Genomic DNA, 57,671 nt, shown 5'->3' with positions numbered 1-57,671 from the left:
ATAAGTGTTATCAAAAAGTGCGCGCCGGCCGAATGTCCCGTTTTGATGAACCGAGTGATTGAGCTGAAACATATCAAGATCGCCATCCAGGTCAAAATCAAAAAACAAGGCCTGTGTACCAAAAACAACCAGATCGAGCCCATATTCCTTCGATTTCTCCGCATAAACCGGAATACCTTCTTTTGTAATTTCCTGGCAGACATATAGGAGGTTATGCCCTTTCATCGACTCGAAGTTTCCGACCTGACTGATGTAAATGTCAAGCATCCCATCCTGGTTGATGTCAACGATCGACACCCCGTTTGACCAGCCTTTATCGCCTTTGAAATTGGCTTTTTCAGTCACATCTTCGAATTTCAGTCCCGATTTATTCAGATAAATCCGGTTGGCTTCCTGATTGGCCGTGAAGCAAAGGTCGATCAGCCCATCGTTGTTCAAATCACCCGCTCCGACACCGCCACCATTGTAAAAATACATGTAGTAGAAAATGTTGAAATCCTTGGTGGGTTTCAATGTGTTGGAGAAATCCAGGCCGGTTTTTTCGGAAGTCAGCAGGTCGAATTGGTAATCCTTTGCCTCTTCTTTTTCCTTTGAGCAGGATAAGGCTATCCAGCAAAAGAGCAGAAAATAGACCGGTTTGAGCAGTCGGTTAAGATATGTTGAAATGAACTTGATCAAAATTTCTTGATTATAACTCGTTGATCCTGAACAAAACAGGCGAAGCATTGTTGACCAGGTTGATCAGATAAGGTGCGCCTTGGATCGTAATAGGGCTGATTTGCTTCACTTCACCATCCAGCGCAAATCCGCTCTGGTTACTAAGCAACACATCAAATTTCATGTTGCCTTTGTTAATCAGCACATTGCCACGACACGCATCCAGACTTCCCAGCTGCGGAATAAAATGCGTGAAGTTGCCACCCACGATCAAATCGAGCTTGCCGTCTTGATTAACATCCTGGCTTTCAATGGCATTCAGACAGGATATCTGCACCATTTCAGGCAGCGGCATCAGCTTGAAATTCCCTTTCCCATCATTCACCGCGACGGCCGATTTGAGATAATTAATCGACTTCTGAACCGCAGATTTCAGCAACTCGTCGGGAAACAAATCCTGCACCGACTTGTCCGCATATTCGGAATGTTTAATGCTCTTCTTTTTCAGGAAGGGAAACTGGGTGGTCAGCTCACGTTTCAGCAAAATCGGCATGTCCTTGGCATTCACCGTTTTGGACATGACCTTTTCGATTGTACCATTTTTATTAAAATCCGTCACCCAGATTTTGAGGGGAGAATTTGCGTCGGCTTTCAAGGAAAAATTCTCTCCCAGATTTCCTAACACCAAATCCTGATCACCGTCACCATCCAGATCGGCCGTTTTCAGCGCTCCCCAAAAACCTGCAAATGCTTCGAGGCCGGAAGCTTTTTTGACGAATTTCCCACCCTGGTATTTGTAAATGACAGGCGCCATCCAATCTCCGACAATGATCAGTTCCTTGGTTTTATCACCATCAATGTCGGTCCAGCTGGCATCACGCACCATTCCGAGGCTCGCTAAATCCGGTGCCAATGTTTTGCCCACCTCTTTAAAAACGCCTTTTCCATCATTCTGGTAAAGGTAACTCTTCGGATTTAACCCATATTCCCGCGGCACGCTGCGGCTGCCGACAAAGAGATCCATATCTCCATCCTGATCAAAATCATTTACCGCAATCACCGCCGTATTCATTCCGTTTGGCGGGAAGGCGCGGGTATTGATGGTGAAATTGCCTTTTCCATCATTGATATACAGCCTCGTCGGAAGTTCCGGCGTCGATTTCATGGTTTCATTTCCACCACTTCCCACCACCAGATCCAGGTCACCGTCGCCATCTGCATCGAAAAATTCAGCTGCGGTATCTTCAAAGCTGGCAAGATCCGAGAAGATCTTCTGAACCGATTTTGCAAAACCATTTCCTTTTTGCAGATAAAGCTGGCTGCCCTGGCCTTTCGCGCCGCAGATAAAAACATCCTCTTTGCCATCGCCATCCACGTCGCCGATGGCCGCTTTCGGGCCTTCCTGCGAGAGCATGATGGGAATGTTCCTTTCATTGTAAAAATCCTCGTACCTGTTTTCTTTGTGAGGCTCAAACCCGGTAATGTTAGCGGTGGTCAGCAGCGCTTTGTGATTTTGTTCCAATGTTACGGCTGGCCTGTCTGCTTTCTGAATGTTGAAATTCAGTGTAGTATCTGCCTTCACACTGCCCATCACCGACATTTTGCGGTTGGGCCAGGAAATCTTAATCGAATCAATGTTGCTGATCTGTCCAAGCCCGATCGTGATCGGATACTCCGTGCTTGACTGAAATCCACGGGCAGGATTAATCTGTTTGCTAAAAATCTCATTGCCAGCGAAAACCTGAATTTTTGAGCCGATCGCATATTTATTCATCCCCTCGCCGGCCAGCTTGAATTTAACGTAGTGGTTCTTCGGATTTTTAGCTTCCGATTTGTTGCGATAAACAAAACAAGGCTGGTTCACATTGTTGACCACCAGGTCCAGGTCGCCATCATTGTCCAAATCCGCATAAGCCGCGCCATTTGAAAACGATTTGGTGCTAAAACCAAACTCTTCCCCCCGCTCCTTGAATTGCAGATTTCCCTCGTTATGGAAAAAGTTGTTAAGTATCGGCGTCGAAGGCATCCGGTCGATAATATTCTGCATGTTCTGTTTCTCGCCCGACATCACCATTTTCTGGGTTACTTCATTGGCAAAAAAATCGATAAAGTCCTGATCCAGAATGTCGTGATAAATTCCGTTGCTGACATATACATCCGTTTTGGAATCATTATCCGCATCAAACATCAGCGCACCCCAGCTCCAATCACTGGCCGCAACACCCGAATAATTGGCGATTTCACTGAAAGTCCCGTCCTGATTATTCAGTTGCAGGCTATTCTGCATGTATTGATTGTAAAAACCCTTTTCCTTTTTGAGATTAAACAGGTAGTGATTCTCAAAGGAAGTCGTGGTTTTGTAGCGATATTCGTCGCGGGGCAGCATGTCGGTCACGAACAATTCTGGATAGCCATCATTATTAATGTCAGCCATATCGGCGCCCATCGAGGCCAGACTCGTATGTTTCAGGCGTTTTTCCAGCTCTTCGGAAAACGTGCCGTCTTTTTGATTGATGTATAAATAATCCTTTTCGTAAAAGTCATTGCAGATGTAAATATCCGGATACTGGTCACCATTGATGTCCCCGACCGTAATGCCGAGGCCAAAGCCGATCAGACTTCCGTAAATGCCCGCCTCTTCACTCACATCGATAAACTTCCCGCTATCATTTCGCAGCAGCTTGGCGCCGCCACCTTTCAGGAAATCTTTTACCGGCCAGTCTTTGGCACGTAACTTCCTGTCATTGGCATAGTTGAGCGTATTTACCGGAATAAAACTATTGTTGAGAATGTAGCAATCCAGGTCACCGTCGAGGTCGTAATCCAGGAATGCCGCGTGTGTCGTGTAACCTGTTTCGTCCAGCCCATATTTCTTGGCCGACTCGGTAAATGTCAGGTCACCATTATTGATATAGAGCGAGTTACCTTGCTTGTTGACGAATTTTTGATAACCTGCATTGCAGACATAAAGATCGAGCAGATTGTCTCCGTTGATATCCACCATCACTACGCCGGTACTCCATTTGTCCGGCTCGCCTACACCGGCTTTGGCGGTGACGTCTTCAAATTTCCAGTTGCCTTTGTTGATGTAGAGCTTGTTTTCGCCCATGTTGGCGGTGAAGTAAATGTCGGGCAGCCCGTCATTATTCACATCGCCGATGGCCACGCCGCCGCCATTATAGAAATTCCGGTAATTGAAAATGTTGATATCTTCCCGGTCTTTGATTTTATTGACAAAATCAATCCCGGTTTCGGAAGCGGTTAGTTCTTCAAACAGCCCCTCGGGCTTATCGGTTTTACCGCAGGAAATAAGGAGCAAAAAAAAGGTATAAAGTACGCCTGTAAAAAAAGGGCGGGTCTTTCTGTTTGTCATTTAGTTTGTTGTCGAAGCACTGAACACTTCATTTTCAGTAATATTCACCAGGCTTACAGCTGGTTTTTTATAAATGATCGTTCCCTCGAAAGGCACATATTTATCCGGCTGCTGAAAGTCACTGTACTTCCCTACTTTCCCGGTCAGCTTAAAAATCATACTGTTTTTGGCAAACCGCACAGCCTCAATCTTCCCCTCCGTCATCATGTAACCTTCCCCGATCATTTTCTCCCGGTCGATAATCTTGCCCATTTTCAGGTTCGAAGCTGTCCGCCCATCGGTACTGATATCGTCACCCACATGACCAGTCGCGTACCATTTTTCTTTCGCAATGTTCAAAATGGTTTTGCCTTCAAACTGGTCGGTCAATGTCACATTCAGCACGTCCGGCGTAAACAATGTTTGTCCGCTAAAAACGCTTTGTGCGAGATAAAATTCTTTGCCGTCAATCTTTACCAGGATACGCGCCTGATTGTCTTTGAGCGACTTTAAAATTGTTTCGGTTTGCTCGTCTGTCGATTCCTTACTGGTGCATGCCTGACAAAGACAGTCAAACATCGCAAGTAAAATCAAGATAACTGTAAAACGCTTCATCAGATCAATAAAAAACGAAAATGCTCGAAAGCATCGAGCATTTTCGTCACCAAAATTAAAAAATTCAATATCAATATCCGGGGTTCTGCACGAGGTTTGGATTGGAAACCAAAGCCGCAGATGGAATCGGATAAAGTACGGTATATGCTTCTTTTACAGCAGTACCGGCGCCAGTAGTGAACTTGCCGAAACGGATTTCAGAAGTTCTTTTTCCACCTTCCCAGTACAGCTCGCGGCCCAGTTCAGCAAAAAGGCTTTCTTCGTTCAAAGAGGCCAGTGCGCTTGCACCACGTACCGTGCGCAAAGCATTTACGTGTGTCACGGCGGCGGCCGCGTTTCCGCTTCTCAGCAATGCTTCGGTTTTCATCAGATAAGCCTCTGCATAGCGCATCAAAAGATATTTACCAGAGTTCGCAGGGTGATACTTGATAACACGGATACCTTTATCCGTAGCAGCACCAGCCAAAGGTACATCGCGGGTGAACTGCAATGGTCTTTGAGTACGGGTATCTACAATCTGCGCGCCTTTATCTGTATACTGCTGACCAATCAGGAAGCCCAGACCTACACCAGAATACGCGCTGCCATCTTTTTTAGCAGGTTTACCGATACGCATATCTTTCGCTTCGAAAGTGTCGTAAAAATCAGCCAATGTTGCGAAACCGTTCCAGCCGGAAGGATTTTGATCATAGTGCAATGTCATGAACCAGCGGTTTTGTGCTGTTCCTTCCATTACTACGAAGATCGGCTCAGTTTTGGCAGCAGAAGAGAATGCTGAGAAATAATCCTTTTCAAGTGAGTATCCGTCGGCAGTGATTGCATCTACGTAAGCTACCACTTTGTCCATATCCGCTTTGTCGAAAGTATAAGGACCTTCTGGTGCAGTGCTTTTGTAAACCGCTTTGTTCAGATACAATTTCGCAAGCAGGAAGTTAGCAGCAGCTTTGCTCGCAGCTCCGTTCGTTACGGAAGGGCCTGTTTTTGGCAAGGCAGGAAGTGCTTCTTCCAGATCTTTCACGATATAATCAAATGCTTCCGAGCGGGTTAACACTTTTGGAAGATCGTCCGGACCTTGTGTTACTTCCCTGAAAGGCACCACGCCCCAGTAATCCATAACCCAGAACATGTTGTATGCTCTCAGGAACTGTGCTTCCGCTTTTTGCTGGGCACTTGGGTTGGAAGCGATGATTTCCGTTGAGCGGTATGCTCTCTGGTTCAAAGCATTCCATGCGCTCAGGATGTAGGAGTGGGAAGCATCCCAGGTGTGTGCGTCCAATGTACGCCAAACACCATTATCACCCCAGTCCACACCGCGGGTTGGCGGGATCATCTCAGCAGTCACGTGCTCGCCCAGGGCGTAAATACCAGCCTGGTCGGAGTAAGTCGATAAATCCTTATAGGCAGATGCCAGCGCTTCCGGCACGTTTACCGGGGCAAATTTTCCATCCGCCGTTTTGTTGACGACGGAGTCTTTTTCATCCGTAACCAGATCGGTACAGGCAGACATCACTGCCATGCTCATCCCGGCTACCAATACTTTATAAATGTTACCAGTTTTCATTTTCAACGAATTTGAAATAATTAGAATGAGACATTAACACCAACAGTCCACGTTCTTGCTCTTGGGTAAGCCGTATAATCGATACCGAATGAAGGAATATCATTCAAAGATTTGTTTGTGCTTACCTCGGGATCCTGTCCACTATATTTCGTAAAAGTCAACAAATTTTGGCCGGTAAGAAACACCCTCGCATTGCTAAGTACTTTTGAGCTTTTCAAAGGAACGCGATATCCAAGGGTGAAGTTTTGCAGCCTCACAAAATTTCCTTTTTCAAGGAAGCGGGTCGATACGTCGGGAGCGTTCAGTTTGCCCTCTCCGTTTCCAATTACATTTTTCGTTACGTTACGTCCGTTTGAAAACGATCCTTGTGTAAAGAATGCATTTGCCGTATTGGAATACAGATAATTTCCAAATACACCATTAAAGAAGAAGCTCAGGTCAAAGTTTCCGTATTTAAAGTTGTTGGTCAAACCTGCATTTACTTTTGGCAGCGGGCTTTTTCCACCCAGGAATTGCTGGAAGTCACCGTTTGGATAAAGGGAGTTTCCGTTTTCGTCAAAACCACCGAACTCGCGGAGGAAGTAAGCAAATAAAGGCTGACCTTCTGCAAGACGCTGTGCAAACGCACCAGACAAACCTTGTCCGTTGATCTCACCTGTATCGTAAGTACCAATCAGGTTTTTAACCAGGTTTTTGTTGTAAGAAGCGTTGAACAAAACTTCCCATGAGAATTTTTTGCCATCTACCACAGCAGCATTCAAAGCCAGCTCGATACCACGGTTTTGAATGTCGGTATCCAGGTTACGATAAATAAATGGGTTTGGTGCAGGCTGAGCCGCTACAACTTTGAACAGAAGATCTTTTGTGCTCTTGTTGTAGACATCAATGCTGCCACCCAAACGGCCTTTCAGAATAGAGAAGTCCAAACCTAAGTTCAGGGCTGCTGTCGATTCCCATTTCAGGTTAGGGTTGTTAAATGCAACCGCACTTGAACCACCGCCTGAAATGTTGGTACCTGTATCATTGATCGAATAGTCACCATAACGGTCTCTTCTGTCATACACGTTGTGAGGAATTGCCTGGTTACCGGTTACACCATAACCTACACGAAGCGAAAGATCTGTAAACACGGTTTTAGGAATAAAATCTTCTTCAACCAGTTTCCATTTAAATGCTCCTGATGGGAAATAACCGTATTTATTGTTACCCCCGAATTTGGAAGAACCATCCACACGCAATGTACCGGTGAACAAATATTTGCTGCCAAAACCCAGGTTTACACGACCGAAGTAAGATTGCAATTCATCCTTGGTATAGCTTGAATTCTGGATCACAGAACCTACTGTCGCTACCGCAGTTTCATCTTTTGGCGTAACTGTTCCGGCGATACCCAGGTTGTTTACCATCAAATCCAGATCGCTGGTGCGGAAACGGGTTGCTGTAACATTTTTAGTTCCGTATTCAAAGCTTTGATAAGAATATCCCAACAATGCATTCAGAGAAACATTACCGATCTCTTTGTCATAGGTAAAATAGTTTTCCCAAAGCTGGTTGTTGGTTTCTACGTCACGGATATAAACGCGGCCAAGGTCACGGATACCAGTAACATACAAATCTCTTGAATAAGCTTGTTTTCTGGAAGCCATGGATTTATCAAAACCAAGTACCGTTTTGAATTTCAAGCCTTTGATGATTTCCATTTCAGCATTAATGTTACCCAGGGCACGCAGCGTGTTGTTTTTATCTCTTGACAAATTCACGAATGCAGCAGGGTTTGGCTCGGAGTTCGTCACCTGGTTGTAAACGCCCGGAGCAGAGAATACTGCTCTTGTCGGGTTTGCTTTCAGGATACTACCCATCAAATCACCTTCAAAACCAATGTTTTCAGAAATCGGAACACCTGTATCCTGTGTATTGGCAAAGTTCAGGTTACTTCCGATGGTCAGCCTGTCGCCGATGAATTTTTTCTGGCCAGAGAAACCAACACTGTAACGTTTTACATTGGAAGTTTGTACAATACCGTCCTGGTTCAGATAACCCAATGAGAAACGGTAGTTACCCGAAGCGTCGCCGCCGCCGTAAGAAAGGTTGTGCTGCTGTGTTTTGGCAGTTCTGAAAAGAACATCCTGCCAGTCTGTGTCAGCGCCCTGGTCCTGACCACCCGCTGCTTTGTATTCTGCTGCATTCAGCAAATCATATTTTTTGGTAATGTTGCTAATACCATAAGAGTAGCCATAATCCAATGTTCCTTTTCCTCTGCCTCTTTTGGTTGTAATCAAAACCACACCATTCGCACCCCTTGAACCGTAGATCGCAGTAGCAGAAGCATCTTTCAAAATGTCCATGCTTTGAATATCATCCGGGTTCAGGAAGTTCAGCGGGTTTTTCGCTGGCTGACGACCAACTCCTTGGTTATCACCACCTGATGAAGTATTATCACCACTCAGAGGTACACCGTCGATTACGAAAAGCGGGTTATTACCACCCAAAACGGATGAGGTACCACGGATACGGACGTTGATACCACCGCCCGGCTCACCACTTTGCTGGGTGATCTGAACGCCGGCTACGCGGCCTTGCATCAATTGCTCCGGAGAAGTCACGATACCTTTCTGGAAGTCTTTGGAACCCAGTGCAGAAACTGCTCCGGTTGCATCCTTTTTCTTCACGGTACCATAACCCACCACGACCACTTCTTCCAATGCTTTCACATCTTCCGAAAGCGTCACGTCGACAACGGATTTGTTACCTACCGGCATATCCTTGGTAATGTAACCGATCGCACTGAAAGTAAGGGTTGCATTTGCAGGAACGCTGATCTGATAATTTCCGTCCACGTCCGTGTTGGTACCCTTCGTGCTGCCTTTCACAGTTACAGTTACGCCGGGGATTCCTCCCGCTTTGGAATCTGTCACTTTCCCAGCCACATTAGCCTCCTGGGCCACTACCAGCGCAACATTGAAGAGCGTCAATAAGATCGCGAAAACGCCGGTGCGCCAAACGCCCGACCGCCGGGCGCCGCTGCGCCGGTTCACAGCACCTTTCCCGGAAGGACGCGACGCCACATCGGGAAAAGCATGTTGACGAAGTACTAGATTGGATAAATTCATCATAGGTTAGATATATGTTACGTCATTTTTCGCCTTTCTTATATCATCTTAACATTACCCTCGCCGATCTTACAAAACTGCCCTGAATGATTCAAAATGGGGTTTCTGAGAACTTAACGCTGATAAAGTGTAAATTTTACAATATGGCTGGTGCAAAATAATATAAAACATAACTATAATGCAATAATCGGTGACTAAAATTGATACATTAAAATCATTTTAATTTCATATAAAAATTTGCATCATTGAAGAGTTCAAATTTCGTATTTGAGAAGTACAATGCAGGGTTCATTTCGCTGTGAATTAAGGGATTTCAAATTCTGAGGCAGGAAATCAGCACAAATGTTATGTCAACATTTTATTGGCAATCCTTTCATGTAGTCCTTAACTTTGAAATCTGATTTTCCCCAGTAAATTATATTTATGACCACGCCGTTCCCTGCATTGGATACCGACCTGAGCGCGCTTGCCAGGAGTCTGGAAGGTGACTTGTATTACGACAATACCATGCGGACGCTGTACGCAACCGATGCGTCGGCTTACCGCGAAATGCCTTTGGCCGTAGCAATTCCCAAATCCAAAAAGGACCTTAAAACACTCATTTCTTACGCCACTCAAAACCGTATTTCGCTGATTCCCAGGACTGCCGGGACTTCGCTGGCCGGGCAAGTGGTGGGTAACGGTATAGTAGTAGACGTTTCTAAAAATTTTACCAAAATACTTGAAATTAACAAGTCAGAACGGTGGGTACGGGTGCAGCCGGGCGTGGTGCGCGATGAGCTGAATATGGCGCTGAAACCATACGGACTGTATTTCGGGCCAGAAACTTCTACGGCGAACCGTGCGATGATCGGCGGGATGGTCGGGAATAATTCCTGCGGATCAAATTCCATCGTCTATGGGAGTACCAGGGAACATACATTGGAGGTAAAAGCGATCCTTGCGGATGGCTCGGATGCTGAATTTAAAAGTGTTGAAAACAGCGGATTTGAAAATATACTGCAAAGTGCGGCTCAAAAAAATGGCAGCGCAACATTGCTGGACAAGATCTATCTCAGGACAAATGAAATTCTTGCAGCACCTGATAATCAGGAGGAAATCAGGAAAAATTTCCCAAAACCTTCTGTTGAAAGACGCAACACCGGCTACGCGCTGGACATGCTGTTGAACACTTCGCCGTACGTCGGTGCAGAGAATACTGCCGCGAAACCTTTTAATATGTGCAGCCTTATCGCCGGCTCGGAGGGTACGCTTTGCTTTTTGACAGAAATAAAACTGAACCTTGTACCGCTGCCGCCCAAAACGCAGGGACTGGTTTGCGTGCATTGCGATACCATCGACGAATCTTTGCGGGCGACGATCTTAACATTGAAGTACGGTCCGCAGGCTGTCGAGCTGATTGATAATTATGTGTTGGAATGTGCCGCTACCAACCCGGAACAGAAGAAAAACGCATTTTTTGTAAAAAATAAACCTGACGGATCTTTCCCGGCGATCCTGGTCGTGGATCTTTCGCGGGAGACCAAAGAGGAGGTTGAAGCGCTGGCGGCAGATCTGGAAAAGGAGCTTAAGGAAGCGGGCATCGGCTTCCACTATCCCCTGCTTTTTGGCGATGATACCAAAAAAATATGGACGCTCCGCAAAGCTGGGTTGGGCTTGTTATCCAACATTCCGGGCGATGAAAAGGCGGTGGCGGTGATCGAGGACACGGCGATCGACGTGTACGACCAGCCGGAATATATCCGGGATTTTAATGAGATTTTGAAGAAAAACGGCATGTCGGCGGTGCATTACGCGCACGCAGGCTCCGGCGAGCTGCACTTGCGGCCGATCATTAATTTAAAAACGGCGGAGGGACATCGGCAATTCCGGATGATTGCGGAGGAAATTGCGGCCCTGGTGAAGAAATACGACGGCTCACTTTCCGGCGAGCACGGCGACGGGCGTCTGCGTGGCGAGTTTATCCCTAAAATGGTGGGCGAACATAACTACCAGCTTTTCAAGGAAATCAAGAAAACCTGGGACCCGAACAACATTTTCAACCCGGGCAAAATCGTGGATACGGCGCCGATGGATACATTTCTGCGCTACGAAGCCGACCAAAAAACGCCGGAATTCAAAACCTATTTCCGCTTCCACGATCAGGACATTCTGCAGCACGCCGAGCAATGTAACGGATCCGGCGATTGCCGAAAAACCCAGATGAGCGGCGGTACCATGTGTCCCAGCTTCATGGCCACGCGCAATGAAAAGGATACCACCCGCGCGCGCGCCAACATTCTGCGCGAAATGCTGACACGCTCGCCGAAAGAAAACCGTTTTGACAACCAGGAGATTAAGGAAGTGTACGACCTCTGCCTGGCTTGCAAAGGCTGCAAAGGCGAATGTCCGTCGAATGTGGATGTGGCGAAATTGAAAATGGAATTTTTGCAACAGTATCATGACGTGCATGGCGTGCCGATGCGGTCGTGGCTGGTGGGAAATTTTTCCAAAATGACAGGCCTTGCGAGCTATGTTCCCTGGGCGTATAATCTGATCTATAAAAATGCCCCGTTGCGTAAATTGGCGAATTCGGTGGTTGGCTTTCATCCCGAGCGCACGATGCCGCTTTTGCACAGCACCACATTGAAAAAATGGTATGACGGCCGCAAAAAAGAAGCCGTGAAATCGGAGCGGAAGGTTTACCTTTTTTGTGATGAGTTTACCAATTATAATGATGTTGAAATTGGCAAAAAGTCGATCCTGGCGCTGGAAAAGCTGGGTTATGAGGTGATCATTCCAAAACATGCGCCGTCAGGACGTCCGCAGCTTTCGAAAGGACTTTTGAAAGACGCGAAGAAAATTGCGGAGGAAAACATTCAACTGCTAAAAAACATTATCTCTCACGATACGCCACTTGTCGGTATCGAACCGTCCGCGATACTGACATTCCGCGACGAATATCCTGATTTAGTTGATGAAGAATTAGTAGCAGAGGCAACGAAACTGGCGCAAAATGCCTTGCAGTTTGACGAGTTCATCGCCCGTGAAATTGAACTGAAAAATATTTCGAAAAATCAGTTTACTACTGAAAAACGGCTGATCAAGCTGCACGGACATTGCCAGCAAAAAGCCATTTCCAGTATGATACCCACCAAAAAAATGCTGTCGCTGCCTGAAAATTACACGGTACAATTGATTCCATCAGGCTGCTGCGGGATGGCCGGATCATTTGGGTACGAAAAAGAACATTATGACATTTCAATGCAAATCGGCGAGCTGGTACTTTTCCCCGCCGTGCGCCAACAACCTGAGGAAGTGATCATTGCCGCGCCAGGAACCAGCTGCCGGCATCAGATACATGATGGTACTGGGCGGCAGGCGCTGCACCCGGCGGAGATTTTGTGGGATGCGCTGGTTTGAGAGATTTGATTTTTTAACGTCTAAAAAAAGCGACTTACCAGTTTCAAAACTGGCAGGCCGCTTTTTACACTTAGCCTAGTTGCTGATAAACGGCGCTTTCTGCAGGTAGCGGCGATCCTCCAACTGCCCGATCATAAACTGCGCAATATCCCCCGCGCTGATCCGACTTCCCGGACAGTCAAACAGATCCACTTTCACTTCATTCCGCTCATCGGTAAATTCGATGAAAGGCACGCGCACGAGCGTCCAGGGGGCCTGACTTGTTGCCAATATCGAATATGCTTTTTGACGGTCTTCATGAATGTCAGGAAAAGTTGCCCTCATCCAGTCCGTGCCTTTCTGTGTCTCAGCACTTTTCCGGTCAGTTGGCGTATCCACATTTAGCCCGGCCAGGAGAATGTACCGGATCTGTGAATTTTTCTCCCTTTCAATGACATTTAAAATGTGACGTGTTGCTGCACTGGCTACCAGCGGCTCATCCTTGCGCTGACCCAAAGTACTGATCACGGCATCGCAATTCTGCAAAAGCTCGCCGACGATACTTGAATCGAGCGCATCGCCTTTGATCATCTCAATAAGTGGACTAGAAATAGTAAATGATTCCGGGTTTCGAAGCAGTAACTTAATTTGAAAACCCTTTTCAACAAGCTGTTTGACAACATATTGACCAGTCCGGCCACCACCGCCTAGCACGGCGATCTTTCTATTTTCTTTCATTTCTCAACATTAAAATATAGATATAAAAAAACCTGCTCACCGAACTTCAAGCCCGGTGCAACGGAACCAAGGTCCCGTCTTTGATCTTATATTTTAATGAGAGATTTGAATGTTGTGAAGATAATTGATTCAGGCAAAAACCTCAATTCCTTCCCAAATTAATATTCATCGTAGTCCCAATCCGGAAAACCGTCGACTTGTACTTGAACTTCTCAAAATTACTCACGACTTCCACCCGGAACGGAAAGCGAATGCCCACATCGAGGCCGTACCCTAGCTCGGTATAATTGTTTGATTTCGGCGTGGCGAGGTAATGCAACATGAAGTTTTCCTTGATGCCCATGATGCGGAACCAGGTGATCTGCGTAAGTAAAAATTTGCGAAACTCACTGAGAATGTGCGCCTCAAAGAATTCCTTAGAAGTGCTGTACTGATAGTAATCCAGCGCGCGAAACACACTTACCGGATCTCCAAACTGGAAGAAAAAGCGGTTTGCGGCAAAATGCTGGAAGTCGGGAAATTGTACCTGCGCATTATTTAAAAACTTGCCGGCGGCTACTTTGTAGCGCAGTTTGCTTCTTACGCCGGTGTCAAATCCGTGCTGAAAATCTAGCTGTACGAAGTCGAAATCTACGTCGCTGCCGAATGCTTTGTTAATACCTTTTCGGTAATTAAAGGAAATTTTCGGCGAATCGTCGTAGTAGTAAGTTGTCTTACCGCCCTTGGTTTTGTACTTCTGCCAGGGTTTGTAAGAAGCTGTTAATCCAACAGTTAAGGCCTGATGCGGCTGCATTTCGGTAGATATCGTACCCGTTTCATCGGCGGTCTCCATATTGAAAGGAACATTGGAAGTAAACGCGCGCTTTTTCCAGTCGATCCAGTTGTATGGATTCATGTCACGCACATTCCGGAGCGGACTACGGTCAGCATATTCAACATTGGCTTTGAAATCAAAATGTTCATTTTCACGGTCAGTTTTAAAATCCAGCCGCACAAAATCCTTTTGATAAATTTTTACAAAATTCCTTTCCAGAAACAAAGTCGTAAATGTATTCAGCAGTGGGTGCATCGGGTTTTCACCATTAAACTGTGAAACCGTGCTCCCGCCGATCAGGTTGAATGTGTTGCGCCCGGAGGTATAATCCACGCCGCCAGTCGCCAGCAATTTCTGCCGCGCGAAAGAGTAGCGGGTCAATGCATTGAAAGATAATTCCTGCCTTTTCCCCGGAGGCGGTATCCTCTTCACGCCATTTGTACCAATCTCAACTTCCTCCGCTGTCTTTTTTCGGCCGCCATAACGCAGTTTCAAACCTCCTCCATTCAATGCAAAACCTTCCACGGTATTCACCTGCGCACCGAAGATCGGACTCACATAATCCAGCCGCCAGGGGCTTTTCTTGCCAAAACCGAAACTATGCCCGGTTACTACATCACCCAAAAAGCCGAAAAAGCTGCCGCTACCACCTTTTTTTCCGCTTTTCGTCGTATCCGAGCTTGCTTTTGATTTACCTTCATTATTTTCCGGCTTCTTGTTTTCCTGCACCACAATAATGCTGTCGAGTCGCGTATAACTTTTCACTTCGGCGGTCGTGAGCGGCACGGTGCGGATCGAATCCCAGAATGCCATCGTTCGCCGGCTCGCCATCGAATCCACCACGGTCGAGTCGCTTCTGGTGAGGTTCATGTCGATATCCTCCCCTTTTTCCTCCTTCGCTTTCAGGTCCTGCTTTTCATATTCCTTCATCAATTTGCGCAGGTTTTTGGCCGAAAATTCTTTCTGCTTGCTCACTACGTCTTCCATTTTTTGCGTCTTGATCTCGCGGTTCGAAAGCTTCACTTTCTTCGCTTCCTCCTTCTCCTTTTTACCGTCAACCACCACAATGTCGGGCCGGAATGTCGGGTTGATCTTCACATTGGTAAATGATTGAGAGATCACGAAATCGCCTTTTCCTTTAAATCCATAAATCCCGCCGGCGACGTGAAACTGTTGATTTACAGGCATCCACACGCCTTGCACCGGACTATAAACCTGTTTGATCGCAATGTTGAAACCCGTATTTACCGTTTCCAGATCAAGACTGTAAATGCTCCACTCGCCTTCGATAATGTGAATCGTACCCCGATAAACGCCTTCGCCATAAGACCGCGGCGTGACCTTGATCTTATTTACCTCAATCCCGTTTTCACGAAAAGCACCCTGATACTCAAACTTATAGTAAGCAAATGCGCGCGGCGAAAGCGGCGAAACAGCTTTCACAACCTCAGGCTGGTAGAAGCTCGCCAACAAATAAGCATTGGGATCCGCGAAATTCTTATCCTGACTGTTTCGGGAAGCAATTACTTTTTGTTTGTAAGAATTTGGCTGGCGGAAAGTCACTTCCGTCACGCTTTCATTCAAAATCGGGACGCCTTTTTTGAAATTCGTCTCCTGCTCGACCTCCTTCAATTGTTTTTTATACAAAAATTCCATCGGCAGATCAGTCACCACGATGGAGGATTTTGAGTAAACTTTGGCGGTATAACCATCCACTTGCAGCAAATGATAGCGGCTTTTGGCAATCGCGCGGCGCATAATCGTGTACGCCGGATCCTCCTCTTTGCTGCCGATGCGCACCTCACCCAAATTCAGCGCCTGCTCTTCCATTGTAAGGTCAAAGGTTTCCATTTTATTTTCAATGGTGAATGCCTTCATACCGGTTTTAAAACCCAGGTATTGAAAGATAACTTCGTGATAACCAGGCTTTAAATCAAGCTGATACTTCCCTTCTTCATTGGAAATGGTGCTGATCTCCGTGCCTTTGACAATGATCGCCGCAAAGGGCAGCGGCTCGCCTTTCGTGGTTTTGATTGTGCCTTTTACGCCGGTTTGGGCAAAAGAAGACCCGGCGGAAAAAAGTAGAGACAGTAGAAATGTGAGAGCGTAAAGAATGCGCATAAGCCTTATTTTGGGTCCGCGGTGAGTGCCGGTTTATTTACAACTTGTCACCAAGATGCTAATAAATATAAATCCGTTGCGCGAAAAACAAAATTCAGGCGGAGAAACTAGCTGTCGACAAACTCCCAGGCGCTTTGGTAAGCATTCAGATTTTCGGCATAGCCAATGAAATCCGTATAAAATTGCAGCTGCGAAAGCGTGGCGCTATCCCCTATCACCACCAGCTTTTTCCGTGCACGCGTCATCGCCACATTCATCCGGCGAATGTCAGATAAAAACCCGATTTCACCCTCCGCGTTGCTCCGCGTCATGCTGATATACACCACGTCGCGCTCCTGGCCCTGAAAACTATCGATCGTATTGACAGAAATGTTGCTCAAATACGGTTGCAGGATCGGGACGTGCTGCAACTGGTCTTTCAGAATGTTGATTTGTTGTTTGTAGGGGGAGATGATCGCAATTGTTGGGAAGTTTGGGCCGGAGTTGATCGGGGTGGTTCCTGGGTTCGGGGTTGTTTTGTTGGCTTCTTCGATGGAGGTGACTAGCTGGGTTAAATGTTTGTATAAAAATGCGGCTTCGTCGGGGTTGGTGGAGCTGGTGCCTTCCAGTTTTTCGTCGAAACCGCAGCCGGCTGTGTCGATGAAGTTCAGCGGCTGGTCTCCTGGAAATAAAGTGCGCGTGGCTACTGAGGCGTGGGCTTTCAATTTGTTTTGATAAAATTTTTTGGAAGAAAACCCCATAATCGCCTCATTCATACGATATTGTTCTTCCAGCAGCACGACCGCTTCCGGGTAAAGCTCGGCGCATTTTTCCAGTAATGTTTTGCTCAAACCATTTTTCGCAGCTTCACTGGATTTAATGGTCGGCGCAAGCTGGAAATGATCACCGGCTAGTACCACCTTTTCGGCTTTCAAAATCGGTATCCAGCAAGCCGGTTCCAAAGCCTGCCCCGCTTCATCGATCACGACCGTATTATATTTCAAACTCCTGACAGTGTGATGGTTTGCACCAACCAATGTTGCGGTAATTACCTGCGATTTGCCCAGCACATCGTCAATCGCATACTGCTCGATCTGCCCCACATCCTTCATAATCCGGTGCGCTTCGTCAAAAAGCGCTTTCCGCTGATCGCGCTCCAATTTTCCGAAATTCCGCTTGTACTTATGTGCCAGGTTCTTGTATTCGCTCGCCTGTTTCTTCAACGTTTTTACCTCCCTAATGCTTGGGTGTGACGACATTTTGCTATCCAATGTCAGCGACATCAGCCGCTCCGAAACCCGCACCGGGTTCCCAACCCGGACCACATTCAAACCTTCCTCGCTCAGCTTTTCACTCAGCAGATCCACCGCCGTATTGCTAGGTGCCACTACCAATATTTTCTGCTCCTTTTTAGCCAAAGTTTTGATCGCCTGAACCAGCGTGGTGGTTTTCCCCGTTCCCGGAGGCCCGTGTACAATCGACAGTTCGTTGGCTGTCAGGATTTTATTTAATGCTTCGTTTTGGGAAGCATTCAGTTTTGGTAATTCAATTTTTGAAAAATTGTCCTGAAAAGTCGGGGATTTTTCGCCGGTTAAAACTTTGACTAAATGTCCTTCTTTAACATTTTCACTCAATGCTGCCGCGGCTTTGAGCGCGTTCTGCATTTCGTCGTAACTGTTGTCGTCAAAAAGCAGATCGATTCCCAGCTTACCGTCGCGCGACCATTCGGGAAGTTCATCGGTGCGTAATGTGATTTTCAGGCGATTACCGCTTTGGTGGGAGATTACGCCTTCGACGCGGTCTTTTTTAGGCTCGTGATTGCTAAACAAAACTGCCGGTACGCCAAACCGCAGCTGGTGCGGAATGTCCTGGTGTGTGGTGCGCTCAACTTCCACATTCAGATATTCGCCGCGCGTCATTTCATTTCCCCGGATCGCGATCGGATACCAGGCCAGACCATTGGCGCGTCGCTCGGAAACCGAAGACATTTCGGTGATCCGGATATAGGATTGCCGGTCTTCTTCCCGCTCAACTTTCAGTAAGTCAAGCAGTTTTTTAAAATATTCATTCATAAAAAATTGAAAATCAATGCGCTAATCCGGCGTCCGCGCCTTCCTGTACTTCCACTTTTTCTGTAATAAAACGTCTGCCGACGAGCAAAATCGTCAGCGCCAGGGAAGATGAAATGACCATTGAACCAACCATCGGAACCACCGAAGGTACTTCAAATAAACTGATCGCGACGGAGATCAATGTCCCTGCGCCCATTTGAAAAGCGCCCATTAAGGCAGAAGCGCTTCCGGCATTTTTAGAAAAAGGCGCGAGTGAAAGTGCGGCGGCATTTGGGTAAGTGTAGCCTACGCAGCAAAGGAAAAAGAAGAGAAAAACGATGGTTACCGGCAAAGTCAACAATCCGTTTAATGCAGCCGCAAGAAACGTGATGGAGATAAAAACCTGCGCGATCAATGCTATGTTGACCACCTGCTCACTCGTGAATTTTCTCAAAAACAAGGTATTCAGCTGACTTGAACCAATAAACCCGACCGACAGAAAAGCGAAAATCCAGCCGTAAACTTTTTCGTCGGTGTGAAAAACTTCCATAAAAACGAGCGGCGAGCCCGATACGTAGGCAAACAAGCCTGAGAATGCGACGGCGCCGGTGATGGAATACGTGTAGAATTGCGGATTTTGAATAACTGTAAGAAAATTCTGAATGATCGGCTTAGGCTTTAATGATAACGTTTTGTCGGGCTTGTAGCTGTCGGGAAGCCAGAAAATGGTTGCAACCAGGATCGCAATGCCCATCGCCGCCAGGATCCAAAACACGGTATGCCAGCCAAATGCAGCGGTCACATATCCGCCAACGGTCGGCGCGATCATCGGGGAAACGCCGACTACCAGTAATAAAAGTGAAAAGACTTTGGCGTTCTCGCTCACCGGAAAGAGATCGCGCACCATCGCCACTGACGCTACCGTAGCAGCACAGCTTCCGATAGCCTGGATCACCCGCAGCACAATCAGACTTTCGATACTATTCGCCAGCGCACAGCCAATCGCCGCGAGAATGTATACACAGAGACCAATAAAAAGCGGCTTTTTCCGGCCGAACCGGTCCAGCAGCGGGCCGTATAAAAGCTGGCCGAATGATATGCCGATAAAAAATCCGGATAATGATAAGGAAACTTTTGCGGCGGTGGTATGGAGGTCTTTGGCGATGGCCGGGAAGCCCGGCAGGTACATATCAATAGAAAAAGGGCCGAGCGCGGTAAGACTTCCTAAAATAAGGATGAGGAAAAAATACGTTTTTTTGGACATCATGATTGTGGTGTAGAAACCGGATAACGCGGAGAAATTCCGGTGGGTTCGTGAACACCTTAATATTCATGATTTATTGATCTGCCCTAAAACAAACAAGGCGCCGGTGTTGCCCGACGCCTTCTTCCATTTTCCACGGTAACAGATATGTCTTTATGTGGGGGTTATGCTAAATCTACGCTACCCAATCCAACTTGCTATATACCTCTCTTTCGGTTTCACTAACCGCGTAAGGAACTTTGTTTTTGAGATAAATAATACATCCACGGCCCTTTTTAATCGGTGCTATTTTGACTACGTCGTCTCTGTGAATGATTATGTTGATGAGCTTCTGCCCAAGTAATTTGAAGGTACCTGATTTTACCATTGTCTTTGATCAAAAAAGTTATGCTTTAAGCAATTCCACTTAATGAACTTCCCGACTTCAAATACAACAAAAAGTAATCTTTGGAGATTAGGAAATATCCCAGATCGTCGCGGTTACTTGATTGTAGAAAAGCTGCCACTTCCTTTTGGGCATCAGTTTCAGTTTTGGCGCCTGTTACGGTTAGGACTGCGCCTGGCTTTAAAGTATTGATTGCGTTGTTACCTAATGAAGCTACCATAATGATATTTGGTTGAGGTTTATTCTTACGATGAAATTGCTTTTTCCAACACTTGATAAATAAATGTGCCAGACAAACAGAACTTTTAGACGTATAGAATTCTCAAATAGCTCCCAGGTTTAAGTTTCGATTGAAAATACAGAACTAAATATTTGAATACAAGCTCTTTGCAAAATTTCATAAAAAATTTACAACTGCCCTGAGATTTCTTAAAATCACCGCGGTTTACGCCACACTTCGTCTTCTCAATCCTGCATTTCGGTCGTCTGAAAATGAACTTCGGTCAGGTTCGCTTGCCGGCACATTTTGCGCTGCGCAACTTTGATAAAAAACAAGGCGCTCCGATGAAAAATTACCTGCTGATCCTCTTACTTTTTGCTGCTGCGCCCACTTTGGCGCAGACGAAAATTTCGGGAATTGTTACGGATCAGAAAGGCGGTGTGCTGCCCGGCGCAAATATCACATTAAAGGGAACTTACGACGGTACCTCTTCGGACACGCAGGGAAATTTTGCTTTTGAGACGGATGAAACCGGCAGCCAGGTCATCAGCATTCAGGCGCTGGGATTCAAGACGCAGGAAATCAACATTATCTGCTCCGGAAATCCAGTCACTTTGAAGGTCACATTGCCCGAAAGCATCAATCTGCTCACAGCGGTCACGATCACGGCTGGGGCGATGGAGGCGAGCGATGAAAAGAAATCGGTGGTGCTGAAACCGCTCGATATTGTGACCACTTCCGGCGCGATGGGCGACATTACGGCGGCATTGCTCACATTGCCCGGTACATCCACAGTCGGGAATGACGGGCGGCTTTTCGTCCGCGGCGGCGATGCGTCCGAAACTTCCATTTTTATCGATGGCCTGCAGGTTGGCAATGCATTCGGGAGTACGGCTTCCAATGTTCCGACCCGGACGAGGTTCAGTCCTAATTTGTTTAAGGGATCGTTTTTCAGCACCGGCGGCTACTCGGCGGAGTATGGGCAGGCATTGTCTTCCGCGCTGGCTTTGAACACATTGGATTTGCCGCTGCGGAATCAGGGGGATATCAGCATTATGTCGCTCGGCGGCGGGTATACCCAAACTTTGGTTGGAAAAAACAATGCGTTGACGGCCTCGGGCAACTATTATAATCTCGCGCCTTATCAGTCTTTGGTTAAACAAAATTTCGATTGGGAGAAAAGTCCGTCGAGCTGGGATTCGGAAATTTCGTTGAGACAAAAGTGGGGAAATGCGGCGAAAGGAAAATCGGGATTTATCAAAGCCTATTTCCACACGGAAGGAAATGGTATGGCGATCTGGCAGAAATCACCGGGCAACGATTTGCCGGGAAATGACGGTCGCGGCGACCGGATCGAATTACATAACCGCTACTCTTACGGCAACGTATCGTTCAGACATTCAGCGAATAAAGGCTGGTTTTTCTATGGCGGGGCGGCATTTTCGCACAACCGCGACAAGTATAACATTAACCGGGAACCGATCCGGCAGATCAACCAGATCGCACATTCCAAAATCGCAGCAGTCAAAGATTTTACGCCACAGTTTTCTCTGAAAAATGGTTTGGAGTGGTATATCAAATCCTACTCGGAAGCATTGATCAGCCAAAATTTAAAAAGAAAATACACCGATCATCAGCTTAATCATTTTGTCGAGGCTACCTATTATTTCAGCAACCGGCTGATCATGGTCGGCGGACTGCGGACGGGGTATAGCTCTCTGTCAAAGCAAATGTGGGTTACGCCAAGATTTTCAGTCGCTTACAAACTGGAAAACCAGGGACAATTTTCTTTTGCAGCAGGGAAATTCAAACAGCTTCCCGAAGAGAAACTAAGGGTTTTACAAACCAACCTGAAAAACGGGGAGGCAACACATTACATTCTTAATTATTTTATTGTCAACAACAACCGCACATTCCGCGCCGAATCATTTTACAAAACTTACGACAATCTGGTCACCTACCAGGGCTTGCCTACCGCGCCTGCCAACATTACCCAAAACGGCGCCGGGTACGCAAGAGGATTCGACTTTTTCTACCGCGACAAAACCACCATCAAAGGCACCGATTTCTGGATCACATACAGCTTTGTGGACAGCAAACGCAGGTTTGCAAACTATGAAACCAAAGTTCAGCCTTCCTTCGCGCCCAGGCACAACGGTTCGGTGGTGATCAAACATTTTATTGGAAAACTGAAATCGCAACTCGGCTCCTCCTGGTCGTGGAACAGCGGCTACACCTACAATAATCCAAACCTGCAAGGCGAAATGCAGTCCAAAACCAAAATGTACAGCGACCTTAGTATCAGTTGGAGTTACCTGCCCCGCCCCAACATTATCATTCACGCCGCCTGCTCCAATGTGCTCGGCCGCAGCAATGTTTTTGGCTACCGCTACGCAACGCAACCCGACGAAACCGGCTTTTACGCCAGCCTGCCCACCGGTCAGCAAGCCAAAAGATTCGCCTTCATAGGCCTCTTCATCACATTATCGAAAAACAAAGACGCGAATCAACTGAACAATCTTTAAAACTTACCGAAATATTTAACCTGTTAACAGTCAATCTTTTCACTCAAAATTTCAACCAGAAAAATCATGAAAAAGCTACAAATCATCCTGACGTTCATGCTCTTGACAACATTCACCGCCATCGCCCAGGATACGCCCTACCAAAAAGCGATGAAAAAGGAAATAGCGAAACTGATCGAGACCGATTCCCTACCGCAGCTGCAGCAGTCGGCGAATGCTTTTGCCCGCATTACCGAGCTGAATCCGACGGAGTGGCAGCCGCTTTACTACCAGTCGCTGGCTTACACTTTTCAAGGTTTGAACAAAACTTTGACAATTGATAAAAAGGATGAGGCGCTGGCGCGGGCCGAAGAACTGGCGAAAAAAGCGGATGCTATCTCGCCCAACAATGTGGAAATCGTGACTTTGCAGGGTTTTGTGACGATGGCAAAACTCAGCGCCGACCCGGCAGGACGCGGGCAAAGTTTATCGGGTTTGGCGATGCAAACATTCGGCAGGGCATTGGGAATCGACAACAAAAACCCGCGTGCGTTGGTCATGATGGCACAAATGGAATATGGAATGGCGAAATTCTTCGGGTCGGGAACGGAGAAAGCCTGCGGTTTTGCGCAGCAGAGCGCGACCATCTTCGCCGGACAGGACGAAGCCGCATTAAAAGCCGCTATCTTGCCAACCTGGGGAAAAAAGTTGGCGGATGGAATGGTCAAAAATTGCAAGTAAGTTTTTCCGCATCGTCACTTAATCCGTAAACTGTACCTCCGATATGCTGGGTAAAAGATCGACCAAAGGCTCCAAAAAATTCTGGAATTTCTCGCCTGCTTTTCTGGGTGTCAACCTGGTGATCGCGCTGATCCTCACGCTGATGCATTGCTGGGAATGTTTCCTGAGCGTGCAGGGAATGCAGACGATCTGGGGCGAAATGCTGGTTTCTTTCGTGATGTCGTGCGTGCTGAGTTATGGTGGTTTTTTGTTCGAAGATTATTTCGACAGGACGATTTCCTGGATCGAATTTCCCATTAAAAGGCTGGTGCTGGAATGTCTGGGCTACTTTCTGTATGTGTTTGTTGTCAGCATTATCATCATTTTCCTGGATATGTACCTGCTGCGGCAGGCATTTACGCTCAACAACATTCCGTGGAAAGACCTCGTCAACTGGACTAAATTCCCGATGCGGATTTCATTTGTGATCAGTTTTATTTTTATCAGCCGATCGTTTCTGATGGAGTGGCGGAATGCGGCGATCGAAGCAGAGCAGCTTAAAACAGAGCGGGTTGCGCAGCAATTTAAATCTTTAAAAGACCAGCTGAACCCCCATTTTTTGTTCAACTCGCTGAATGTGCTGAGTAACCTGGTTTACGAGAATGCGGATCATGCTGCCCGGTTTATTAATAAGTTGTCGAAAATTTACCGGTATGTGCTCGATGTGCAGCAGGAGGAATTAGTACCGCTGGAAAAGGAGTTGGAATTTGCGGAAAACTATCTTTCGCTGCAAAAAATACGGTTTGAGGATAGTTTGCAATATCATATCCATGTTGACAAAAATGTTTCCGGCAGCATTCCGCCCCTCTCCCTGCAGCTACTTCTGGAAAATGCGGTGAAGCATAATGTTGCCTCCTCTTCGAGTCCTTTGAAGATCGACATTGAATTGATTAACAATGAATTGGTTGTAAAGAATAATTTTCAGCCCAAGAGCAGCATTTCGGAAGAATCGACGGGGATTGGGTTGTCGAATATCAGAAAGCGGTATGAGTTATTGTGTGAGAGGCGGATGTCGGTTTTGAATGAGGGCGGGGCGTTTGTGGTGAAGTTGCCTTTGCTTTCGCCGTCAGTTTAAACTGACGGTAATTGAAAAAATAGTGTAGTGGGCGTAGTTTCTTTCTTGCCGAAGCTGCCTCGCTTTGCCGTCAGTTTAAACTGACGGTAATTGAATTAAATAGTTTAGTGGGCCGAGTTTCTTTCTTGCCGAAGCTGCCTCCCTTTGCCGTCAGTTTAAACTGACGGTAACTGAATAAAATAGTCTTGCAGAAATCTTTTTCTTGATGAAAATCCTAATTATTGAAGACGAAAAGCCGGCGGCGCGGCGGCTTGCGCAGCTGATTTTAGAAAAATTGCCTGGTGCGCAAATCCTGTTAAACCTCGATACGGTTTCCGGCTCGGTGGATTGGTTTAATAAAAATCCCCAGCCCGACCTGATTTTTCTGGATATCCAGCTTGCCGACGGGATCAGCTTTGAGGTTTTTGAGAAGGTAAAAGTGACTGCGCCGATCATTTTTTGCACGGCTTACGATCAATATGCGATCAAGGCATTTAAGCTGAATAGCATTGATTATCTGTTGAAACCGATCGATCCGGAAGAATTGGGACAAGCCTTGGACAAGTTTCAGGCTGGCAGGAAAGAGCCTGCAATTTCTTTGGAACAAATAAAAAACCTGCTGCAACCTGCTGCCAAAACATTTAAAAACCGCTTTCTGGTGAAAATTGGCGAGCGGATCCAGACGGTAGACATTGCGGATGTTGCTTTCTTTTTTAGTGAGGACAAGGTGACTTTGCTGCAAACGAAGCAGGGCAAAAAGTATATCATAGATTACACATTGGACGAGGTGGATGATATGGTTTCGCCGGAGCTGTTTTTCAGGTTAAACCGAAAGTACATCAGCTCAATCGGGGCAATTAAAGATGTTTTTACTTACTCGAATAGCCGGTTGAAGATTCATTTGGAACATTGTAATGATAATGATATCCTGATTAGCCGGGAGAGGATGGGGAGTTTTAAGGATTGGTTGGGGCAATAGTTTTTAATGTAAGGCACGGATTTTTAACAACCTCTCACAAATCACTATAAGCAGATTATGAGAGCGATATGGTCCGGGGCGATTGGGTTTGGCCTCGTTAATATTCCCGTGAAATTGTTTAGCGCCACGCAAGGCAGCGAGCTTGACCTGGATATGCTGGATAAAAAAGACCACTCCCACATTAAATACCAGCGCGTCAATGCCAATACCGGCCGCGAGGTGGATTGGGACAACATTGTGAAAGGCTACAAAGTCGATGACGAATATGTGGTGCTCGACGACAAGGATTTTGAAAAAGCCAGTCCCGAGAAAACCAAGCTCATCGAAATCGCCGAATTTGTCAATGAAAAAGACATTGACAGCATTTACTACGAAACTCCCTACTATTTACAACCTGAAAAATCCGGCGCAAAACCTTACGCTCTGCTCCGCGACGCCCTCAAAAAGACAGGTAAGGCAGGTCTGGGATCGTACGTGCTGCGAAACCGCGAAAGCCTTGTCCTTATCAAACCTTCCGACGACATTCTGATCCTCAATAAAATCCGGTTTCAGGACGAAATACGGGATACCGAGGATCTTGAAATTCCGGATATCAAGATCAAACCCGCGGAAATGAACATGGCGATCCAGCTCATCGAACAGCTGACCACGGATTTTGACATTTCGCGATACAAGGATACTTACAATGAAAATCTGCTGAAACTGATCATGGCGAAGGCAAAAGGCAAGAAACCGGCCACGTCGAAAATGAAGATTGTTCACTCGAAAAGTAAAGATCTCATGGCGCAGCTCAAAGAAAGTCTGGCCGCACCAAAACGTAAAGCATCATGAAAAAGAAAGCTGAACTCACGCATCTGGATAAGATTTACTGGCCCGACGAACATATCACGAAGGGCGAGTTGCTGGAATATTACAGCAACATGGCACCCTACATTTTGCCTTATCTGAAAAATCGGCCACTCTCGCTTCGCCGGCAGCCCAACGGAATTAAAGACGCCGGATTTTTCCAGAAAGATGCTGGCGAACACGTACCGGATTGGGTGAAAACGCATGAGATTCTGGCCGAGTCGACCGGGAAAATTGTGAACTACATTATCTGCAATGATCTCGAAACACTGCTTTATGTGGCCAACTTGGGCTCGATTGAAATGAATCCGTGGAATTCAACCATCAGCAAGCTGGACTACCCGGATTACATTGTGATGGACATTGACCCGTCGGAGAAAAACACTTTCGACGATGTAGTAGATGTAGCGCTGACGATCAAACAAATCCTGGATCAGATTGGTATTGAGGGTTTTTGCAAAACTTCCGGCTCGCGGGGTTTGCATGTTTATATTCCTTTTAATAAAAAATACACATTCGACGAAGCAAAAGATTTTGCGGAGATACTGGCGACGATGGTGACAGATTACCTCCCGAATCTGACCACATTGGAGCGGTCGCTTTCGAAGCGGAAAAAGAACCATATCTATGTTGATTTCCTTCAAAACCGCACCGCCCAAACATTGGCCTCTGCATACAGTGCCCGCCCAAAACCGGGTGCGACGGTATCGACGCCTTTGGAATGGAGCGAAGTGAAACATGGACTTTCGCCCAAAGAATTCACCATCAAAAATGTGCTGAAACGCGTGGAAGAGAAAGGTGATTTGTTTAAAGGCGTTTTAGGAAAAGGTGTGGATATGCACAAGGCGCTGCAAAAACTGGAAGCCTTACACGAATCCTGACCGGCCGACTGGTTTTTTGCGGACTCTGCTAGGAGTTAAGTTGAACTAATATTTATTTTAATGTTTCAACTTTATCTGACGTCAATGTTCCGCTTTTACACGAAATCCTCTCTCCTATTTTCCCTGCTCGCCGCTTTTTCCCCGCTGATATTCACGGGATGTAAATCCAGCGCGGATACCGATAGCGCTACCCAGGTTGTCACAAGACCAGCCGTGATTGGCTACGTCGGCGGTTTTCACGGTTTGCTCGAAACCGCAGACATGCCAGCTAACAAACTGACGCACATTAATTATGCTTTTGTAGATGTGAAGGATGGAAAGGCGTTTTTATCCAATGAAAAAACGGATACGACGAACTTCCGCAACCTGAATCTATTAAAGCAGAAAAATCCCGACCTGCAAATTCTTATTTCCCTTGGCGGCTGGACATGGAGCGAGAATTTCTCCGACGCCGTACTGACTGATTCTTCCAGAAAAATATTCGCTCAAAGCGCGGTTGACATTATCAAAAAATATAAACTCGACGGTGTGGACATTGACTGGGAATATCCCGGCATTCCCGGCGAAGAAGGCAATGTGTACCGCCCGGAAGACAAGCAGAATTATACCCTCATGTTTGAGGCGCTGCGTAAGGAACTGGATGTTTTGGAAAAAGAAACCGGTAAAAAGAAGCTCCTAACCACCGCTACGGCTGGTTTTACCTCCTTCCTGAAGACAACAGAAATGGGCAAAGCGGCCAAATATCTGAATTTCGTGAACCTAATGACGTACGATCTTTTCCAGGGAGATACGGTGGTGCACCACGCCAATTTGTACCAGAGCAAAAAATATAACTCGCAACATTCGGTGGATAAGGCGGTGAAGGCATTTCACGCGGCGGGCGTACCGATGGAAAAGCTGGTGGTAGGGATTCCTTTTTACGGCCGGATGTTCAAAGTTTCGAAACTTGAAAATGGTTTTGGACAAAAACAGCAATCGCAGGAATACAAGGAAGGTTACACGGATTTTAAAGAAAATTTTGTCAACAAAAATGGCTTCGTGGCCTACCGCGATTCAGTGGCGCGGGTACCCTACCTGGTCAATGCTACTACCGGTGAGCTATTAATGTACGAAGACGAGCAGTCGGTACGGGAAAAATGCCAGTATGTGCTGGCCAACAAACTGGGCGGCGTCATGTTCTGGGAATATGCCTCCGATCCCAAAAACTATCTGCTCGACGAAATCGACAAAGTCATGAAATGACAAAAATAAAACAACCAGCCAAAGAGCCAGAGGCTCGACCAATCCCCTAAGGACGGATTTCAATCCGTCCAACCAAAAACATCGGATTGAAATCCGATGCAAGAAAATCGGTCGAGCCTTTGGCTCTTTTTGCGGGATCAAAAAAGCCTCAGCTCGTTTACTTCGTGATAACCTTCCTTCAACTCCCCCGTCCGAAACAGATTTACGAATTCATGTGCTCTGCGGGTAGGTTCGGGAAGACGATGTTTGCCGACACATTTAATCGCGATTTCAAGACTGTCTTGCATACTCATTTTGTTACCCGGCGAAATAAAAACCGGCTTGACATCATTTTTTGTCCGCAAAGCATATCCTACTATTTCCCGGCGATCGGTCACGAGCGAAAAGTCGTTCCGTTGATTGCCGGGTTCTTCATATTGTCCCGCCAGCTTTTTTTTGGCGCAGCCCATCGTAGCCGTACCAGTCAGCACCCCAAAGTGTGATGCGATACCCATTCTTCGCGCATGGAGAATGCCGTTTCCGTCAAACATAATGACGTCGGGTTTGATGGGGATTTGTTCGTAAACCTTTAATAAAGAAGGAATTTCCCGAAATGCCAGGTAGCCGGGTACGTAGGGAAAAACCGTGTGGCTTTTGACCAGCGAATACGCGATAGGCTGCAAGTCGGGGAAGCTAAGTATCACCATGCCGGCGTAAACGGTGTCGCTATACAATGAAAGCGAAATGTCCGCGCCCGCGATCGTCGTGATGACTTTCCGGTACGGACTTAGTTTCAGGTACTTTTTCAGGTCCTGCTGGATTTTTGTAGCGTCGGTGATCGTCAATTGATCATAATTCGACTCCGGCGTGTGTGCGATTTGTGTGATTTCAGCTGGCATGATATTCATGATTCATAGTAGTAAGATTTCACTTATTATAAAAAACCAGACCATCCTCATGGAACATGCTACTGTCAAGCGAAAATGGGCAAATTGGAAATTTTTTGGGTTCATCATCATCCTTATTGCCGTGTTCGTAAAGTTTTTCGTGCTGGATGATCATGACGAAAATGCCACGGTGACGGTGGAAATGGATTTGCCGCAAGTCGCGTTCCGGAATGTGCAGGAAGTGGAGGCAATACTGGGAAAGGGCAAGCTCGACAGTTACTATAAAGACGAAGCAGCCGGTTGTGATAAATGTCCCAAAATGACTTACCGGGAGGACAAAATCGAGATAATTTTCATCAACGACATTGCCGACAGGATCACATTGAAAGGTTTATCGGACTATGATTTCGACGACCGGGTGATCCTGGGACTTTTGAACCTGAAAGAGAACATTGCGCCAAAAGTCGACGAAGACGGGCTGAAACGCTGGGATAATTATGAGAAGTACACCCAGATCGCTGCATTCTCCTCGGGAAGCCATCTTGATTATATCCTAATTAAAGCCAAAACAAAATAGCAGCAACAAGCTCATATAGATTACATTCGCATTAAGTTAACATTGCACTTTTTCAATATTAACTTTTGATTGATTTATCAGGATTAAAAAAGTCGCCAAATAATATTTGGTGACTTTTTTATTTAAAATCCACTCACCATCAGCAAAAACCACTCATCCTACCGGAAGATCGCTCATTGAATAGTCAAAATACGCGTCAGATTACGCAGTTATATTTGCAGAGTCAAATGAGACAAAGACAAGATTTAAAACAAAAACAGCCATGAAGAGCATCATAACAACATTCGCATTCGCACTGACATTGAGTACAACTTTCGTATTTGCAAACGAAACAAAATCTGAATCAAAAGTTTTATTACCAGTAGCATCCGGGGTATTCGAAACACCTGCACCGCTGAACACAGCAACAACCAACGAAATGGTAAGTTACACTGCCGAGCAAAAAGCAGCGATCGTTGAATTGAAATTGACAAAAGAAGAAGCGAAAGCAGAATCGAAGAAAGCGCTGCCAGCTGTTACTCCGATCATTGAGACTCCGGCACCGCAAACTGGCAAAACAACGAATGAATACGCAAAATATACGCCTGCACAGAAAGCTTCGATTGTAGAGCTTAAAATGACAAAGTAATTTGAAATAAGTTAAAGGTGAAATTGAGATTTTTAAAAAGGGGAACATTAGATTCCCTTTTTTTATGCCCAAAATGGAAGCTAAATAGCTGCAAGTGAAGAGCTGCCTTCGAGCGGCTGTTTGCGCGTCCGGAAACGTTCGAAGTAAATGTTGGCCAAAACCAGCAACACCACACCCGCCCCAAACTGTACATAGGCAAACTGCATCAGCACCCGCGACCAACTCAGGTCTTTCATAAAAAACTCCTTGTAAAGCAGCAGGGCCACGCTGCCCATATAACCGATGCTCTCGCAGATATATACAAAGTAGCCAGCATTAGCTTTCACCCGCAGCAACGCGATCATTCGGTCGAAAACAACCGTTTGCAGCATGGTATAGGCCAGGAACATGCCGAGGCCGATCAGGAGCATCCAGTAATAGCCAGAAATCATCGCTCTTTCAAATAAGAAAGTTGACAGGCCAATTAATGTAATCGCAAAGAGCAGGATCAGGTTTGTGAGGCGGAAACCTTTGAGATTATCCCGCACAAAAGCCAGTGAACCGATCACAATGAGGACGATCAGGCCGGTGATCATTTCGGTGGTGGCGAGGACGCTACTGTTCCAGCTGGCCTGTATTTCATTCCAGATTTCGATGGTAAAATTGTCGCGGAAATCGCGGACGACGACCAGCGTGGCGTAAAAAATAACAATACAAATGATCGGAAAACCAAGCTGGCGCATGACCAGGGCCTTATCGTGCTTGCTCATTGGCAAACGCTCGGTACGGAGCCGGATATCTTCGGCAGTAGGCTGCGGGATCACCGAAAGCATCCAGACGAAGACAAAAAACAGGGGCAAAAAAAGTAGCCCCATCAAAAATGGCATCCAGAATTCGGAGACGCCCGGCCAGATTGCGTGGACTTCGAGGTAAGTGGTTTTGAGGATGCCCGAGGCGATGACGACGCTGATATTGAGGCCGATCGCCAGCATTTCGGTAAACTTTCGTCCTTCCAGAAAACTGAAAACCACGCCCCAAACCATTCCCAGCGGCAAACCATTGAAAAACAAAAACACAAAATTGTACGGAAACGGAACCAGCCCGAAAAAGAGCAGTGCCGTTTCCGCAAAGAGGATCAGCCCGATGATCAGGGCAATCCGGGAGGAGGGTTTTAATTCCGAAATAATTTTAATCCCGACGAACTTGGATAAGGTGTATCCTGCTACCTGGGTGATAATCAGGACCGCTTTGTAGCTCATGTCCCAGAGTTCGAGCCCTTTGTAAAGTCCGGCGTTGAACGGTTTCCTGAATGCGTACATACAGAAATACGCCCCGAAAGAGGCAACCAGCGCCCAAATAATGAAGAATGTATTTGATCGCAGCAGTAATTCTTTCAGTCGCATAAAGCTGTTGTTGAGTTTCAGATCAGGCCCGAGGCCTTTTCAAGCGCATTTTCAAGTATCCTTAATGCTTCTGTAAGTTGCTCGCGGGTGATGATCAGCGGCGGGGATAGCTGGATGACATTTCCCTGAGACACTTTGAAACTCAGGCCGTTTTTCAAACATTCATACATCACAACCTCGGCTTGTCTGCCGGCTTTTTCCCTTGTTTCACGGTTTGTCACAAGTTCGATTCCCCAAAGAAGGCCTATGCCGCGGATATCTCCAATGAGCGCAAATTTTTCTTTGAGCTTTTCCAGCTCGTTTTGCATGAACAATGCATCATCATGGACTTTCGCCAGAATGTTGTGTTGCTCAATGTATTCCAGCATCGCCAGCGCGGCTACACTTCCAAGCGGACTTTTTTCATGCGTAAAATGCCCCAGCGAAACGCTCTGGGCAATGTTATGGCTTTCCCTCGCCACGATCGCTGCCATCGGCATCACGCCTCCGCCCAATCCTTTTCCAAGACAAACAATGTCCGGCTCGATGCCATAATGCTCGAAGGCAAATATTTTGCCGGTCCGGCCAAATGCAATCGGAATTTCGTCGAGCACGAGTAAGACTTTGTGTTTCGTACAAATCTCCCGAACCTTCGTCCAGTAAGCCTGTGATGGGATTTGCACGTCGGTATTCCGGATTGTTTCAATCAAAAAAACACCAATATCCCCCTCTTTTTCAATCACATATTCGAGATAATCGGCATAGGGAAGGTCACTTTCAGCAGCATTAAAAAATGGCCCGCGGTAGGTCATCGGCGGCGGGATTCTTTCCACGCCGGGCATTAAAGCGCCCATATCTTTCCTGAAATCCAGCTCACCTCCGGCAGAAATCGCATCGAGCGACGCGCCATGGAAAGAATCCCAGAGTGAAATCACTTTATGCTTTCCGGTAACAACCCGGGCCAGCTTCAACGCCATACTGATCGCCGAGGTACCGCCCGGCGCAAAAAGCACGCGTTTTAAATTGCCGGGCATCAAATCGCCCAACTTTTTCGCAAGCTCGATGGCTGGAACATTGGTATATCTTCTGGGCGAAAACGGCAGAATATCCATCTGCGCTTTCAGTTTTTCGATAATATAAGGATTTCGATAACCGAGCTGATGCACATTGTTACCGTGAAAATCCATGTATGTTTTGCCCTGTATATCAGTCAGATAAATGCCATCGCAGGAAGCCAGCACATCCAGGCATGGCGTGGACAATGCCTGATGCAGAAAATGCTCTTCATCTTCGTGCAGGTAAGAAACCGTCTCCGGATCATCAATCACAGCGTACCATTTCTGCCGCTCCGACGACAAGTTGATATCTCCCTCGGTCCTATTATGCGCTTCGGTCATTTCACAAAAAGTTTATCGGCAGGGATCAATTGTTTCGCTACGCCCGGACCTTTATAAAAAGCATCCAGCCAAAAACCGCCGCCATTATTATAATATTCCACACGGATCGGATGCTTCCCGGCCGTGAGCTCAACCGTGCCGGTTTCTTCCTGCACGCCGTGATTTCCATCGTTATCTACTACTTCTTTTCCATCTACAAACAACTTGCTGCCGTCGTCGGATTGTGTCGTAAAAAGGTATTTTCCAGGTTGGTCTATCTGTATAAAACCTTCAAATCTGACGGCAAAGCTCTCATTTCCAGAGAGCAGCTTATTAATATCATCCCGCACCAGCCCAAATTCCGGACTTATCCAGGAAGCGCCTTTTTTCATTTTGGAAAAATCGGGCAGCTTTGTCAGATCATTTCCCTGATAGAAAGTCGCCGTCAAACCATTGCCTTGTCCCGATTTTGCAACCCGGAAATAAGCATTGGACAACATACTCGGATTTCCTTTTTCATCAAATGCGCGGGCTTTTACTACTGCGGTTTTTTCCAATGTAAAAGGCTTTTTATAAACCGGCGACTTGCTACCCGGATCTGTCCCGTCGGTGGTATATCGGATCGTACCTTTCTCGACTTTCGACTCGATTTTGACAGTCGGAACCTGGTCAATGTACAGGCCACCAGCTTGTTGATAAAGTTTTCGTTCCGGAAAAATTATCGGCGCGTCTACGGCTTTTTCACCCAGCCAGAGATTTTCAGGTTCTTGATATCCTTCAAATGCTGCTTTCACCGGCCGGCCGATCCAGGCATAAGGCTGCTGAATACCGAGCGCAAAAGCCATCGTCGACGCCAGATCATACGTATAAACTTGCTGCTCGATCTTATAGCCTTTTTTGATATCCTTACCATAAAAAATCCCGGCAATTTCTGCCTCCTGCGGTGTGGCGCCACCATGACCATACCCTATCCCGCCGTGGTCCGCCCAGATAATCACAAGCGTTTTGTCCATGATTCCAGCATCTTTAATCCCTGCCAGGATTTTACCGATCAACGAATCGGCTTTTGTAACAGATTTGTAATATTCTTCGGAACCGTGCCCGCCATGATGGCCCGCATGATCTACGTGGTCAAAATGCACGAATCCGAGCGCCGGTTTTTTGGTTTTGATATAATTGATAAAATCGGTAGCCGTAGAATCTTCCGTGGAAAGACGCTTGTCGTAATTGACCGCATTTTTTTGAAATAACCTGCCAAAGCCTTCCCAATGATACACTACGCCGATTTCGACCTCGGGCTTGGCTTTGTGAAGAACGCTGAAAATGGTTGGAAAACGTCCGTCGGATTCGTTGACAATCGGAGGCAATGTGTGATCGTCCATTTCCCAATCATTATTGATCACGCCATGCTGCTCAGGCCCCGCGCCCATGATCATCGATGCCCAGTTTTGGCTGCTCGAAGACGTCAGTACGGTCCGCACATTCCACTTCACGCTACCATTCGCGATCATATCATCCAGCACCGGCGTTTCCGCTTTTTTTATGCCGTCGGGACTCAGCCCATCGATCCCGATCACAATGACGTGCTCGATGCCAGCTGGCTTGTCGTCTGATTTTTTTCCGCAAGACCACAGTGAGATCGCTGCCAATGTGAGCAGGCATATTGGGCGGGACAGCATAAATTACAGGATAAGGGTTTAAGAATTAATGGGTTAAGAATTTAGGAATGTTGCGTATTCTTAGCAAAAATCAGCTATAAGTGCCAGCTACAACTTCGTCGCAGAGGCCGAAGGATAAGGTCATTCCGTTTCCGCCCAGGCCGTTGATGATCGTCACGCCGCTTTCGGGTCTCAGGACAATTTCGGTGGCACCATTTGTCATCTTCGGATAGATCCCGTGCCAAGTCTGGAAAACTTTCGGCGACTTAAATTGCGCGAATGTATCCAGGTAATCGAGGATCATTTTATTGATAAATTCCCTGTCGAAAGGATCAAATGTGAGCGCATATTCGTGGGAATCGCCGACTGTGATCTCGCCCAGGCCGTTTTGGGAAGCCATCACGTGGATGCCCCATTTCAGATATTCCGCATATTCGCTTTCGTACCGGGCTTTCAATCCGGGCAGCGACGCGGCGGCTTTGAAACCGTGGTAATGTATTAATGATAGCCCGCCACAAAGAGCGGGACCGATTTTCCAGTTATCGGGCTGCGCTTCCAGACGCAGCATTTGCAGTTTACATTTAGTGATAGGCGCAGCTGAAAATTGCTCAGGGTAAAGCGTTTCAAAATCCTGCCCACTGCACACATATATTTCGTCGGCCGACCAGGTTTTCGAGCCGGAGGAAACATTCGGATAATTCACTTCCGAGATAGCAGTATCCCAGATGAAATTCACGCCCAGACTTTGGGACAAATAACCCGGAATCGCAGCGATGGCTTCCCGCGGATCGACAATCATTTCGTCGGCAGAATAAAGCGAGCCAAGTAGCTGGTTACCATTTACAGCCGGAGATTTTTCGAGTGTTTCAGCAGCATTCAAAATGCTCACCGGACGATAGCCGCTCACTTCTGCAAACTGTTGTAAAACTTCAAATTCGTCCTGCTGATACGCCATGTGCAGGCTGCCGCCTTCGTAAGACCAGCATTTGGCGCCCGCAAGCGTTTCTTTCCAGATACTTTTGGCGTGTAGTGCACGCTCATATAACTTACCTTCCGGCTGCCCGATCGGCCACACCATCCCGAAATTTCGGATGGACGCACCGACGGCTTTGGAAGACCTTTCAATCACAGTTACCTGGTAACCTCTTGTACCCAAGGCTCTTGCAGTGGCAAGCCCGACAATTCCCGCTCCAATAACGATGGCTGATCTGCTCATTCAAATGATATTTAGATGAACCCGTAAATTATTTGTGGGCTTCAAAAACCTGACTTGAAGAAATAATGCCCAATACGTCTGCAATGTCGTCGATAATGTGGGTCGGCTTGTATGGAAGCAGCTCTTCACGGGTAAAAGCGCCGGTTGTAATGCCGATAATGTATTTGCAGCCGGCGTTGATTCCCTCATTTACATCCACTTCGGTATCGCCTACTTTCGCTACTTTTTCAGGAGAATCAATGTTCAATTCGGCCATGATTTTGCGGATCATATCAGGATATGGACGGCCTGCCGGCACTTCGTCGCTGGCGACCATGGTATCGATTTTATCTTCCCAGCCGAGACGCTGAATGATCACATCCGCAATATCACGTGAAAAACCGGTGTTCAATCCAATCTTGATTCCCTCCGCACGGAGCGTAGCAAACGTTTCCTCCACATTGGGCAGCGGACCGATTTCGGTGGTCGTTTTGTAAAATTCAATCATACCATTTACAAAATGCGTATGGATCACATGGATCAGATCTTCCGTGATTTTCGATTTATCAGCCTCAAATCTTTCAAGCATCATCTTGATAGCCAGCGGCTTCTCATATCCCATCAAAGGGTTAACATCTTCTATTGCGATATCGTACCCCTGCGATTTCATGGCTTCCTGAAACGCAATTCCGACAAAGTTTTTATCCTTGACGGTGGTTCCGGCCATATCAAAAACAACAAGTTCTATGGACATTGTCTAAAAATAATTGGTGAACTAATACTGAACACACGATAGAGAAATACAGTGTATGTGGCAAATATAGAGCCTAATGCCCTATATAGCATTATCCAAATGTTAATTAATATTAAACTTTTGTAAAGTTTTTTACGGAATAGTAAATCTTAAAACCTTTACTGCGCTTCGTTAAAAAAGTAGATGACGAGCAGCAGTACTTCATCGCCGTCGATGCATTTGGGATTATGGAGTTCATTCGCATCGAAAAACATGGAATCGCCCTGGTTCAGCACATATTTATTCTTCCCAACCGTGTATTCGACCGAGCCTTGCAACACATATTTGAACTCGAATGCATTGGTCCGCACCATAGGGCGTTTGGCGTCTTTTTCCAGTCGCAGGAGCACCACGTCGATGTGGTTATCTTTAAATTGTTTACTGAAAATGCGCTGATAATAAAAGCCTTTGGCATTTTCCTTCGTAAAAGGCTGGTATTCTTCTTTGCGGCGGATCAGCACATTTTCACCCGACGCGGACGAGATAATGTCCTTAAAAAAAACATTCAAATCGATATCCAGCGCCTTGATCAGCCCCAGCATGACAGGTAGGGAAGGAATTGTGCGGCTATTTTCAATCTGCGAAACCAGGCTTTTGGTAACCCCTGCCTCATCCGCAATTTCCTGCAGGGTAACTCCTTTATTTTTCCTTACCTCTTTTAATTTATTGCTGATCTGTAAAAGAATGTCTTCCTGCATTCGAAGTGCTGTTTTTTGATTTGCGATGTACGACCGAGTTGCCGCACGAATCAGAGCACAAAATACGAAAAGCTGGGACAATAACGCCCTGATAAATGCCGACTAGAGTACTAACTAGTTCGGTAATAGCTGATCCGTGATCGCAATCCGGTTCCAAGCGTTGATGGTGATGATGCCCAGGATGACAATATTTGTGTAGGCTTTGCCGAGAATTTCCACCGCATTATCGTACACTTTATCGCTCACGCCGTGATTGGCGATGAGGGTAACTTCTTCTGTCAGGGCGAGGATGGCTTTTTCTTCTTCGGTGAAAAGTTGCGTTTCGCGCCAGACGCTCACTAGATGCAACTTTTGATCATTCATCCCCAGCTTCAATGCTTCACGAATGTGCATATTGAGGCAGTATGCGCAACCGTTGATTTGAGAAGCGCGGATTTTGATCAGCTTGTAATGCAGCTTATCCAAGCCACTTTCAGACATAACTTTTTCCAAGTGTTTGATCGCATTGTAATTGCCAGGATCGATTGTATTGGATGGATTTCTTTTTGACATGGTAACGCACTTCTATTTCTAAAAAGCGAATCTATTGCCAAACAGGACTATTTGACTGATCCGATTTAGAACATTTTTTGTAGTCCAATTACCGCGTCGGCTCTTAGTTTGAAACCTTGGGTTATAAGGGTTTGAGGGCTTCTGTCGCCGGGCGGGCTTTGCGGGTGCGTTTTCTGGCGGCGAATATGTATTGCTTTTTCCTGAATTTTTCAATGTCATCTTTCAGCGCAATGTTGGCTTTTTCGATCAGGGAGTTCTGGCGACGCATTGTATTTACCAGTTCGTTCATTGCTTCGAGATTGGCCAGTTGGAGTAAGACGAGTTCTTCGAGATCTGCTTTTGTGTATTTCATGGTTGTTAAAGTTAAAAGTTCATACAAAAATGTATATTAAATTTTAATATAAAAAATCACATTGCAAATTCTGATTTTGTCGCGGGGGTTTTTTTTCTAAACTTTGACTTAGCCAGCGCCAAGGATTAGCCAGATATCAATGTCAATTCCCCAAATGAATAGAATAAAAGAAGTTCTCAACGAACAGGGAAGAAAACAGGCCTGGCTGGCTGAAAAGCTTGGAAAAAGTTACGTTGTTGTCACCAACTACTGCAACAACAAGTCACAGCCAACTATTGAAACCTTGCGAGAAATAGCATTTCTGCTGGACGTAGATGTTACGGAACTGCTCGTGCCAACCAAAATTAAATCCTGACATTTTCATGGTTCCCAGGGTTTAAACCCTGGGCTAGAGAGATCGGTCATGCCTCCGGCATTTTTCTCGACATCCCAGACGCAAGTGCCAGCGGCACGTCACATTTCCTAGCCCCGGGTTTCAACCCTGGGCCATAGTAAGTTTGAATTTTATAATTTAGCGAAATGAAAAATACGGAGAGCATATCGGAATTTTATCAGCGGGTGCCTAGCGCAAATCCGACGGGTCTGACGCTGAATAATGCAGGTGTCGGGCATTTTAATGTTTTTGAGCGGAATTCTTGTTACCGCAAAACGCCGTATAGCCGCAGGGATTTTTATAAAGTTTCTTTCATTATCGGTACGGGAAAGTTGTATTATGCGGATAGATGGATTGAAATTGACCGTCCGGCGCTGCTTTTTTCCAATCCGATGGTGCCTTATTCCTGGGAAGCGATTTCCGAGTCGCAGCTGGGGTGGTTTTCGCTTTTTACTGAAACATTTCTGCACCCGACTGAGCGGAAGGACTTTTTGCAAGACTCGCCGCTGTTTAAAATTGGCGCGAATCCTGTGTTTTTTGTTGATGAGAATCAGCAGAAAAGCCTGTCGGCGATTTTTACCAAAATGATGGAAGAAATCGAAGGCGACTATCCGCACAAATACGATATGTTGCGCAATTACCTGCATCTGGTGATCCACGAGGCGATGAAAATGCAGCCCGCCGAAACATTTGAAAGACAGATCAATGCCTCGGCCCGCATTACCAGCCTTTTTATGGAACTATTGGAACGCCAATTTCCCATCGACACGCCGGAAAATGCATTGCGACTGAAAACCGCCAATGATTTTGCCAAAAGTCTTTCGGTACATGCTAATCATTTGAACCGCTCGGTAAAGGAAATCACGGGTAAAACGACTACCGAGCACATTTCCGCGCGGATTACCAAGGAAGCGCAAGCATTATTGAGCCATACCAACTGGAATGTTTCAGAAATTGCATACAGCCTGGGCTTCGAATATCCTGCTTATTTCAACATTTTCTTTAAAAAACAAACCGGACTTACCCCAGGCGGCGCTCGTACCCGGGCTGTTTGATTTTTATAAAGATCCGTGTGATAATTATAAAGCACCGGGCAGGCTGGCGCGCTAATTTTGTCGTGTCAAACAGATCATTAACATTAGCCAAAAGCCGATAGCTAACCGCTAAAAGCTGCCAGCTAACAGCCAGTCAAGAAAATGAAATACAGGAATCTGGGAACTACGAATGAAAAATTGTCGGCCATTGGTTTGGGCTGCATGGGCATGAGTTTCGCTTACGGCCCGACTGACGACGCGGAAAGTATTGCAACATTGCACCGGGCGCTCGACCTGGGCATCAACTTCTGGGACACCGCCGATATGTATGCAAACGGTGAGAATGAAAAGCTGATTTCCAAAGTGTTGGTACCAAACCGGGACAAAGTGTTTATTGCTACCAAATTTGGTTTCAGATACGGCGACCATGTAAATGCGCCAAGAAATTCTGCCGGAGCGTATTTCGATGGCTCGCCCGCGTGGATGAAAATCGCGGTGGAAGACAGCCTTCGCCGACTGAACATTGAAACAATTGACCTGTACTATGCGCACCGGGTGGACCCGAATGTGCCGGTAGAGGAAATGGTGGGCGCGATGGCGGAGTTGGTAAAAGAAGGGAAAGTAAGGTACCTCGGCCTGAGCGAAGCTTCGGCGGCATCGATACGCAAAGCGCACGCTGTGCACCCGATTGCTGCTTTGCAAAGTGAATACTCTTTGATCACGCGGGATGTAGAAGGCATTATCCTCGACACGATCAATGAACTGGGCATTTCGCTCGTGCCTTATTCGCCGCTGGCGAGGGGGCTGGTGACTGCGCAGCTGAATGTTGAAACATTGACGGACACGGATTTTAGAAAAACATTGCCTCGCTACCAGCAGGAGTTTGCCGATAATAATAAGAAGCTGGTTGATGGATTTGCCGAAATCGCAGCCGGCAAAAACTGCACACCGGCACAGCTTGCACTGGCTTGGATATTGGCTCAGGGTGAAGACATTATCCCGATTCCGGGAACAAAAAAGAGGAAATACCTGGAAGAAAACGCGGGAGCGATAGACGTCGAACTTTCAGCGGCCGACCTGGCAGAAATTGACGCGCTTGTGGCCAAATTCCCAAATACCGGAGAAAGATACAGCGAGGGTGCCATGAAAATGGTTAATCACTAGGCACCAAGTCCAGTAAGCCGTAGTTGCCTGAATATCAGGAAACTACGGCTTACTTATTTCAAATCGTTTTTAAGGCAGATCATAAAACCCTTTCCAGATCTGAACCGCTTCTTCCAGCGTTTCCGGCGGAGATTGCAGGTAATCTTTAATTTTCAAAAGGTTTTCCGACAAACCGTCTTTCACCGAATATTTGATGAGATCAACCAGCAGCTTGTCGATTTTCGCAGTATCGGTGCGCCAGTTGTGATCATATTTGGCAAACCATTCTTCATTCAGAAAAACAACGCCCGAATACCTGTACACGTCCGAAAAACCGAATGCATCGATCACGATCGGCTCTGTCGGCCATTCCGCATCCAGTTCCTTATCGCTGTAACGCTCGCGGCCATCGCCCAGTAGGGCGATAAACCTGTATTTTTTGACCATATTCATTTTTTGATCTGACTCCACTTATTGATAGTTTTAAATCCTCCGTAATGATAAACTATCGTGCCGTCAAGTGCAATTGAACTCATTTGCCCCGACGCGAATTATTGATTGAAAGAACAGGAATGATACGCATCTCGACACTCCCACTGATTGAAAATTTAACACAGTTTCACGAGGCAAAGCTGATTCTGCTTGTGGACGTGCTCCTCGTTGGCGACGCGCCGCGGAACATGCGGGAACATATCAAAAACAACTACGGCGGATTTATTCACGATAAAAAAACGTACATCCCAATCACATTGACCGGCACGCCGGAAAGCCTGATGGCGAACATTGGTAAGCCGATCCATTTCAAATTTGATCATGGATTTGAAAATCATTATCATTTCAACGGTAATTTGGACGAGGCTTTCTGGCACAAAAAACTGTACGATATGTCGGAATTTGCAGGAACTTCATCGGTGTCATTTGAGCGGGAGGAAAGCTTCATCACTGAGCGCTACATTACCGGAAAGCAGAAATATATTGAGCCTGAAATGATTACCAAGCTGCTGGATATACCCACAAATGCCCCCGCATCCATCGGCTTAAAAGCCATGCGGGGATTAAAACCTGTCCGGAAATGATCTCTGAAATCTTTTTGGTAGTATGTCAAAAGTAGCCAGCATTCTCCGCTGCACCTGTCCAAAATGCCGGAAGGGACGACTTTTCACAAGCCGAAATCCCTACGCTTTTAAAGGTGGCCTCGACATGCCAGACCACTGCCCCGTCTGTCACCAGGATTTCAAAATCGAACCTGGCTTCTACATCGGCGCATTATGGACCAGCTTCCCGATCGTCATCATCCTCATGGCGCTGATCTCGCTGCTGCTCCTGGTTTATTTTAAAATGGAAATGAACTGGTTCTTCGTAACATTGGCCATCATACTTTTCCTGCTGCAACCCATCATTATCAGGCTGGGAAGGTCAATCTGGATCCATTTATTTGTGGCTTATGATCCGGATGCGGAGAATAAGTAGGTTAATCTCCGCAAATTTGCGGAGCATATGATCCTACAAAACCCGCTTCGCAATCGCCTTCCCCCAATATTTCCCAAGTACCCCTACCCCTTCTTCATTCGGATGCAGATAAAACACACCAGCCTGCCCATTTTCTGGCTTGAAGAGTTCTTTTGCGTGTTTTTTGAAGTATTTAAATGCCTTGGTGTCGCCTTTGAACACTTGTCCGGGATTGAATTTGCTGTATTCGGAGATCAGGGCGTCGAGTTCGGGGATGTAGCTTTCTAGTCTGGCGAGGCCTTCGGCGAGGTATTTGGAGCGGTTGTAGGTGTTGGTACTGTACCAGATCGGGTGGTGGACAACTACCTTGCAGCTAGGATATTTGGTAAGCAGATCATTGATGATCGTCTGCACATTCTTCTTATAATTTTCTTTTGAAACCGGCGCACCGTTCGGGCCTTCGATGGCGCTGTCGTTGGTGCCAAGTTTGATGGAAAAAACCAGCTGATGGTCTTTTTTCTGGAAGAGACTGTCGGCTGCGCCGGAGATGAGCGGCGCGTATTTTCCGCTTCCGGGAAGCCAGTCAACGGTGGTGGAGCCGCTTCTGCCGATGTTGGCGAAGAGCACGTCGTCTACGCCTTTTTGTGCTTTGAGATAATTAACTGCATGCGTCGGTGGCGGAAGACCATTGTCGCCACCTTTGCCCTGAGTAATGCTGTTACCGATGAAAACGACCGATAATTTCTTTTGTGAAAAGACTTGTCCCGCGACCAAAAAGGCCAGAAGAAAAGCGAAGAAACATTTTTTCATACGACTGAACATTATTCAAGAAGCCCCAGTGCCAGCTCAATGTGCGCATAATGATGCTGCACGTGCCAGGCCGACATGGCGATGGCGTGTTTTTGAGAAAGCAGAATTTTGCGGACCGGGTGAAATTGGGCAATGTTCAGCTGCTCGGGCGTGAGGCCTTTGGCAAGATAAACGTACCGGTTTCCAACATTTTGGAAAATCTGCAAAGAATCCGCGATCGGCATCACCGAAGCGTCCGGGGTATGTGCCCAGCCGTCCATATTAATGAGCGCCACTTCCTTGTAATCCGGCTCGGTCAGCGCCTTTTTCATCCTGAAAAAATGCACCATGTGAATGTCCGCTACGTGATGGATCAGCTGGTGGACTGTCCAGCTGCCTTCGCGATAAGTTTTTTTCAGGTCCTCTTCCGAAATGTCCTGCACCAGGCTCTGGTAAGCCGCAGGTGCCGAATCTATAATAGAGATCAGGTCGGCGAGCTCTTCCGCCGTATAATTTTCCTGGTAGGCAAATGGCCCTATCGGATATCTTCTGTCTGTCATGTTCAGGCTTTTTTATTTTTAACTTCCACAAATATTGCCCCTGCAATCAGTCCCAGCAGCAAAATAGAACTTACCAAATCTACTTTACTTCCCGTCGCTACCGAAACCGGATCGAAACGGAATTTGATGGTATGTTTTCCGGCCGGGACGCGCAGGGCACGCAATACATAATTGGCGCGCAAAAGATCGGCAGGCTTGCCGTCGATCGTCACTTTCCACTCATTATGCACATTATAGTATATTTCTGAAAATACGGCCAGTCCATCAGCCTTCGAGCTGCTCTCGTACACCAGCTCGTTTGGTTTATAAGAAACCAGACTAATCTTATCCGTAGAATCCGGCTGCAATTTCAGTCCATTAAGCTTGTCGGCAAAACGTTGGTCGATTACTGCCGATTCCCGGAGTTTCAGCGAATCCAAAGCTTTCATTTCGGCATCCGCATTTGCTACTAATTCATAATGTTTCACAAACCAGGCATGGCCATAAGCCTGCGGATTGGGTTGCGCCACTTTATTTCCCTGCTGGTCGCCGGTGATGAAGTATTTGGTATTCAACATATTGATTACCTCAAAATTCGGCTTTTCGGTCATTAGCTGGTGCTCGAACAGTTCCTGGTACCGGCGCATTTTCGCACCGTGATAGCCGCCCAGCGATTTGTGAAAATAAGAGGCATCGGCGCTGTTAAAAGGGCCTTGTCTTGCGCTGGCGTCGTACACCCGAAAATCGGGATCGGTATCTGCCAGGATTTTTTCATCAGCCGCAGATGGCGTCGTATTCCCCTGGGCCACATAGTTGGTCACAAAATCTTCATTATTCAGGTACCTTTTATCAATGCCAAATAAATCAATGATGATGAGCACAAGCAGCACCGGATAAAATATCACCGGTTTTACACGGTCTTTCATCCACAGCCACAGCAACCCGGCGATCAGGAGTACGAAAATCAGCCCGCGGATGGCGTCGCCTTTCATCAGGTCTTCCCGGTCCTGAATAATTGAATTCAGTATCTGCTGAGCAAATTCTTTGTTTTCGGTTTGCTGCGCAAATTGCTCCAAGACCATCGGATCACTGGCGCCCCGGAAGCTGAAAAATACGGAAGGCATCAGCGCCATGAGCAAGGTAATACCGCCGGTGATGCCCAATGTGATCAAAAATGGCCGCTGGAATTGTTCCCAGGTAACTTTTTTCTGGATCAATGTGGAAAGTCCCATCACGCCCACCAGCACCATGAGCAGCTGCGCTAGGGATACCGTCATCGTCATCGCCCGGAATTTATTGAACATCGGGAAATAGTCGAAAAACAGGTAATTGATGCCTGCAAGACTTTTGCCCAGCGCCCACATGATATAGAGCAAGATCACTGCCACCGCCCAGTTCTTCACCGGACTTTTTACAATAAAAATACCGAGTATGAAAAGGAAAAAGACAATGATACTGATGTAGTTAGGCCCGCCCATGATTGGCTGGTCGCCCCAGTAGAGCGGCATTTGCTGTACAATGTTCTGCGCAGCATTCGGGTCGACGCCCCGGCTGGTGAATGTTTTATAGGTTTCGGAACTCGTGGAAAGTGGGCCGTAAGATGCTCCGCCATAAGCGTTTGGAATGATCAATGTCAGCAGTTCACCAAAACCAAAACTATATGTAAATGCATAATCCTTGCCCAACCCGTCGCCTTCCGCTACGGGTTGCGTTTTGTCTTTCGCCGTCAGCTCCGACTTACCGCGTATGGTTTCTTTGGTGTAATCATAAGCATTCCAAAGTCGGGTGGTGTGCGTGCCTACGGCGACTGTGGCCGCAAAAGCCAGCCCGGCCAAAACCAGCGTCAGTTCTTTCACCAACCCCTTTTTGATATAAGAAATACTCTCAATGATCACCAGCACCACAATGCCCAGGCCCAGATAATAAGTGATCTGCACGTGGTTGGCGTATAATTCGAGCGAAAGAAAAAGTCCAGTTAGCGCCGCACCGGCAAGCCAATGTTTACGGAAAGCGAGGATCACACCCGCGATCACGCCAGGCGCATACATGATGGCGATCACCTGCGAGACGTGCCCGGCTTCGAGGTTGATCACATTAAAGCCGGAAAATGCGAAAGCCACCGCCCCGATGGCTGCGAGCCAGATATTTGCCCCCAAAACCAGAAAGAGAATGTATGCGCTCACCATACCGATCAGGAAATAATTGGCTGGCGCGGGGAGAATTTTATTGATACCCTGACCGAGCTTGGTGGAAATGCTGGTTGGATAATCGGCGGCTACGAGGTAGGCAGGCATCCCGCCAAACATACTGTTGGTCCAGGACGACCATTCACCTGTTTTTTTATGATAATCGAGCACTTCGCGTGCTGCGTTTTTGGCTTGAATGTCGTCGGTGGCAACCAGTTTTTTTCCTTGTAAAACCGGCGAAACGTACATGAAGGAAAGGATTATGAAACCAATGACGGCAATGAGGTGGGGCCAGGCGCGTTGCCAGGAAAACAGATTTTTCATTTTAAGACTTTTAAGCTGCCAGGTAGGTTTAAGAGAAAAATAGCAGGTATAAACTAAGTGGTTAAAAATATGATTTTTTAAACATTACCTCCCGCGTCGAAATATTTTATGCGCATATTAAATTTCTATTAACCGGCGCAAATATATAAGTATTGGTATATGTTTGAGGCGTTAAAAACGATTCTTCTTTCCGCATTTTTTTAACATAATTAAGAATTTGGAGATATAATTTAAGGAAATACCCGATAAATTTGCGGAAATTGTGCCTTTAAGGTTTCAGTGCAATAACACAAAGCTAGCTTAGAAATAACCCGAAATTAAATGAAAAGAATTGGAGTTTTTACCTCAGGAGGGGACGCCCCTGGTATGAACGCTTGTATCAGGGCGGTCGTACGTGGAGCTGTCTACCATGGTATTGAAGTTTTTGGAATCAGAAGAGGATATAGTGGAATGATTGCCGGTGACGTATACAAAATGGAGTCGCACTCGGTGAGTAATATAGTGCAAAGAGGCGGTACCATTCTCAAATCTGCAAGAAGCAAGGAATTCATGACTCCCGAGGGGAGAAAAAAGGCATATAACAATCTGGTTGACTTGGGGATAGAAGGACTGGTGGCGATTGGCGGGAACGGAACATTCACCGGCGCGATGATTTTTGGTAACGAATATGGTATACCGACCGTAGGCGCACCGGGAACGATCGACAACGATTTGTACGGAACAGATTACACCATCGGATTTGATACCGCAGTAAATACCGCCCTTGACGCGATCGACAGGATCCGTGACACGGCCAGCTCGCATGACCGGATTTTCTTTATCGAAGTAATGGGCCGCGACTCGGGGTACATTGCTGTACAATCCGGAATTGCAGGAGGCGCTGAATTGGTAATGGTTCCCGAAGTTTTGACTCCGATCTCGGAAGTAGTTGAAACATTGAAACAGGGATGGAGCCGCTCCAAATCATCGTCTATCATTATCGTAGCAGAAGGCGACGAAGAAGGCAGCGCGCAGGAAGTAGCTGATAAAATCAAAGTACAGGTTGACGAAAATGCCGACATCCGGGTGACCACATTGGGACACACCCAGCGCGGCGGACCTCCTTCGGCGTATGACCGCATCCTGGCTAGCCGCCTGGGATTGGGCGCTTTGGAAGGCTTGATTGGCGGACATAAGAATGTGATGGCAGGGATTATCAATAACGACCTGGTTTACACACCTTTCGAAGACACGATCCGTCTGCCGAAACCTATAAATGAAGATTTATTGAGAATGGTGAAAATCCTGAGCGTGTAGTAGTTTGCTCAGCAAAAACCCATCATTTTATATACAATAAACCCGATCACCTCGTGCCACAGGGCACTAAAATCGGCCAGTGCACCAGGGTTCGGATGAAACGCATTCTTGAAGGTTAACGCATTGTAGCCTCCATAAAAGTCGGACGGGAAAGTATCTGTTTTGATACCAACTTTATCAAAACAACCCGCCGACCTTCTGATGTGGAAAGCAGAAGTGATCAGTAGATACCTGCCTCCCGGAAAATACTTTTTAATGATCTTCGCCGAAAACAAAGCATTCTCCCGCGTATTTCTGGCCTTTTCTTCAAAAACAATATCACTGGCCTTCACCCCCCACTTTACCAGTAGCTCGGCCGCCACTTTCGTCTCTCCCCGACCTTTTTTTAAATATTCCTGACTGGCTCCTGTGATCAGGATTTTTCTGATTTTTCCGGCTTTGTATAATTGAAATGTTTGCAGAACCCTGTCCCCGTGGGTTCCCAAAAAAGTCTGCTCGGCGTCGGGTTTGTTGGAAGCGATCAGGCCGCCGGATAATAAGATCCCCACGTCGTAAGTATTTTCCAGACTGTTAATATTAACAAGCCGCGGCTCCCACCAGTTGAACGCTTTTAAAACCAGGTAAGAATTGGAAATCAGCAGTAGGAGCACCAAAACCAGCGTAACAAGCTGCTTGCGTTTATGGTTGTCTTTGACCATCAGTGTGTAAGCCAGCAACAACAGGATAATGCTTAGTGGCATCACCAGAAAGTCAATGGCCTTGGAGAGAAAGTAAAACATTTAGATAAGAAGCTGACAGAAGTTGTCGTTTTGAAACTAATTTTGTGCCTTTGATTCTTGAAGTAATTAAATAAACGATTCATAAGCAAACCGCCTTACCCGATGAACAGATATACCCACACTTCCATTTTTGCGCTGATTTTCACTTTCATCATTTTTTCAAAAGCACATTCGCAAGGCTATCGTATCGAGGCTACGATCAAGGGAATCCGCGATTCGTCGCTGGTACTCGGACATTTCAGCCGCAGCAATGCGCAGTTTGTTCCGAAGGATACAGCGAAGGCTGACGCAAATGGTAAAATGGTTTTTGAGGGAAAAACGCCGCTTCCGGGTGGGTTGTACGTGATCCTTTTTCCAGGAAACCGGCGGTGGATCGAGGTGGTATATTCGGGCAAGGAGACCAACTTTTCGATGGAATCTGACACCGTAGATGCGATTAACCAAACCAAATTCACCGGCTCAAAGGAAAACGAACTCTTTTATGATTACCAGCGCGAGCTCAGGAAAGGCTCGGTGCAGCTGGAACAATTGAGCAAGGACAAAAGCCCGGAGGCGAAAGCAAAAATGAAGAGCATCCAGGACAGTTTCGCCGCATACCGCACCAAAATGCTGAAAGATAATGCCGACAGCTTTACGGTAAAGCTTTTGAAAATGTCGGCCGACCCGGATATCCCTGCTGCGCCAAAACTGGCGAATGGTAAAACGGATTCGATCTGGGTTTTCAATTACTACAAAGCACATTACTGGGACAATTTCGATTTCGCGGACGCCCGCATCGCCAATACGCCGTTTATAGAGCCTAAAATGGAGCGGTATTTCAAAAACCTGGTCGTGCAAACGCCTGATTCGCTGATTAAAGACGCGGACTATATGGTAAAAAAGGTTTCGGCTAATAAAGAAATCAAAAACTGGCTGGTATACTACATTACCAACCAATACGAAAACCCAAAAACCGTGGGTACGGAAGCAGTTTGGGTGCACATGGCCACCAAATATTACCTGTCGGGCGAAATGGACATTGCAGCGGAGACAAAAAAACGTGTCGCAGAAAAAGTGAATACCATGAAAGATCTCTTGGTAAACAAAACATTCCCAGCATTGACATTAACTGACCCGACCGGCAAAAAAGTGAGCGTGCAGACCATCCAGGGCAATTATACCATACTTTTCTTCTTCGCTCCAACCTGCGGACATTGTAAGGAAGCATCGCCTCAGCTCAAAGCATTCTACGATAAAAATAAGGCAAATGGCGTAAAGGTGATGACGATTTCGACCGAGCATAACATGGAGGAGTGGAAGTCGTTTATCAAAACTTACCACCTGGAAGAAATGACAAACGGCTTCGACGCCCTGCAACAGATTGATTTCAATAGAAAATTTGACGTTGTAACCACTCCTACCATTTACGTTCTGGATAAAAACAAAAAGATCATCGCCCGCAAAATGCCCGTAGAGCAGCTCGACGACTTTTTGAATTACTACCAAAACAAAATGGCCAGAAAGTTGTAGCTACAAAAACGCCACACAAATCGGCGCCTTAACCCCAATACTTTCTGCCTTAAAAGCAAATTTCCCGGTAGCCGCATCCACGTCATAAACGACCAGATTATCCGTCGATTGATTAGCTACAACCATATATTTCCCGCTTGGATCAATGTTAAAATCCCGCGGCGTGGAAATCGATTTAGTCTGCTGATCAATCATTTCCAGCTCACCATTGGGTAAAATTTTAAACCCGCTGATCGAGTTATGCCCCCGGTTTGAAACATAGACGAACTTGCCATTCGGATGCAAGTGAATGGCTGCGCTGGTATTGGTTGGCCCATTATAATCAGCCGGAATGGTCGGATAAGTTTTCACAGCAGTGATCACCCCGTTTTTTCCAATCGTGCAGGAAGTCAGCGACGCTTCGAGTTCATTAAGCAAAAACAACGATTTTCCGGAAGGATGAATGATGAGATGTCGCGGTCCGGCACCTGGTTTTCCTGAGAAAAATGGCTGCGCAGGATTCGGCGTCAACTTGCCGTTTTTCGCATCCAAAACATAATTCATCACTTTGTCACTGCCCAAATCGGTCACGTATACATACTTACCGTCAGGACTTGCCGTCGCAAAATGGGCGTGCGCTTTTTCCTGGCGTTTTTCATTCGGCCCTTTTCCGGTGTACTGTTCCTTGTAGGTTGCGGGCGCAATTTTTCCGTCGGCCTGCAAGGTATAAGCGGCAAATGCGCCCCCGCCATAATTCGAGACAAAAATCATTTTCCCGGAAGGATCCACCGAAACATGGCAAGGCCCCGTCCCCTCCGAAGGCTGGCTGTTGAGATAAGTCAGCTTTTTATCACCGCCAATTGAAAAAGCCGAGACCTTATTGTCGCTCGAAATTGCGTACAAATTCTTTTTGTTGGGAGCTACCGCCACGTACCCTGGCGCCATGCAATTGTTGAATGTGTCCACCAGCGTAATCTGCCCGGTGGAGAGATTGAGCTCGCAAAGCGAAATAGACGAACCAGCCCCTTTATCCCCCGTCCCGACGTAAAACGGGATGGTTTTGTCCTGAAAAGAAACCATAACTACGGAAAGAATGCACAATGCTGCCAGCAGCGATAGTTTTTTCATAATGTCAGTTGATAATGTTCTGTTACTTTCTGGAAAGGTCGGCAGGAAGGTTATTTAATGCTGTTTCGGCCAGAATATGCTCGGCGCGGCGAATCTTGCAATCCGCAGCCATAATTCTGTAATGCCTCCGGCGGCTTGCGGAGGTAACTTTGCAGGATAAATTTTGAAAAAATGCAATCGACTCTTGATAAATATAAAACCACAATACCGGTCACCGGCATGTCCTGCGCGGCGTGTGCCGTGAGCGTGGAATCCATGCTGAAACACTCGCCGGGTGTGATCGAGGCGGCGGTAAATTATGCCAACCAATCTGTGCAGGTAGACTTTGACCCAAAGGTTACTGACCTCCACAAAATGGACGAAGTGCTGCAAAGCATTGGTTACGGATTGATCGTCGAAGAAGACGAAACATTGGCGGCGCAGGAGCAGGAACAAATTCAGCGGGAACATTACGAGGCGCTTAAAAACAAGGTGATTTGGGCAGGGATACTTACTGTTCCGGTGGTGATCATCGGCATGTTTTTCATGAATTCTTTTCCTTATGTCAACCACATCATGCTGGTTTTGACATTACCCGTCCTGGCTATTTTTGGAAAAGATTTTTTTGTAAATGCCTGGAAACAAGCTAAAAACGGCAAAGCGAATATGGATACGCTGGTGGCGCTGAGTACTGGCGTCGCGTTTCTCTTCAGCACATTCAATACCTTTTTTCCTGCATTCTGGCACGCGCGCGGCTTGCATCCGCATGTTTATTTCGAAGCTTCGGCCGTCATTATTTTCTTTATTCTGTTGGGAAAACTGATGGAGGAGCGCGCCAAGACCAGCACGACGGACGCACTGAAAAAACTGATCGGCCTGCAACCGAAAACCGTCCGCGTTTTCAGAAATGGGCAGGAAAGTGAAATGGAAGTGAAGGAGGTGCAGCTGGGTGATGAAATCATCATTCGGGCCGGCGAGAAAATCCCGGTTGACGGAAAAGTCAAAAGCGGCAAATCCAATGTAGACGAAAGCCTGATGACCGGCGAGCCGATCCCGGCGGAAAAGAACGCGGGCGATGCAGTTTTTGCAGGGACGATCAACCAAAATGGCAGCTTTACATTCATCGCCGAGAAAGTAGGGAAGCATACCGTACTGGCGCAGATCATTCAAACCGTGCGCGAGGCACAGGGAAGTAAGGCACCGGTGCAGAAATTGGTCGATAAAATTGCCGGGATATTTGTGCCCGTGGTGATCAGCATTGCAGTTTTGACATTCATGATCTGGCTGATTTTTGGTGGTGAAAATGCCGTGACGCAGAGTTTGCTGGCCGCAGTTTCGGTGCTTGTGATTGCCTGTCCGTGTGCGCTGGGCCTCGCTACGCCTACCGCGATCATGGTCGGCGTGGGAAAAGGTGCGGAAAATAATATGCTGATCCGCGATGCCGAAAGTCTGGAAAAAGCTTATAAAGTAGATACCGTCGTGCTGGACAAAACCGGCACATTAACCGAAGGTCGCCCCCGGGTTACCGAATGGATCTGGACAGATGAAGCAACTGATTACGAGCGACATTTCGCTGCGATCCGCGCACTGGAATCCCGGTCGGAGCATCCGCTGGCGGGCGCAATTGTTAATTATATTTCGACTTCAAAACCCTTGAATGTTACTGATTTTGAATCCATTACAGCCAGTGGTATCCAGGGAAAGATAGACGGAGTTATTTATAAAATAGGCACTTATCGTTTTCTGGAAAATGCGCAGATCTTGATCAATGAAAATCTACAATCCAGGTTTAAAGAACTGAGCGCACAGGCAAAAACAGTCATCCTGATCGCAGCCGACAACAAATTAATCGCGCTTGCCGCGATTGCTGATCAGCTCAAACCCGGCTCGGCTGAGGCAGTATTGAAATTGAAAAAACAGGGAATTGAAGTGCATTTATTAACTGGGGATAATGCGCAAACTGCCGCTGCCGTCGCGCAAGAAGTTGGCATTCCATCGTTTCAGGCGGAAGTGAAGCCTGCGGGCAAGATGGATTTTATTAAAAAACTGCAAAGCGAGGGAAAAACCGTGGCGATGGTGGGTGACGGAATTAACGATTCGCAGGCGCTGGTTCAAGCTGACGTCAGCATTGCGATGGGGAAAGGCTCGGACATTGCCATGAATGTGGCCAAGATTACGCTGATTACCTCCGACTTGTTGGCATTGCCACGAGCATTGAATTTGTCCCGAAAAACCGTCAAAACTATTCGGCAGAACCTCTTCTGGGCATTTATTTACAACTTGATCGGCATTCCCGTGGCCGCTGGTATTCTGTATCCAATCAACGGATTTTTACTTGATCCGATGATCGCGGGCGGCGCGATGGCGCTGAGCTCAGTGTCGGTAGTAGCAAATAGTTTGCGGTTAAAAAGTGCGAAATTGTAATGTTGAACCAAAAACTCTGTAACTCATTTCCGGAATTCTGTAATATTCCTCCGGGTTTTGATGGCGATATTTGTAACCTAATTTAATTGCGGCGGCAAGCTGCATCTTTTAGCAATGGAAACTTTGAAGTTTAAGACCAATATCAAATGTAATGCCTGTGTGGCGACGGTAACGCCCTTTTTAAATGATGATAAGGCGATCGAAACTTGGCAGGTGGACTTGCTGAGCCCGCAGAGAACATTGGAAGTAGAGACCAGTCGCTCTGCAGATGAAATCGCCGGAATTTTGAAAAAGGCCGGATATCTGGCCGAAGAAATAGCCTGATCTTTTAACTTTGCATTATGGAAAACCGGTTTCACCAACTCATCACCGTCTCTATGGCGCTCCTGGTCCTGCTCAGCAGCACCGGATTTGCGTTTATCGAGCATGAGTGCATGTTCAGGGGGAAATCGGTCCAGTTTGCGCAGGAAAGCAAAGAGGCATCCGGCACTAAAAAAATGTCTTCCTGCTGCGCCAAAGCAAGAGAACTGAAAGAATCGAAAGGCACATTCTTCAAAAAAACCGCCTGCTGCAAGGAAAACCAGAAGTTTGAAAAGCTGGAAGTCGTGTCCTCCGGCGCACATTTCAATGCAGCATTCATCAAGGTTTTCGCCGATCTGATTCCCTGGTCTGTCAAATCCTACCAATTTATTAATGCCGAGTGGATACTGCCATCCGCCAGGTCACTTTCTCCCGGCATATCCTTCTCTTCCCGGTTTCATGGGAAAGGTATGCGCTGTTTTATCCAGTCCTACCTGATTTGATCTCATTGATTAACAGACACTTGAAGTAAATCACCCGATTTACTCCGGACTCTTTTTTCAATGAATCAAAAAAATCATGAAGCAGTACCTGACATGGGGATTTCTCATTTTGAGCTCCCTGTCACTTTCAGCGCAGCGCATTTCCGGGACCGTCAACGGGCAGGTAGCTGGCACCAAAGATCTTAAACCGATCACCGGCGCCAACATTTACTGGTCAGGCACCTCGCAGGCTACGGCTTCCGATTCGGCAGGGAAATTCAATATTCCAAGATCGGCGCAGTCCAATTTGCTGGTCATCAGCTTTGTAGGCTTTCGAAATGATACCGTGAAAATCGGCTCGGAAAGTGAACTACAAATCGTTTTACAAAACGATCAAACACTTGGTGAAGTGACAGTCCGGGGTAGTTCCAGCTCCATCGACCGGCTGAATCCGCACCAGACCGAGCTGATCACGACCCGCGCGCTAGCAAAAGCCGCCTGCTGCAACTTGTCCGAAAGTTTCGAAACCAATGCCTCCGTTTCCGTCTCGTATAGCGATGCCGTGACGGGCTCGAAGCAAATCCAAATGCTGGGATTGAGCGGCACGTACATTCAAACCAACACAGAAAATATCCCGGCGATCCGCGGCTTGGCATCCACATTCGGACTGAATTTTATTCCTGGAACCTGGATTCAATCCATCGATATTGGCAAAGGTGCGGGTTCGGTGGTGAATGGCTACGAGTCGATGACAGGGCAAATCAATGTGGAATTGCAGAAGCCGGATACGCGTGAAAAGTTATACTTGAATACGTATATAAACAATTTTGGCCGCGCGGAAGTGAACCTGAATCTCGCGCATCAGCTGAATAAAAAGTGGAGTACCGGCCTGCTCACGCACAGCAGTACATTGCGAAACCGGGTGGATAAAAATGGTGACGGATTTCTGGATATGCCGCTTTATACGCAGTTCAATGTGCTCAATCGCTGGAAATATCAGGGCGAAAAACTGATGGCGCAGTTTGGTGTAAAAGCCTTGCATGAAGACCGGCTCGGTGGACAAAAGGATTTTGTAAAAGAAATGAAAGGCTCCACCCAAGCTTATGGTTTTGGCGCGAATGTGAACCGATATGAGTTCTTCTCCAAAATCGCACGACTTTTTCCGGACCAGCCTTATAAGGGTTTAGGGTTTATTTTGAATGCCTCGCTGCATGATTCCAAATCCTATTTTGGACAAAATAACTACGATGGAAAGCAAAAAACGCTTTACGGAAACCTGATTTACCAATCGATTATCGGTAACACAAATCATTCCTATAAAGCCGGTTTGAGTTATTTGCTCGATAATTATGATGAACATTACCGGAACATTATACTCAAAAGAAACGAGTCGGTGCCGGGGGCATTTTTCGAATACACTTACAATGCGCTTGATAAATTTGTGCTCGTAGCGGGTGGCCGGGTCGATTTTCACAATTTGTACGGCACGCAGTGGACGCCGCGGCTGCATTTGAAATACAATCTGACCGACCAGACCACATTGCGGGCGTCGGCAGGAAAGGGTTTCAGGGTGGCTAATCCGCTGGCGGAATATTATGGTAACCTGGTCAGTTCAAGGACGGTTTTGTTCCGCGAAAGTATCCGGCCCGAGGTTTCCTGGAATTTCGGCGGGAGCCTGACCCAGGAATTTAACATTGGTGAAATGAAAGGTAACCTGATCGCGGATTTTTATCGGACAAACTTTGAGAATCAGCTGGTTGCAGATTTGGAAGACCCGCGTTACATTCAATTTTACAACTTGTCGGGCAAGGCTTATGCCAACAGTTTTCAGGTCGAGACGAACCTTACGCCTATCAAAAGATTTGAACTAAAACTGGCTTACCGGCTTTTTGATGTAAAACAAACATTGCGTAATAACCTGGACGAGAATGTGTTGCTGCCGAGAATGATGGTGAGCCGCGACCGGGTGCTTTTCAATGCCGGTTACGCCCTGCCCTACGATAAATGGAAGTTCGATTTCACGACGCAGTGGAACGGAAAACGCCGGATTCCGTACATGGGCACCGTCGCCGATCACCACGCGCCAGCCAGTTTGCCATCGACCATGTCGCCAGCTTTCTATAATTTCAATGCGCAGATCACACGGACTTTTCCAAAATGGGATGTGTACCTGGGTGGCGAAAACCTGGCAAACTTCAGGCAGAAAAACCCGATTATGGGTGCCAGCGAGCCATTTGGGCAACATTTCGATGCGGGGATGGCCTGGGGACCGGTGGTTGGGCGAATGATTTACGCCGGAATACGTTATAAAATTATCAGGTAACCCTAAGTCAAATCGGACCCGAAAATGAAGTTATATATTAAAAATATGGTGTGTGACCGCTGCAAAAAAGTGGTCCGCGAGGAGCTGGAAAATTTGGGAATTCAGCTGAAATCGGTGGAACTGGGTGAGGTAGAGACTGTGGAAGATATTGATTCGGAAAAATTGAAAGAAGTGAAACCTGCGCTGATTACCAATGGTTTCGAACTGCTGGATGACCGAAGACTTGCGCTTGTGGAGAACATTAAGACGCTGATCATTGAGGAGGTGCAGAACCTGAAAGGCAACAAGCCTGCCCAGATGAATTTTTCGGATTATCTGTCAGAAAAAATCGGTTACGAATATTCTTATCTCAGCAATTTGTTTTCGTCGGAGACCGGGCAGACGATCGAGCATTATATCATCGCCCAGAAAGTGGAAAAAGTAAAAGAGTGGCTGTCATACAACGAACTGACATTGAGCGAAATGGCCTGGCGGCTTTCATACAGCAGCACTGCGCATTTGAGTAACCAGTTCAAAAAAGTGACCGGGATGACGCCGGGAGATTTTAAGAAAAATAACATGTCCAGAAAAGCACTGGATAAGGTCGGCAGTTTTTCATAAACTTTATTTTATCATGTATAAAACCTTCAAAATGAACAAATTGGTTTTGGCTTCGCTCATGCTTTTCGCAGCGGCCTGCTCAGGAAACGGAGACAAATCGGAACAAAAGGCGGACTCTACCGTGACAACCACCGCAAGCGCGAAAAAATATGCCTGCCCGATGCATTGTGAGGGTGACAAAACTTACGCAGAAGCGGGAAAATGTCCGATTTGCAAGATGGAATTACAGGAACTAGCGATGACGGAAGGCGACTCTACCGGACATACACATTAACATAACTTAAAAATCAGTATCGTGAAAAATATCATCTTATCTCTTCTAGCTATTTTATTTATCGGTATGAGCAGCAGCTTTGCCGGTGACGATAAGGAAGTCAAAATCAAAACTTCGGCGATCTGCGAGATGTGTAAAGAGCGCATCGAACGTAACCTCGGCCTCTCAAAA

The 57,671-nt window shown here is 46.7% G+C and carries 49 protein-coding genes (2 of these 49 running past the window's edge); 24 read left to right on the top strand and 25 right to left on the bottom strand.

Annotated elements, in window-relative coordinates; all coding sequences use genetic code 11:
- From FEN17_RS19995 to FEN17_RS19975, 5 genes are all read right to left on the bottom strand, one after another.
- Positions 1-678, bottom strand: partial view of a VCBS repeat-containing protein gene (locus FEN17_RS19995; RefSeq protein ID WP_229208913.1) — the beginning only. Its footprint begins 2,682 nt before the window's first position; only the first 678 of its 3,360 coding nucleotides appear in the window; the start codon lies at positions 676-678; its stop codon lies beyond the left edge, outside the window.
- A gap of 10 nt (positions 679-688) precedes the next feature.
- Positions 689-4,030 carry a VCBS repeat-containing protein gene (locus FEN17_RS19990; protein ID WP_138367163.1) on the bottom strand — a complete coding sequence of 1,114 codons (3,342 nt, stop codon included), beginning with the start codon at positions 4,028-4,030 and terminating at the stop codon, positions 689-691.
- Positions 4,031-4,624 (bottom strand): hypothetical protein, encoded by a 594-nt coding sequence (locus tag FEN17_RS19985; RefSeq protein ID WP_138367162.1) that lies wholly within the window; start codon positions 4,622-4,624, stop codon positions 4,031-4,033.
- Between the two features lie 70 nt (positions 4,625-4,694).
- Positions 4,695-6,185: a RagB/SusD family nutrient uptake outer membrane protein gene (locus FEN17_RS19980; RefSeq protein WP_138367161.1), complete on the bottom strand. Its 1,491-nt coding sequence runs from the start codon at positions 6,183-6,185 to the stop codon at positions 4,695-4,697.
- 20 nt (positions 6,186-6,205) lie between these two features.
- Positions 6,206-9,298 (bottom strand): SusC/RagA family TonB-linked outer membrane protein, encoded by a 3,093-nt coding sequence (locus FEN17_RS19975; RefSeq protein WP_229208912.1) that lies wholly within the window; start codon positions 9,296-9,298, stop codon positions 6,206-6,208.
- 420 nt (positions 9,299-9,718) lie between these two features.
- Between FEN17_RS19975 and FEN17_RS19970 the strand changes: the two genes are divergently transcribed.
- Positions 9,719-12,697: an FAD-binding and (Fe-S)-binding domain-containing protein gene (locus tag FEN17_RS19970; protein WP_138367160.1), complete on the top strand. Its 2,979-nt coding sequence runs from the start codon at positions 9,719-9,721 to the stop codon at positions 12,695-12,697.
- A 75-nt stretch (positions 12,698-12,772) separates the two neighbouring features.
- On the opposite strand, the gene FEN17_RS19965 is transcribed toward FEN17_RS19970, so the two are convergent.
- From FEN17_RS19965 to FEN17_RS19940, 5 genes are all read right to left on the bottom strand, one after another.
- Positions 12,773-13,414, bottom strand: coding sequence for an NAD(P)-dependent oxidoreductase (locus tag FEN17_RS19965; RefSeq protein WP_138367159.1), 642 nt, complete (start codon positions 13,412-13,414; stop codon positions 12,773-12,775).
- Between the two features lie 142 nt (positions 13,415-13,556).
- Positions 13,557-16,349, bottom strand: a complete 2,793-nt coding sequence (locus FEN17_RS19960; protein ID WP_138367158.1) for a DUF5686 and carboxypeptidase regulatory-like domain-containing protein — start codon at positions 16,347-16,349, stop codon at positions 13,557-13,559.
- 107 nt (positions 16,350-16,456) lie between these two features.
- Entirely contained in the window at positions 16,457-18,400 is a 1,944-nt protein-coding gene (locus FEN17_RS19955; RefSeq protein ID WP_138367157.1) for an AAA domain-containing protein, read from the bottom strand.
- Positions 18,401-18,413: 13 nt separating this feature from the next.
- Complete coding sequence (locus tag FEN17_RS19950; protein ID WP_138367881.1) at positions 18,414-19,643, bottom strand: multidrug effflux MFS transporter; 1,230 nt, start codon at positions 19,641-19,643, stop codon at positions 18,414-18,416.
- A 392-nt stretch (positions 19,644-20,035) separates the two neighbouring features.
- The gene (locus FEN17_RS19940; protein ID WP_138367155.1) at positions 20,036-20,248 is read right to left on the bottom strand and encodes a hypothetical protein; all 213 of its coding nucleotides are present in this window, start codon (positions 20,246-20,248) and stop codon (positions 20,036-20,038) included.
- A 272-nt stretch (positions 20,249-20,520) separates the two neighbouring features.
- Here FEN17_RS19940 and FEN17_RS19935 point away from each other — a divergent pair, with 272 nt between their 5' ends.
- The 7 genes from FEN17_RS19935 to FEN17_RS19905 all read left to right on the top strand — a co-directional run bounded on the left by FEN17_RS19935 (position 20,521) and on the right by FEN17_RS19905 (position 28,534).
- Positions 20,521-22,773 (top strand): TonB-dependent receptor, encoded by a 2,253-nt coding sequence (locus tag FEN17_RS19935; RefSeq protein ID WP_229208911.1) that lies wholly within the window; start codon positions 20,521-20,523, stop codon positions 22,771-22,773.
- 66 nt (positions 22,774-22,839) lie between these two features.
- Positions 22,840-23,493, top strand: coding sequence for a hypothetical protein (locus FEN17_RS19930; protein WP_138367154.1), 654 nt, complete (start codon positions 22,840-22,842; stop codon positions 23,491-23,493).
- Positions 23,494-23,536: 43 nt separating this feature from the next.
- Positions 23,537-24,607, top strand: coding sequence for a sensor histidine kinase (locus tag FEN17_RS19925; protein ID WP_229208910.1), 1,071 nt, complete (start codon positions 23,537-23,539; stop codon positions 24,605-24,607).
- Between the two features lie 205 nt (positions 24,608-24,812).
- Positions 24,813-25,565: a LytR/AlgR family response regulator transcription factor gene (locus FEN17_RS19920; protein WP_138367153.1), complete on the top strand. Its 753-nt coding sequence runs from the start codon at positions 24,813-24,815 to the stop codon at positions 25,563-25,565.
- Positions 25,566-25,622: 57 nt separating this feature from the next.
- A complete protein-coding gene (ku, locus tag FEN17_RS19915) occupies positions 25,623-26,396 on the top strand; it encodes a non-homologous end joining protein Ku (RefSeq protein WP_138367152.1) in 774 nt (257 codons plus the stop codon).
- Positions 26,393-27,292: a non-homologous end-joining DNA ligase gene (ligD, locus tag FEN17_RS19910; RefSeq protein WP_138367151.1), complete on the top strand. Its 900-nt coding sequence runs from the start codon at positions 26,393-26,395 to the stop codon at positions 27,290-27,292. The genes ku and ligD overlap by 4 nt, the downstream gene beginning before the upstream one ends.
- Positions 27,293-27,376: 84 nt before the next feature.
- Positions 27,377-28,534 (top strand): glycoside hydrolase family 18 protein, encoded by a 1,158-nt coding sequence (locus tag FEN17_RS19905; protein WP_138367150.1) that lies wholly within the window; start codon positions 27,377-27,379, stop codon positions 28,532-28,534.
- A 137-nt stretch (positions 28,535-28,671) separates the two neighbouring features.
- On the opposite strand, the gene FEN17_RS19900 is transcribed toward FEN17_RS19905, so the two are convergent.
- Positions 28,672-29,421: an endonuclease V gene (locus FEN17_RS19900; RefSeq protein WP_229208909.1), complete on the bottom strand. Its 750-nt coding sequence runs from the start codon at positions 29,419-29,421 to the stop codon at positions 28,672-28,674.
- Between the two features lie 49 nt (positions 29,422-29,470).
- Here FEN17_RS19900 and FEN17_RS19895 point away from each other — a divergent pair, with 49 nt between their 5' ends.
- Both FEN17_RS19895 and FEN17_RS19890 read left to right on the top strand, forming a co-directional pair.
- Positions 29,471-29,977 carry a hypothetical protein gene (locus FEN17_RS19895; RefSeq protein ID WP_229208908.1) on the top strand — a complete coding sequence of 169 codons (507 nt, stop codon included), beginning with the start codon at positions 29,471-29,473 and terminating at the stop codon, positions 29,975-29,977.
- Positions 29,978-30,239: 262 nt separating this feature from the next.
- A complete protein-coding gene (locus FEN17_RS19890) occupies positions 30,240-30,605 on the top strand; it encodes a hypothetical protein (protein ID WP_138367148.1) in 366 nt (121 codons plus the stop codon).
- A gap of 80 nt (positions 30,606-30,685) precedes the next feature.
- Here FEN17_RS19890 and FEN17_RS19885 read toward each other — a convergent pair whose 3' ends face one another.
- The 8 genes from FEN17_RS19885 to FEN17_RS19850 form a co-directional block, all read right to left on the bottom strand.
- Positions 30,686-31,987 carry a DUF5690 family protein gene (locus FEN17_RS19885; protein WP_138367147.1) on the bottom strand — a complete coding sequence of 434 codons (1,302 nt, stop codon included), beginning with the start codon at positions 31,985-31,987 and terminating at the stop codon, positions 30,686-30,688.
- A 17-nt stretch (positions 31,988-32,004) separates the two neighbouring features.
- A complete protein-coding gene (locus FEN17_RS19880) occupies positions 32,005-33,363 on the bottom strand; it encodes an aspartate aminotransferase family protein (protein WP_138367146.1) in 1,359 nt (452 codons plus the stop codon).
- Positions 33,360-35,021: an alkaline phosphatase family protein gene (locus tag FEN17_RS19875; protein ID WP_138367145.1), complete on the bottom strand. Its 1,662-nt coding sequence runs from the start codon at positions 35,019-35,021 to the stop codon at positions 33,360-33,362. The genes FEN17_RS19880 and FEN17_RS19875 overlap by 4 nt, the downstream gene beginning before the upstream one ends.
- Positions 35,022-35,091: 70 nt before the next feature.
- Positions 35,092-36,216 (bottom strand): TIGR03364 family FAD-dependent oxidoreductase, encoded by a 1,125-nt coding sequence (locus tag FEN17_RS19870; protein ID WP_138367144.1) that lies wholly within the window; start codon positions 36,214-36,216, stop codon positions 35,092-35,094.
- A 28-nt stretch (positions 36,217-36,244) separates the two neighbouring features.
- Complete coding sequence (locus FEN17_RS19865; protein WP_138367143.1) at positions 36,245-36,949, bottom strand: HAD-IA family hydrolase; 705 nt, start codon at positions 36,947-36,949, stop codon at positions 36,245-36,247.
- Between the two features lie 158 nt (positions 36,950-37,107).
- Positions 37,108-37,686, bottom strand: coding sequence for a helix-turn-helix domain-containing protein (locus FEN17_RS19860; RefSeq protein WP_138367142.1), 579 nt, complete (start codon positions 37,684-37,686; stop codon positions 37,108-37,110).
- Positions 37,687-37,800: 114 nt separating this feature from the next.
- A complete protein-coding gene (locus FEN17_RS19855) occupies positions 37,801-38,238 on the bottom strand; it encodes a carboxymuconolactone decarboxylase family protein (RefSeq protein WP_138367141.1) in 438 nt (145 codons plus the stop codon).
- 121 nt (positions 38,239-38,359) lie between these two features.
- A complete protein-coding gene (locus FEN17_RS19850) occupies positions 38,360-38,590 on the bottom strand; it encodes a hypothetical protein (RefSeq protein WP_138367140.1) in 231 nt (76 codons plus the stop codon).
- A 154-nt stretch (positions 38,591-38,744) separates the two neighbouring features.
- Between FEN17_RS19850 and FEN17_RS19845 the strand changes: the two genes are divergently transcribed.
- The 3 genes from FEN17_RS19845 to FEN17_RS19835 all read left to right on the top strand — a co-directional run bounded on the left by FEN17_RS19845 (position 38,745) and on the right by FEN17_RS19835 (position 41,161).
- On the top strand, positions 38,745-38,945 hold the full coding sequence (locus FEN17_RS19845) for a helix-turn-helix transcriptional regulator (RefSeq protein ID WP_138367139.1): 201 nt from the start codon (positions 38,745-38,747) through the stop codon (positions 38,943-38,945).
- Positions 38,946-39,109: 164 nt separating this feature from the next.
- The gene (locus FEN17_RS19840) at positions 39,110-40,018 is read left to right on the top strand and encodes a helix-turn-helix domain-containing protein (protein WP_138367138.1); all 909 of its coding nucleotides are present in this window, start codon (positions 39,110-39,112) and stop codon (positions 40,016-40,018) included.
- Between the two features lie 141 nt (positions 40,019-40,159).
- The gene (locus FEN17_RS19835) at positions 40,160-41,161 is read left to right on the top strand and encodes an aldo/keto reductase (RefSeq protein ID WP_138367137.1); all 1,002 of its coding nucleotides are present in this window, start codon (positions 40,160-40,162) and stop codon (positions 41,159-41,161) included.
- A 69-nt stretch (positions 41,162-41,230) separates the two neighbouring features.
- Here FEN17_RS19835 and FEN17_RS19830 read toward each other — a convergent pair whose 3' ends face one another.
- Positions 41,231-41,611, bottom strand: a complete 381-nt coding sequence (locus FEN17_RS19830; protein ID WP_229208907.1) for a hypothetical protein — start codon at positions 41,609-41,611, stop codon at positions 41,231-41,233.
- A 101-nt stretch (positions 41,612-41,712) separates the two neighbouring features.
- Between FEN17_RS19830 and FEN17_RS19825 the strand changes: the two genes are divergently transcribed.
- Positions 41,713-42,216, top strand: coding sequence for a hypothetical protein (locus FEN17_RS19825; RefSeq protein ID WP_138367135.1), 504 nt, complete (start codon positions 41,713-41,715; stop codon positions 42,214-42,216).
- Between the two features lie 22 nt (positions 42,217-42,238).
- Entirely contained in the window at positions 42,239-42,610 is a 372-nt protein-coding gene (locus FEN17_RS19820; protein WP_138367134.1) for a DUF983 domain-containing protein, read from the top strand.
- Between the two features lie 33 nt (positions 42,611-42,643).
- Here the strand turns inward: FEN17_RS19820 and FEN17_RS19815 are convergent, their stop codons facing one another.
- Genes FEN17_RS19815 through FEN17_RS19805 form a run of 3 tightly spaced genes read right to left on the bottom strand, consistent with a single transcriptional unit; the run spans position 42,644 to position 46,427 of the window.
- Entirely contained in the window at positions 42,644-43,399 is a 756-nt protein-coding gene (locus tag FEN17_RS19815; protein WP_138367133.1) for a GDSL-type esterase/lipase family protein, read from the bottom strand.
- A gap of 11 nt (positions 43,400-43,410) precedes the next feature.
- On the bottom strand, positions 43,411-43,938 hold the full coding sequence (locus FEN17_RS19810) for a YfiT family bacillithiol transferase (protein WP_138367132.1): 528 nt from the start codon (positions 43,936-43,938) through the stop codon (positions 43,411-43,413).
- A gap of 2 nt (positions 43,939-43,940) precedes the next feature.
- Positions 43,941-46,427 carry a glycosyltransferase family protein gene (locus FEN17_RS19805; RefSeq protein WP_138367131.1) on the bottom strand — a complete coding sequence of 829 codons (2,487 nt, stop codon included), beginning with the start codon at positions 46,425-46,427 and terminating at the stop codon, positions 43,941-43,943.
- A 321-nt stretch (positions 46,428-46,748) separates the two neighbouring features.
- Here FEN17_RS19805 and pfkA point away from each other — a divergent pair, with 321 nt between their 5' ends.
- Complete coding sequence (pfkA, locus tag FEN17_RS19800; RefSeq protein ID WP_138367130.1) at positions 46,749-47,723, top strand: 6-phosphofructokinase; 975 nt, start codon at positions 46,749-46,751, stop codon at positions 47,721-47,723.
- An 8-nt stretch (positions 47,724-47,731) separates the two neighbouring features.
- Here pfkA and FEN17_RS19795 read toward each other — a convergent pair whose 3' ends face one another.
- Positions 47,732-48,502: a YdcF family protein gene (locus tag FEN17_RS19795; RefSeq protein ID WP_138367129.1), complete on the bottom strand. Its 771-nt coding sequence runs from the start codon at positions 48,500-48,502 to the stop codon at positions 47,732-47,734.
- A 102-nt stretch (positions 48,503-48,604) separates the two neighbouring features.
- Here FEN17_RS19795 and FEN17_RS19790 point away from each other — a divergent pair, with 102 nt between their 5' ends.
- Entirely contained in the window at positions 48,605-50,011 is a 1,407-nt protein-coding gene (locus tag FEN17_RS19790; RefSeq protein WP_138367128.1) for a TlpA family protein disulfide reductase, read from the top strand.
- Here FEN17_RS19790 and FEN17_RS19785 read toward each other — a convergent pair whose 3' ends face one another.
- Positions 50,012-51,118: a lactonase family protein gene (locus FEN17_RS19785; protein WP_138367127.1), complete on the bottom strand. Its 1,107-nt coding sequence runs from the start codon at positions 51,116-51,118 to the stop codon at positions 50,012-50,014.
- A 171-nt stretch (positions 51,119-51,289) separates the two neighbouring features.
- Here FEN17_RS19785 and FEN17_RS19780 point away from each other — a divergent pair, with 171 nt between their 5' ends.
- The 7 genes from FEN17_RS19780 to FEN17_RS19750 all read left to right on the top strand — a co-directional run.
- Positions 51,290-53,521 carry a heavy metal translocating P-type ATPase gene (locus FEN17_RS19780; RefSeq protein ID WP_138367126.1) on the top strand — a complete coding sequence of 744 codons (2,232 nt, stop codon included), beginning with the start codon at positions 51,290-51,292 and terminating at the stop codon, positions 53,519-53,521.
- A 114-nt stretch (positions 53,522-53,635) separates the two neighbouring features.
- A complete protein-coding gene (locus FEN17_RS19775; protein ID WP_138367125.1) occupies positions 53,636-53,845 on the top strand; it encodes a heavy-metal-associated domain-containing protein in 210 nt (69 codons plus the stop codon).
- 17 nt (positions 53,846-53,862) lie between these two features.
- The gene (locus FEN17_RS19770; protein ID WP_138367124.1) at positions 53,863-54,324 is read left to right on the top strand and encodes an HYC_CC_PP family protein; all 462 of its coding nucleotides are present in this window, start codon (positions 53,863-53,865) and stop codon (positions 54,322-54,324) included.
- A 76-nt stretch (positions 54,325-54,400) separates the two neighbouring features.
- Positions 54,401-56,626 (top strand): TonB-dependent receptor, encoded by a 2,226-nt coding sequence (locus FEN17_RS19765; RefSeq protein ID WP_138367123.1) that lies wholly within the window; start codon positions 54,401-54,403, stop codon positions 56,624-56,626.
- A gap of 24 nt (positions 56,627-56,650) precedes the next feature.
- Positions 56,651-57,226 carry a helix-turn-helix domain-containing protein gene (locus tag FEN17_RS19760; RefSeq protein WP_138367122.1) on the top strand — a complete coding sequence of 192 codons (576 nt, stop codon included), beginning with the start codon at positions 56,651-56,653 and terminating at the stop codon, positions 57,224-57,226.
- Between the two features lie 13 nt (positions 57,227-57,239).
- Positions 57,240-57,500 carry a heavy metal-binding domain-containing protein gene (locus tag FEN17_RS19755; protein WP_229208906.1) on the top strand — a complete coding sequence of 87 codons (261 nt, stop codon included), beginning with the start codon at positions 57,240-57,242 and terminating at the stop codon, positions 57,498-57,500.
- A gap of 21 nt (positions 57,501-57,521) precedes the next feature.
- On the top strand, positions 57,522-57,671 hold the 5' end (the start) of the coding sequence (locus tag FEN17_RS19750; protein ID WP_138367120.1) for a heavy-metal-associated domain-containing protein. Its footprint extends 192 nt past the window's final position; only the first 150 of its 342 coding nucleotides appear in the window; its start codon is at positions 57,522-57,524; its stop codon lies beyond the right edge, outside the window.

The organism is Dyadobacter luticola (assembly GCF_005860805.1).
Lineage (GTDB): Bacteria > Bacteroidota > Bacteroidia > Cytophagales > Spirosomataceae > Dyadobacter > Dyadobacter luticola.
The sequence above is the reverse complement of the archived record's forward strand: the minus strand, read 5'-3'. Positions and strand labels throughout refer to the sequence as shown.

Excerpts from the sequence above, each read along its gene's own strand:
- FEN17_RS19990 (WP_138367163.1), bottom strand. The coding sequence starts at position 4,030 with ATGACAAACAGAAAGACCCGCCCTTTTTTTACAGGCGTACTTTATACC.
- FEN17_RS19985 (WP_138367162.1), bottom strand. The coding sequence starts at position 4,624 with ATGAAGCGTTTTACAGTTATCTTGATTTTACTTGCGATGTTTGACTGT.
- FEN17_RS19980 (WP_138367161.1), bottom strand. The coding sequence starts at position 6,185 with ATGAAAACTGGTAACATTTATAAAGTATTGGTAGCCGGGATGAGCATG.
- FEN17_RS19975 (WP_229208912.1), bottom strand. The coding sequence starts at position 9,298 with ATGATGAATTTATCCAATCTAGTACTTCGTCAACATGCTTTTCCCGAT.
- FEN17_RS19970 (WP_138367160.1), top strand. The coding sequence starts at position 9,719 with ATGACCACGCCGTTCCCTGCATTGGATACCGACCTGAGCGCGCTTGCC.
- FEN17_RS19965 (WP_138367159.1), bottom strand. The coding sequence starts at position 13,414 with ATGAAAGAAAATAGAAAGATCGCCGTGCTAGGCGGTGGTGGCCGGACT.
- FEN17_RS19960 (WP_138367158.1), bottom strand. The coding sequence starts at position 16,349 with ATGCGCATTCTTTACGCTCTCACATTTCTACTGTCTCTACTTTTTTCC.
- FEN17_RS19955 (WP_138367157.1), bottom strand. The coding sequence starts at position 18,400 with ATGAATGAATATTTTAAAAAACTGCTTGACTTACTGAAAGTTGAGCGG.
- FEN17_RS19950 (WP_138367881.1), bottom strand. The coding sequence starts at position 19,643 with ATGTCCAAAAAAACGTATTTTTTCCTCATCCTTATTTTAGGAAGTCTT.
- FEN17_RS19940 (WP_138367155.1), bottom strand. The coding sequence starts at position 20,248 with ATGGTAGCTTCATTAGGTAACAACGCAATCAATACTTTAAAGCCAGGC.
- FEN17_RS19935 (WP_229208911.1), top strand. The coding sequence starts at position 20,521 with ATGAACTTCGGTCAGGTTCGCTTGCCGGCACATTTTGCGCTGCGCAAC.
- FEN17_RS19930 (WP_138367154.1), top strand. The coding sequence starts at position 22,840 with ATGAAAAAGCTACAAATCATCCTGACGTTCATGCTCTTGACAACATTC.
- FEN17_RS19925 (WP_229208910.1), top strand. The coding sequence starts at position 23,537 with ATGCTGGGTAAAAGATCGACCAAAGGCTCCAAAAAATTCTGGAATTTC.
- FEN17_RS19920 (WP_138367153.1), top strand. The coding sequence starts at position 24,813 with ATGAAAATCCTAATTATTGAAGACGAAAAGCCGGCGGCGCGGCGGCTT.
- ku (WP_138367152.1), top strand. The coding sequence starts at position 25,623 with ATGAGAGCGATATGGTCCGGGGCGATTGGGTTTGGCCTCGTTAATATT.
- ligD (WP_138367151.1), top strand. The coding sequence starts at position 26,393 with ATGAAAAAGAAAGCTGAACTCACGCATCTGGATAAGATTTACTGGCCC.
- FEN17_RS19905 (WP_138367150.1), top strand. The coding sequence starts at position 27,377 with ATGTTCCGCTTTTACACGAAATCCTCTCTCCTATTTTCCCTGCTCGCC.
- FEN17_RS19900 (WP_229208909.1), bottom strand. The coding sequence starts at position 29,421 with ATGAATATCATGCCAGCTGAAATCACACAAATCGCACACACGCCGGAG.
- FEN17_RS19895 (WP_229208908.1), top strand. The coding sequence starts at position 29,471 with ATGGAACATGCTACTGTCAAGCGAAAATGGGCAAATTGGAAATTTTTT.
- FEN17_RS19890 (WP_138367148.1), top strand. The coding sequence starts at position 30,240 with ATGAAGAGCATCATAACAACATTCGCATTCGCACTGACATTGAGTACA.
- FEN17_RS19885 (WP_138367147.1), bottom strand. The coding sequence starts at position 31,987 with ATGCGACTGAAAGAATTACTGCTGCGATCAAATACATTCTTCATTATT.
- FEN17_RS19880 (WP_138367146.1), bottom strand. The coding sequence starts at position 33,363 with ATGACCGAAGCGCATAATAGGACCGAGGGAGATATCAACTTGTCGTCG.
- FEN17_RS19875 (WP_138367145.1), bottom strand. The coding sequence starts at position 35,021 with ATGCTGTCCCGCCCAATATGCCTGCTCACATTGGCAGCGATCTCACTG.
- FEN17_RS19870 (WP_138367144.1), bottom strand. The coding sequence starts at position 36,216 with ATGAGCAGATCAGCCATCGTTATTGGAGCGGGAATTGTCGGGCTTGCC.
- FEN17_RS19865 (WP_138367143.1), bottom strand. The coding sequence starts at position 36,949 with ATGTCCATAGAACTTGTTGTTTTTGATATGGCCGGAACCACCGTCAAG.
- FEN17_RS19860 (WP_138367142.1), bottom strand. The coding sequence starts at position 37,686 with ATGCAGGAAGACATTCTTTTACAGATCAGCAATAAATTAAAAGAGGTA.
- FEN17_RS19855 (WP_138367141.1), bottom strand. The coding sequence starts at position 38,238 with ATGTCAAAAAGAAATCCATCCAATACAATCGATCCTGGCAATTACAAT.
- FEN17_RS19850 (WP_138367140.1), bottom strand. The coding sequence starts at position 38,590 with ATGAAATACACAAAAGCAGATCTCGAAGAACTCGTCTTACTCCAACTG.
- FEN17_RS19845 (WP_138367139.1), top strand. The coding sequence starts at position 38,745 with ATGAATAGAATAAAAGAAGTTCTCAACGAACAGGGAAGAAAACAGGCC.
- FEN17_RS19840 (WP_138367138.1), top strand. The coding sequence starts at position 39,110 with ATGAAAAATACGGAGAGCATATCGGAATTTTATCAGCGGGTGCCTAGC.
- FEN17_RS19835 (WP_138367137.1), top strand. The coding sequence starts at position 40,160 with ATGAAATACAGGAATCTGGGAACTACGAATGAAAAATTGTCGGCCATT.
- FEN17_RS19825 (WP_138367135.1), top strand. The coding sequence starts at position 41,713 with ATGATACGCATCTCGACACTCCCACTGATTGAAAATTTAACACAGTTT.
- FEN17_RS19820 (WP_138367134.1), top strand. The coding sequence starts at position 42,239 with ATGTCAAAAGTAGCCAGCATTCTCCGCTGCACCTGTCCAAAATGCCGG.
- FEN17_RS19815 (WP_138367133.1), bottom strand. The coding sequence starts at position 43,399 with ATGAAAAAATGTTTCTTCGCTTTTCTTCTGGCCTTTTTGGTCGCGGGA.
- FEN17_RS19810 (WP_138367132.1), bottom strand. The coding sequence starts at position 43,938 with ATGACAGACAGAAGATATCCGATAGGGCCATTTGCCTACCAGGAAAAT.
- FEN17_RS19805 (WP_138367131.1), bottom strand. The coding sequence starts at position 46,427 with ATGAAAAATCTGTTTTCCTGGCAACGCGCCTGGCCCCACCTCATTGCC.
- pfkA (WP_138367130.1), top strand. The coding sequence starts at position 46,749 with ATGAAAAGAATTGGAGTTTTTACCTCAGGAGGGGACGCCCCTGGTATG.
- FEN17_RS19795 (WP_138367129.1), bottom strand. The coding sequence starts at position 48,502 with ATGTTTTACTTTCTCTCCAAGGCCATTGACTTTCTGGTGATGCCACTA.
- FEN17_RS19790 (WP_138367128.1), top strand. The coding sequence starts at position 48,605 with ATGAACAGATATACCCACACTTCCATTTTTGCGCTGATTTTCACTTTC.
- FEN17_RS19785 (WP_138367127.1), bottom strand. The coding sequence starts at position 51,118 with ATGAAAAAACTATCGCTGCTGGCAGCATTGTGCATTCTTTCCGTAGTT.
- FEN17_RS19780 (WP_138367126.1), top strand. The coding sequence starts at position 51,290 with ATGCAATCGACTCTTGATAAATATAAAACCACAATACCGGTCACCGGC.
- FEN17_RS19775 (WP_138367125.1), top strand. The coding sequence starts at position 53,636 with ATGGAAACTTTGAAGTTTAAGACCAATATCAAATGTAATGCCTGTGTG.
- FEN17_RS19770 (WP_138367124.1), top strand. The coding sequence starts at position 53,863 with ATGGAAAACCGGTTTCACCAACTCATCACCGTCTCTATGGCGCTCCTG.
- FEN17_RS19765 (WP_138367123.1), top strand. The coding sequence starts at position 54,401 with ATGAAGCAGTACCTGACATGGGGATTTCTCATTTTGAGCTCCCTGTCA.
- FEN17_RS19760 (WP_138367122.1), top strand. The coding sequence starts at position 56,651 with ATGAAGTTATATATTAAAAATATGGTGTGTGACCGCTGCAAAAAAGTG.
- FEN17_RS19755 (WP_229208906.1), top strand. The coding sequence starts at position 57,240 with ATGTATAAAACCTTCAAAATGAACAAATTGGTTTTGGCTTCGCTCATG.